The organism is Pseudomonas sp. W2Oct36, from assembly GCF_041060465.1.
In the GTDB taxonomy this organism is placed as follows: Bacteria; Pseudomonadota; Gammaproteobacteria; order Pseudomonadales; family Pseudomonadaceae; genus Aquipseudomonas; species Aquipseudomonas graminis_B.
Genome location: NZ_JAUERW010000002.1, coordinates 228451 through 283604 on the forward strand (window position 1 = coordinate 228451; position 55154 = coordinate 283604).

58 protein-coding genes (2 of these 58 only partly in view) are annotated in these 55154 nt (G+C 61.2%); 33 read left to right on the forward strand and 25 right to left on the reverse strand.

Features of this window, described 5'->3' with window-relative positions:
- Positions 1–167, reverse strand: the beginning of a protein-coding gene (locus QWI18_RS03755; protein ID WP_296313558.1) for a PLP-dependent aminotransferase family protein. Its footprint begins 1261 nt before the window's first position; 167 of the gene's 1428 nt are visible here — the first part of the coding sequence; its start codon is at positions 165–167; the stop codon falls past the left edge of the window.
- 177 nt (positions 168–344) lie between these two features.
- Between QWI18_RS03755 and QWI18_RS03760 the strand changes: the two genes are divergently transcribed.
- Positions 345–578 carry a DUF1127 domain-containing protein gene (locus tag QWI18_RS03760; protein WP_369318241.1) on the forward strand — a complete coding sequence of 78 codons (234 nt, stop codon included), beginning with the start codon at positions 345–347 and terminating at the stop codon, positions 576–578.
- A gap of 35 nt (positions 579–613) precedes the next feature.
- On the opposite strand, the gene QWI18_RS03765 is transcribed toward QWI18_RS03760, so the two are convergent.
- Positions 614–1924: an NAD(P)/FAD-dependent oxidoreductase gene (locus QWI18_RS03765; RefSeq protein WP_369318242.1), complete on the reverse strand. Its 1311-nt coding sequence runs from the start codon at positions 1922–1924 to the stop codon at positions 614–616.
- A 153-nt stretch (positions 1925–2077) separates the two neighbouring features.
- Between QWI18_RS03765 and QWI18_RS03770 the strand changes: the two genes are divergently transcribed.
- Positions 2078–2431 carry a YkgJ family cysteine cluster protein gene (locus QWI18_RS03770; RefSeq protein ID WP_065988244.1) on the forward strand — a complete coding sequence of 118 codons (354 nt, stop codon included), beginning with the start codon at positions 2078–2080 and terminating at the stop codon, positions 2429–2431.
- 34 nt (positions 2432–2465) lie between these two features.
- On the opposite strand, the gene QWI18_RS03775 is transcribed toward QWI18_RS03770, so the two are convergent.
- Positions 2466–2954, reverse strand: a complete 489-nt coding sequence (locus QWI18_RS03775; protein ID WP_369318243.1) for an Lrp/AsnC ligand binding domain-containing protein — start codon at positions 2952–2954, stop codon at positions 2466–2468.
- 153 nt (positions 2955–3107) lie between these two features.
- Between QWI18_RS03775 and dadA the strand changes: the two genes are divergently transcribed.
- The 6 genes from dadA (at position 3108) to QWI18_RS03805 (ending at position 8901) form a co-directional block, all read left to right on the forward strand.
- Positions 3108–4409 carry a D-amino acid dehydrogenase gene (dadA, locus tag QWI18_RS03780; RefSeq protein ID WP_369318244.1) on the forward strand — a complete coding sequence of 434 codons (1302 nt, stop codon included), beginning with the start codon at positions 3108–3110 and terminating at the stop codon, positions 4407–4409.
- Positions 4381–4734: a RidA family protein gene (locus QWI18_RS03785; protein WP_065988247.1), complete on the forward strand. Its 354-nt coding sequence runs from the start codon at positions 4381–4383 to the stop codon at positions 4732–4734. The genes dadA and QWI18_RS03785 overlap by 29 nt, the downstream gene beginning before the upstream one ends.
- Positions 4735–4778: 44 nt before the next feature.
- Positions 4779–5852: an alanine racemase gene (gene alr, locus QWI18_RS03790; RefSeq protein ID WP_369318245.1), complete on the forward strand. Its 1074-nt coding sequence runs from the start codon at positions 4779–4781 to the stop codon at positions 5850–5852.
- 160 nt (positions 5853–6012) lie between these two features.
- A complete protein-coding gene (locus QWI18_RS03795; RefSeq protein WP_065988249.1) occupies positions 6013–6561 on the forward strand; it encodes a cupin domain-containing protein in 549 nt (182 codons plus the stop codon).
- An 8-nt stretch (positions 6562–6569) separates the two neighbouring features.
- Entirely contained in the window at positions 6570–6872 is a 303-nt protein-coding gene (locus QWI18_RS03800) for a DUF2845 domain-containing protein (protein ID WP_369318246.1), read from the forward strand.
- Between the two features lie 106 nt (positions 6873–6978).
- Positions 6979–8901, forward strand: coding sequence for an acetyl-CoA hydrolase/transferase C-terminal domain-containing protein (locus QWI18_RS03805; protein ID WP_369318247.1), 1923 nt, complete (start codon positions 6979–6981; stop codon positions 8899–8901).
- Positions 8902–8935: 34 nt separating this feature from the next.
- On the opposite strand, the gene QWI18_RS03810 is transcribed toward QWI18_RS03805, so the two are convergent.
- The 4 genes from QWI18_RS03810 to rep form a co-directional block, all read right to left on the reverse strand.
- Positions 8936–9751 carry a sulfite exporter TauE/SafE family protein gene (locus QWI18_RS03810; RefSeq protein ID WP_065988252.1) on the reverse strand — a complete coding sequence of 272 codons (816 nt, stop codon included), beginning with the start codon at positions 9749–9751 and terminating at the stop codon, positions 8936–8938.
- An 82-nt stretch (positions 9752–9833) separates the two neighbouring features.
- Complete coding sequence (locus QWI18_RS03815) at positions 9834–10718, reverse strand: MBL fold metallo-hydrolase (RefSeq protein ID WP_296307769.1); 885 nt, start codon at positions 10716–10718, stop codon at positions 9834–9836.
- A 43-nt stretch (positions 10719–10761) separates the two neighbouring features.
- Positions 10762–11331 carry a xanthine phosphoribosyltransferase gene (locus tag QWI18_RS03820; RefSeq protein ID WP_065988254.1) on the reverse strand — a complete coding sequence of 190 codons (570 nt, stop codon included), beginning with the start codon at positions 11329–11331 and terminating at the stop codon, positions 10762–10764.
- Between the two features lie 39 nt (positions 11332–11370).
- Positions 11371–13380, reverse strand: a complete 2010-nt coding sequence (rep, locus tag QWI18_RS03825; protein WP_074892658.1) for a DNA helicase Rep — start codon at positions 13378–13380, stop codon at positions 11371–11373.
- A gap of 201 nt (positions 13381–13581) precedes the next feature.
- Here rep and QWI18_RS03830 point away from each other — a divergent pair, with 201 nt between their 5' ends.
- Positions 13582–15252: a putative bifunctional diguanylate cyclase/phosphodiesterase gene (locus QWI18_RS03830; protein WP_369318248.1), complete on the forward strand. Its 1671-nt coding sequence runs from the start codon at positions 13582–13584 to the stop codon at positions 15250–15252.
- A 34-nt stretch (positions 15253–15286) separates the two neighbouring features.
- Here QWI18_RS03830 and QWI18_RS03835 read toward each other — a convergent pair whose 3' ends face one another.
- Positions 15287–16669 (reverse strand): NorM family multidrug efflux MATE transporter, encoded by a 1383-nt coding sequence (locus QWI18_RS03835; RefSeq protein ID WP_192130671.1) that lies wholly within the window; start codon positions 16667–16669, stop codon positions 15287–15289.
- Positions 16670–16833: 164 nt separating this feature from the next.
- On the opposite strand from QWI18_RS03835, the gene QWI18_RS03840 reads away from it, so the two are divergent.
- Together QWI18_RS03840 and QWI18_RS03845 are read left to right on the forward strand one after the other, a co-directional pair.
- Positions 16834–17754 carry a LysR substrate-binding domain-containing protein gene (locus QWI18_RS03840; RefSeq protein ID WP_192130672.1) on the forward strand — a complete coding sequence of 307 codons (921 nt, stop codon included), beginning with the start codon at positions 16834–16836 and terminating at the stop codon, positions 17752–17754.
- A gap of 219 nt (positions 17755–17973) precedes the next feature.
- Positions 17974–19950 carry a methyl-accepting chemotaxis protein gene (locus tag QWI18_RS03845; protein ID WP_192130673.1) on the forward strand — a complete coding sequence of 659 codons (1977 nt, stop codon included), beginning with the start codon at positions 17974–17976 and terminating at the stop codon, positions 19948–19950.
- Positions 19951–20005: 55 nt separating this feature from the next.
- On the opposite strand, the gene QWI18_RS03850 is transcribed toward QWI18_RS03845, so the two are convergent.
- Both QWI18_RS03850 and QWI18_RS03855 read right to left on the reverse strand, forming a co-directional pair.
- Complete coding sequence (locus QWI18_RS03850; RefSeq protein ID WP_192130674.1) at positions 20006–20287, reverse strand: type II toxin-antitoxin system RelB/DinJ family antitoxin; 282 nt, start codon at positions 20285–20287, stop codon at positions 20006–20008.
- Between the two features lie 14 nt (positions 20288–20301).
- Entirely contained in the window at positions 20302–21795 is a 1494-nt protein-coding gene (locus tag QWI18_RS03855) for a YifB family Mg chelatase-like AAA ATPase (RefSeq protein WP_192130675.1), read from the reverse strand.
- A 185-nt stretch (positions 21796–21980) separates the two neighbouring features.
- On the opposite strand from QWI18_RS03855, the gene QWI18_RS03860 reads away from it, so the two are divergent.
- Together QWI18_RS03860 and QWI18_RS03865 are read left to right on the forward strand one after the other, a co-directional pair.
- Entirely contained in the window at positions 21981–22259 is a 279-nt protein-coding gene (locus QWI18_RS03860; RefSeq protein ID WP_192130676.1) for a type II toxin-antitoxin system RelE/ParE family toxin, read from the forward strand.
- Between the two features lie 7 nt (positions 22260–22266).
- Positions 22267–22572 (forward strand): HigA family addiction module antitoxin, encoded by a 306-nt coding sequence (locus tag QWI18_RS03865; protein WP_192130677.1) that lies wholly within the window; start codon positions 22267–22269, stop codon positions 22570–22572.
- 20 nt (positions 22573–22592) lie between these two features.
- Here the strand turns inward: QWI18_RS03865 and QWI18_RS03870 are convergent, their stop codons facing one another.
- Positions 22593–22877 (reverse strand): accessory factor UbiK family protein, encoded by a 285-nt coding sequence (locus QWI18_RS03870; RefSeq protein ID WP_192130678.1) that lies wholly within the window; start codon positions 22875–22877, stop codon positions 22593–22595.
- A 415-nt stretch (positions 22878–23292) separates the two neighbouring features.
- Here QWI18_RS03870 and glnK point away from each other — a divergent pair, with 415 nt between their 5' ends.
- The 4 genes from glnK to QWI18_RS03890 all read left to right on the forward strand — a co-directional run bounded on the left by glnK (position 23293) and on the right by QWI18_RS03890 (position 26107).
- The gene (gene glnK, locus QWI18_RS03875; protein WP_002555808.1) at positions 23293–23631 is read left to right on the forward strand and encodes a P-II family nitrogen regulator; all 339 of its coding nucleotides are present in this window, start codon (positions 23293–23295) and stop codon (positions 23629–23631) included.
- A 34-nt stretch (positions 23632–23665) separates the two neighbouring features.
- The gene (locus QWI18_RS03880; protein WP_065987505.1) at positions 23666–25003 is read left to right on the forward strand and encodes an ammonium transporter; all 1338 of its coding nucleotides are present in this window, start codon (positions 23666–23668) and stop codon (positions 25001–25003) included.
- A gap of 249 nt (positions 25004–25252) precedes the next feature.
- The gene (locus QWI18_RS03885) at positions 25253–25684 is read left to right on the forward strand and encodes a secondary thiamine-phosphate synthase enzyme YjbQ (RefSeq protein ID WP_369318249.1); all 432 of its coding nucleotides are present in this window, start codon (positions 25253–25255) and stop codon (positions 25682–25684) included.
- 93 nt (positions 25685–25777) lie between these two features.
- Entirely contained in the window at positions 25778–26107 is a 330-nt protein-coding gene (locus QWI18_RS03890; protein ID WP_065987503.1) for a hypothetical protein, read from the forward strand.
- A 110-nt stretch (positions 26108–26217) separates the two neighbouring features.
- Here the strand turns inward: QWI18_RS03890 and QWI18_RS03895 are convergent, their stop codons facing one another.
- From QWI18_RS03895 to QWI18_RS03920, 6 genes are read right to left on the reverse strand one after another with little or no spacing between them, the layout of a single operon-like run.
- The gene (locus QWI18_RS03895) at positions 26218–26913 is read right to left on the reverse strand and encodes an HAD family hydrolase (protein WP_192130680.1); all 696 of its coding nucleotides are present in this window, start codon (positions 26911–26913) and stop codon (positions 26218–26220) included.
- A complete protein-coding gene (gene xerC / locus QWI18_RS03900; protein ID WP_369318250.1) occupies positions 26903–27808 on the reverse strand; it encodes a tyrosine recombinase XerC in 906 nt (301 codons plus the stop codon). Before xerC ends, QWI18_RS03895 begins: the two co-directional genes overlap by 11 nt.
- Positions 27809–27810: 2 nt before the next feature.
- Positions 27811–28548: a DUF484 family protein gene (locus QWI18_RS03905; protein ID WP_192130681.1), complete on the reverse strand. Its 738-nt coding sequence runs from the start codon at positions 28546–28548 to the stop codon at positions 27811–27813.
- A gap of 13 nt (positions 28549–28561) precedes the next feature.
- Entirely contained in the window at positions 28562–29392 is an 831-nt protein-coding gene (dapF, locus tag QWI18_RS03910; protein ID WP_192130682.1) for a diaminopimelate epimerase, read from the reverse strand.
- A 4-nt stretch (positions 29393–29396) separates the two neighbouring features.
- Positions 29397–30644 (reverse strand): diaminopimelate decarboxylase, encoded by a 1248-nt coding sequence (gene lysA, locus QWI18_RS03915; protein ID WP_369318251.1) that lies wholly within the window; start codon positions 30642–30644, stop codon positions 29397–29399.
- Positions 30645–30653: 9 nt separating this feature from the next.
- On the reverse strand, positions 30654–30815 hold the full coding sequence (locus QWI18_RS03920) for a lipoprotein (RefSeq protein ID WP_083233039.1): 162 nt from the start codon (positions 30813–30815) through the stop codon (positions 30654–30656).
- A gap of 288 nt (positions 30816–31103) precedes the next feature.
- Here QWI18_RS03920 and cyaY point away from each other — a divergent pair, with 288 nt between their 5' ends.
- Positions 31104–31460, forward strand: coding sequence for an iron donor protein CyaY (gene cyaY / locus QWI18_RS03925; protein ID WP_065987497.1), 357 nt, complete (start codon positions 31104–31106; stop codon positions 31458–31460).
- Between the two features lie 2 nt (positions 31461–31462).
- On the forward strand, positions 31463–31690 hold the full coding sequence (locus tag QWI18_RS03930; RefSeq protein ID WP_296309251.1) for a DUF1289 domain-containing protein: 228 nt from the start codon (positions 31463–31465) through the stop codon (positions 31688–31690).
- Positions 31691–31715: 25 nt separating this feature from the next.
- On the opposite strand, the gene QWI18_RS03935 is transcribed toward QWI18_RS03930, so the two are convergent.
- The 4 genes from QWI18_RS03935 to argH all read right to left on the reverse strand — a co-directional run bounded on the left by QWI18_RS03935 (position 31716) and on the right by argH (position 36934).
- Positions 31716–34565 (reverse strand): class I adenylate cyclase, encoded by a 2850-nt coding sequence (locus QWI18_RS03935; protein WP_369318252.1) that lies wholly within the window; start codon positions 34563–34565, stop codon positions 31716–31718.
- A 196-nt stretch (positions 34566–34761) separates the two neighbouring features.
- The gene (locus QWI18_RS03940; RefSeq protein ID WP_065987495.1) at positions 34762–35013 is read right to left on the reverse strand and encodes a TIGR02647 family protein; all 252 of its coding nucleotides are present in this window, start codon (positions 35011–35013) and stop codon (positions 34762–34764) included.
- A gap of 169 nt (positions 35014–35182) precedes the next feature.
- Positions 35183–35476: a hypothetical protein gene (locus QWI18_RS03945; protein ID WP_065987520.1), complete on the reverse strand. Its 294-nt coding sequence runs from the start codon at positions 35474–35476 to the stop codon at positions 35183–35185.
- 63 nt (positions 35477–35539) lie between these two features.
- Complete coding sequence (gene argH, locus QWI18_RS03950) at positions 35540–36934, reverse strand: argininosuccinate lyase (RefSeq protein ID WP_369318253.1); 1395 nt, start codon at positions 36932–36934, stop codon at positions 35540–35542.
- A 146-nt stretch (positions 36935–37080) separates the two neighbouring features.
- Between argH and QWI18_RS03955 the strand changes: the two genes are divergently transcribed.
- The 8 genes from QWI18_RS03955 (at position 37081) to rsd (ending at position 44634) form a co-directional block, all read left to right on the forward strand.
- The gene (locus QWI18_RS03955; protein ID WP_065987493.1) at positions 37081–38163 is read left to right on the forward strand and encodes a sensor histidine kinase; all 1083 of its coding nucleotides are present in this window, start codon (positions 37081–37083) and stop codon (positions 38161–38163) included.
- The gene (locus QWI18_RS03960) at positions 38160–38906 is read left to right on the forward strand and encodes a LytTR family DNA-binding domain-containing protein (RefSeq protein ID WP_065987492.1); all 747 of its coding nucleotides are present in this window, start codon (positions 38160–38162) and stop codon (positions 38904–38906) included. Before QWI18_RS03955 ends, QWI18_RS03960 begins: the two co-directional genes overlap by 4 nt.
- Before the next feature lie 160 nt (positions 38907–39066).
- Complete coding sequence (hemC, locus tag QWI18_RS03965; protein ID WP_369318254.1) at positions 39067–40008, forward strand: hydroxymethylbilane synthase; 942 nt, start codon at positions 39067–39069, stop codon at positions 40006–40008.
- Entirely contained in the window at positions 40005–40778 is a 774-nt protein-coding gene (locus QWI18_RS03970) for a uroporphyrinogen-III synthase (protein WP_065987490.1), read from the forward strand. Before hemC ends, QWI18_RS03970 begins: the two co-directional genes overlap by 4 nt.
- A gap of 49 nt (positions 40779–40827) precedes the next feature.
- Complete coding sequence (locus QWI18_RS03975; RefSeq protein WP_369318255.1) at positions 40828–41970, forward strand: uroporphyrinogen-III C-methyltransferase; 1143 nt, start codon at positions 40828–40830, stop codon at positions 41968–41970.
- Positions 41967–43214, forward strand: a complete 1248-nt coding sequence (locus tag QWI18_RS03980) for a heme biosynthesis protein HemY (RefSeq protein ID WP_065987488.1) — start codon at positions 41967–41969, stop codon at positions 43212–43214. Before QWI18_RS03975 ends, QWI18_RS03980 begins: the two co-directional genes overlap by 4 nt.
- 251 nt (positions 43215–43465) lie before the next feature.
- Positions 43466–43993, forward strand: a complete 528-nt coding sequence (locus QWI18_RS03985; protein ID WP_192130687.1) for a disulfide bond formation protein B — start codon at positions 43466–43468, stop codon at positions 43991–43993.
- Positions 43994–44175: 182 nt separating this feature from the next.
- Entirely contained in the window at positions 44176–44634 is a 459-nt protein-coding gene (gene rsd, locus QWI18_RS03990; RefSeq protein WP_369318256.1) for a sigma D regulator, read from the forward strand.
- 81 nt (positions 44635–44715) lie between these two features.
- Here the strand turns inward: rsd and QWI18_RS03995 are convergent, their stop codons facing one another.
- On the reverse strand, positions 44716–45393 hold the full coding sequence (locus tag QWI18_RS03995) for an FKBP-type peptidyl-prolyl cis-trans isomerase (RefSeq protein WP_369318257.1): 678 nt from the start codon (positions 45391–45393) through the stop codon (positions 44716–44718).
- A 179-nt stretch (positions 45394–45572) separates the two neighbouring features.
- Between QWI18_RS03995 and QWI18_RS04000 the strand changes: the two genes are divergently transcribed.
- Positions 45573–46553, forward strand: coding sequence for an AlgP family protein (locus QWI18_RS04000; protein WP_369318258.1), 981 nt, complete (start codon positions 45573–45575; stop codon positions 46551–46553).
- On the opposite strand, the gene QWI18_RS04005 is transcribed toward QWI18_RS04000, so the two are convergent.
- Positions 46550–47017, reverse strand: a complete 468-nt coding sequence (locus QWI18_RS04005; protein WP_065987483.1) for a TIGR02444 family protein — start codon at positions 47015–47017, stop codon at positions 46550–46552. The two genes, QWI18_RS04000 and QWI18_RS04005, sit on opposite strands and share 4 nt — an antisense overlap.
- A gap of 46 nt (positions 47018–47063) precedes the next feature.
- Here QWI18_RS04005 and QWI18_RS04010 point away from each other — a divergent pair, with 46 nt between their 5' ends.
- From QWI18_RS04010 to QWI18_RS04025, 4 genes are all read left to right on the forward strand, one after another.
- Entirely contained in the window at positions 47064–48974 is a 1911-nt protein-coding gene (locus tag QWI18_RS04010; protein WP_296305941.1) for an ATP-binding cassette domain-containing protein, read from the forward strand.
- A gap of 139 nt (positions 48975–49113) precedes the next feature.
- Complete coding sequence (locus QWI18_RS04015; RefSeq protein WP_065987482.1) at positions 49114–49740, forward strand: LysE family transporter; 627 nt, start codon at positions 49114–49116, stop codon at positions 49738–49740.
- A gap of 271 nt (positions 49741–50011) precedes the next feature.
- Positions 50012–51904 (forward strand): FTR1 family protein, encoded by a 1893-nt coding sequence (locus QWI18_RS04020; RefSeq protein WP_369318259.1) that lies wholly within the window; start codon positions 50012–50014, stop codon positions 51902–51904.
- Between the two features lie 27 nt (positions 51905–51931).
- Positions 51932–52414: a YaiI/YqxD family protein gene (locus QWI18_RS04025; RefSeq protein WP_296305946.1), complete on the forward strand. Its 483-nt coding sequence runs from the start codon at positions 51932–51934 to the stop codon at positions 52412–52414.
- Between the two features lie 42 nt (positions 52415–52456).
- Here QWI18_RS04025 and elbB read toward each other — a convergent pair whose 3' ends face one another.
- Together elbB and QWI18_RS04035 are read right to left on the reverse strand one after the other, a co-directional pair.
- A complete protein-coding gene (elbB, locus tag QWI18_RS04030; protein WP_065987479.1) occupies positions 52457–53137 on the reverse strand; it encodes an isoprenoid biosynthesis glyoxalase ElbB in 681 nt (226 codons plus the stop codon).
- A 135-nt stretch (positions 53138–53272) separates the two neighbouring features.
- A complete protein-coding gene (locus QWI18_RS04035) occupies positions 53273–53902 on the reverse strand; it encodes a DedA family protein (RefSeq protein WP_244160318.1) in 630 nt (209 codons plus the stop codon).
- A gap of 517 nt (positions 53903–54419) precedes the next feature.
- Between QWI18_RS04035 and ppk1 the strand changes: the two genes are divergently transcribed.
- Positions 54420–55154, forward strand: partial view of a polyphosphate kinase 1 gene (gene ppk1 / locus QWI18_RS04040; protein ID WP_065987478.1) — the beginning only. 1488 nt of this gene lie beyond the right edge of the window; 735 of the gene's 2223 nt are visible here — the first part of the coding sequence; the start codon lies at positions 54420–54422; its stop codon lies off the right edge, out of view.

Below are 55154 nucleotides of genomic sequence, written 5' to 3' on the forward strand. Positions count from 1 at the left end.
GCGAGGCCGTTGTCTTCCAGCAATCGATACGCCTGCTGCACCGTACTCAGGCTGACGCCATGCTCAAGACTCAACGCACGCACCGAGGGGAGCCGGTCGCCTGGGCGATAAAAGCCGTTTTCGATGCGCGTGCCGAGCAGTTCGGCGAGGTTGACGTACAGGGTCATGGCGTACTCCCACATGCGATGCGATCGGCAGACCGATACAGATGTGGGGAAAATACAGCATTCAGCGCGGTATTAAACCGATCTGTATGCAAAGAATAATAATTCTTTGGATCTGTAATGGTTTTCCATACAGACACATCATGAATCCACTCGAAACCCACGATGAGGTGTCTGGAAATGAGCGGAATAAGTGATGTTCGGCTAACGCTGTATGCAGGGGAGCTGGTCCGTGAGCATGAAGCGGGCTCGCGCATCAACGCGCTGGAAGGGCTGGGGATGTGGGGGCTGTTTCAGCATCGTAGGGCCAGTCGGCGCGCGTTGTTGAAACTGACTGACGAGCAGCTGAAGGATATTGGCTTGAGCGGTAAGCAGGCGCGCCATGAAGGCCTTAAGCCTTTCTGGCGCGAATGAGGGCTGTGACAGTGGCCCCACAGAGGCGAGTCCGGTTACACCAACTCTTTGAAACGGTGCCACAACATCCCCAGCGCCAGTAGCGGCGAGCGCAAATGTTTGCCGCCGGGGAAGGTGATGTGAGGGACTTTGGCAAAGAGCTCGAACCCGCCACTGTGTTGGCCGCTAATGGCCTCCGCCAGTAACTTGCCCGCCAGATGCGTTGCGTTCAGCCCGTGCCCCGCATACGCCTGGGCGTAGAACACGTTTGGATGCGTGTGCAGCCTCCCGATCTGCGGCAAGCGGTTGGCACCGATGCCGATCATTCCGCCCCACTGAAAATCGATCTTCACGTCTTTGAGCTGAGGGAACACCTTGAGCATCTTCGGCTGCATGTACTCGGCGATGTCGCTCGGGTCCCGGCCTGAGTAGTGGCAAGCGCCGCCGAACAGCAGGCGCCGATCAGCCGACAGCCGAAAATAATCGACCGCCACACGCTGATCGCACATCGCGGTATTGCGCGGAATCAGCTGGCTGGCGAGTGCTTCGCTCAGTGGCTCTGTGGCAATGACATAACTGCCAGCGGGCAAAACCTTGCCACTCAACTCCCCGTCGAGCCCATTGAGATAGGCGTTACAGCCCAGCACCAGCGTACTGGCGCGCACCCGTCCGTGGGCTGTATGAATGTTGACCTCTGCCCCGTATTCCAGCCGCGTCGCTGCCGAGTGTTCGAACACCTGTACGCCCAATGACTGGGCGATCGCGGCTTCTCCAAGGGCGAGATTCAGCGGGTGCAGATGGCCCGAGCCCATGTCCAGCAGGGCGCCGGCATAGTTGGGAGACCCGATGATGCTGCTGAGGTTGCGCGCTTCAATCAATTCAAGCGGATGTCGGTAACCTAGGCTGCGCAGCTCTTCGGCGTCTCTGGCAAAGCCCTCGAATTCCTTGGGCTTGTTCGCCAGGTCGCAATAGCCCCAGGTCAGATCGCAGTCGATCTGGTATTTGTTGACACGCTCGCGGACGATTTCCACCGCTTCCAGGCCCATCAGCTTAAGCTGACGAACGCCGTCCTCGCCGATGACATTGCTGAACTGATCCACATCATGGCCGACGCCGCGGATCAGTTGCCCGCCGTTGCGCCCGCTCGCGCCCCAACCGATCTTGTGCGCCTCCAGCAGCACCACCTTCAAGCCGCGTTCAGCCAGCTCGATCGCCGTGTTCAGCCCGGAAAATCCGCCGCCGATGATGCAGACGTCGGTTTTGACCTCGCCGTGCAGGGCAGGGGCGTCAGGCTGGGTATGGCGAGTAGCGGCGTAGTAAGACGCCGCGTGATCAGACAATCCGGGCTGGGGAGGCCGAGCATTCATGTTGAATATCCCGAGAGCACTGTTTGGAAAATTTTACGGAGGGTAGCGGGGTCAGGGTGCCCGGGCAAGAAAATGCCGGTGGATGATCATCCGGGTGTCAGTCTCAGAGGCGCTGGGGCACAATCAGTACCTTTCACAGGAGAAACTGCCGCGATGGCCTGCAACAGCGAGAAAATCCGCGATCTGCGGCGGCTGATTCCGTCGTTCGAATGCGTCCCGGGATGCCACGATTGCTGCGGGCCGGTGACCACGTCGTCCGAAGAAATGTCGCGTTTACCGCGCAAGACGCCGGCCGAGCAGGAAGCGGCCCTCAACGAGCTGAATTGCGTACACCTGGGACCCAATGGCTGCACCGTCTACGACGAGCGTCCGCTGATCTGCCGCCTGTTTGGCACCACGAAAACCCTGCCATGCCCCAATGGCCGCCGCCCTGATGTGTTGATTCACCCCCGCGCCGAGAAGCAGGTGCATGAGTTCATCGCCTCGACGCGGCAGGTGCTGGTTTAGCCGAAGCCAGCTGGGGTGAGCCCGTTACGGATGCTTATTCCGGAATGGGCAGGCACAAACTCTCCTTCACCTCTTCCATCACGATGTAGCTCTTGGACTCCCGCACATGGGGCAGCTTGAGCAGGATGTCGCCCAGCAGCTTGCGGTACGACGCCATCTCGGAAATCCGCGCTTTCACCAGATAGTCGAAATCCCCTGACACCAGATGGCATTCCAGCACATGGGGCAGTTTGAGCACCGCGCGGCGAAATTCCTCAAAGGTGTCGCCAGACTTATTGTCCAGGCTGATCTCGACAAACACCAACAAGCTGGCCTTGAGGTTCTGCGGATTAAGGCGGGCGTTGTAGCCCATGATGATGCCTTCACGCTCCAGGCGCCGAACCCGTTCTGTGCATGGCGTGGTAGACAGCCCGACCCGTTCGCCCAGTTCAGTGAAGGAGATCCGGCCATCGTTTTGCAGGATGCGCAGGATGTTGCGGTCGATCTTGTCCAGCTCGCGTTTGGACTGGTGCTGGGTGCGCATCGATAAGCCCTCTGCCAAAGCGTCGGTTGCCGAGAAGAAACGCCGAATATAGGCGTTTATATAGTCAAAAGCACTGCTCGGGCCTTTTTATACTGCGCACATCCTTGCTTAAACTTGAAAACGTCAGCGGATATCCGCGATGAGGGAATCAACATGCGCGTTCTGGTCCTTGGAAGTGGCGTAATCGGTACCACCAGTGCGTATTACCTGGCGCGTGCGGGCTTGGAGGTGACTGTCGTTGACCGTCAACCGGCCGCTGCCATGGAAACCAGTTTCGCCAACGCCGGGCAGGTCTCGCCGGGCTACGCTTCGCCATGGGCCGCGCCGGGTGTGCCGCTCAAGGCCCTCAAGTGGTTGCTGCAGCGCCACGCGCCGCTGGCCATCAAGGCAACAGCCGATATCGATCAGTACCTGTGGATGGCGCAGATGCTGCGCAACTGCACCCAGAACCGCTACGCCGTGAACAAAGAGCGCATGGTTCGCCTCTCCGAATACAGCCGCGACTGCCTCGATGAGTTGCGTGCCGAGACCGGCATTGCCTACGAAGGCCGCAGCCTGGGCACGACTCAGCTGTTCCGCACTCAGGAGCAACTGGATAACGCCGCCAAGGACATCGCCGTGCTCAAGCAGGCCGGCGTGCCTTATGAAGTGCTCGACCGTGAAGGCATCGCCCGGGTCGAGCCGGCGTTGGCCAGCGTCAGCAACATCCTCAGCGGCGCACTGCGCCTTCCGAACGACCAGACCGGCGACTGCCAGCTGTTCACCACGCGTCTGGCCGAGATGTGTGTGAAGCTGGGCGTTGAGTTCCGCTTCAGCCAGTCCATCGAATCCATTGATTTCGCGGGCGACACCATCAACGGCGTGCGCATCAACGGAAAACTCGAAACGGCTGACCGCTACGTACTGGCGCTCGGCAGCTACTCGCCGCAACTGCTCAAGCCCCTTGGCATCAAGGCGCCGGTTTATCCGCTCAAGGGCTACTCGCTGACGGTGCCGATCACCAACCCGGCGATGGCGCCGACGTCGACCATCCTTGACGAGACCTACAAGGTGGCGATTACCCGCTTCGACAACCGTATTCGTGTGGGCGGCATGGCCGAGATCGCTGGCTTCGACCTGTCGCTCAACCCCCGTCGCCGCGAGACGCTGGAGATGATCGTCAACGACCTCTATCCTCACGGCGGCGACCTGCAGCAGGCCAGCTTCTGGACTGGTCTGCGCCCGACCACGCCGGACGGCACGCCGATCGTCGGCGCAACGCCGTACCGCAATCTGTTCCTGAACACCGGTCACGGCACATTGGGTTGGACGATGGCCTGCGGTTCAGGCAGATTGCTGGCTGACCTTATCGCTCGCAAGACGCCACAAATCAGTGCTGAAGGCCTCGATATTTCTCGTTATGGCAGTTCCAGGGAGATCGCAAAACATGTCCATTCAGCGCCAGCTCACCAATGAGCGCATGAGCCAGTTGGTCGTCCATAACGGCACCGTTTACCTTGCCGGGCAAGTGGCCGACGATATGGCGGCGGGGATCGAGCAACAGACCCGCGAAACGCTTCACAACATTGAGCGACTGCTGGACCTGGCCGGTACCGACAAGACCCGCATTCTGTCAGTGACGATCTACCTGAAAGACATCGACGCGCACTTTGCCGGCATGAACAGCGTCTGGGACACCTGGCTGCCGAAAGGCTTGGCCCCTGCGCGTGCAACGGTTGAAGCCAAGCTGTGCGAGCCGGAGATTCTGGTTGAACTGTCGGTGATTGCGGCGCTGCCGTAGCTCATCCACCTATATCCATCTATTGACCCACAAGAAGCCTCACCATGCGTCCAGCCCGCGCCCTTATCGACCTTCAGGCCTTGCGCCACAACTACCAGCTGGCGCGCGACACCGCTGGCGCCAAGGCGCTCGCTGTCATCAAGGCGGATGCCTATGGGCACGGCGCGGTGCGGGTTGCGCAGGCACTGGAATCCGAGGCCGACGGCTTTGCCGTGGCGTGCATTGAAGAAGCGCTGGAGCTGCGTCAGGCCGGGATCAAGGCTCCGATTCTGCTGCTGGAAGGCTTTTTCGAGGCCGAAGAACTGGCGCTGATCGTCGAGCATGATTTCTGGTGCGTGGTGCATTCCCTCTGGCAACTCGATGCCATCGAACAAACCGCTCTCGGCAAGCCGCTGAATGTGTGGCTGAAGATGGATTCGGGCATGCACCGCGTTGGCATCCATCCCGCGGATTTTCAGGCGGCGCACCAATGGCTGCTGAACAGCGGCAAGGCCGCCAAGATTGTCCTGATGACCCACTTCGCTCGCGCCGACGAACTCGACAGCGGCCGTACCGACGAGCAAGTGGCGATTTTTCAATCGGCGCGTGCCGGGTTGGCCGCTGAAGTCAGCCTGCGCAATTCCCCCGCCGTCATGGGCTGGCCCAGCGTGCCAAGTGACTGGGTGCGTCCGGGGATCATGCTCTACGGCGCGACGCCGTTTGATCAGTCGCAATCGGTCGCCGATCGTTTGCAGCCGGTCATGACCCTGGAGTCCCGGGTGATCTGCGTGCGTGAGCTGCCCGTCGGTGAGCCAGTGGGCTACGGCGGTACATTCGTCGCCGAGCGCAATATGCGCATCGGTGTGGTCGCGATGGGCTATGCCGATGGCTATCCGCGGCAGGCGCCCACCGGTACCCCCGTGATGGTCGACGGTCATCGCAGTCAGTTGCTCGGGCGTGTGTCGATGGACATGCTCTGCGTCGACCTCACCGACGTGCCGGGCGCAGGGGTGGGCAGCCGCGTCGAGCTGTGGGGCAAGCACATCCTGATCAGTGATGTTGCGTCGAGCGCGGACATGATTCCCTATCAGATTCTCTGCAATCTCAAGCGCGTGCCAAGGCTCTATTCCGAGGCCTGATCGCCGCTCGCCGATCCCCTGCAAATCACCCCTTCGCGGCACGTTATGGCCGCCAGTCCCTTTGCTGATTCGGCCTTGGGCTCAAGTGTTGTAAATACTGAACGCTGTTGCCATGATGGCGACCACTTGACCTAACTTGATCATCAGGAGGACTCCCGCATTGGACGTCGGTGAACGACTGCAATCCATTCGTAAACTCAAAGGCCTGTCCCAGCGTGAACTCGCCAAACGAGCGGGCGTGACCAACAGCACCATCTCCATGATCGAGAAGAACAGCGTCAGCCCCTCGATCAGCTCGCTGCGGAAGGTGCTGGGCGGCATACCGATGTCCATGGTGGAGTTCTTTTCCGAAGAGCTCGAACCCGAAAACCCGACCCAAGTGGTCTATAAAGCCAGCGAACTGATCGATATCTCGGACGGTGCCGTGACCATGAAACTGGTCGGCAAATCCCATCCGAGTCGTGCCATTGCGTTCCTTTCCGAGGTCTACCCGCCGGGTGCCGACACGGGCATCGAGATGCTCGTGCACGAGGGCGAGGAGACCGGGATTCTGGTTGAGGGCCGTCTTGAACTGGTGGTCGGTCTTGATACCTACGTGCTGGAAGAGGGCGACAGTTACTACTTCGAGAGCTCCCGACCCCATCGCTTTCGCAACCCCTACGACGTTCCTGCGCGGCTCATCAGCGCTGCCACGCCGGCGAATTTCTGATCAGCGCCATGATTAACCGAACACTGATCTTCCTAGGGCTGGCCGGCTTGCTGTTCGCCAATGCGGCTGACGCGACCATGCGCTGCGGCACGGCGCTTATCAGTCTGGGTGACACCGCCGATGTGGTCCGCCAGAAGTGCGGCGCGCCAGACAGCAGTGTTGATCAAATGCCTGCCCTGCGAAGCAACGGCGTACCCAGGCTCGGTTTTGCGGAGGTTAGTCTGTGGGTGTACGGTCCTCGTAATGGTGCAAAACAACACCTGCGGTTTATCGAGGACAAGCTGGTAGAGATCGAGACGAAGCGGGATTGAGTCGCCGACTGGCAGTCGTTTTATGAGGGCGCAAGCGGCGCAATGCAGCAAATTCCCTGAAGGCCCGGTCCAACCGCTATCCAATAACAAAATCAGGAGAGGCCGGATGCCGCATTCCTGCTCGATCGAGCAAGCTGTCGATCACGTGCTGGCCGAGTTGCCGGCCCATGTTCATATGGGTATGCCGCTGGGGTTGGGTAAGCCCAATCGTTTTGCCAACGCGTTGTATGCCCGGATCAAATCGCTGCCCGATCGGCACCTGACCATCTACACCGCCCTGTGCCTCGGGCGACCGGATGGTGGCGACGGTTTGCAGGGACGGTTTCTGGAGCCCTTTCTGGAGCGCGTCTTCGACGATTACCCTGAACTGGATTTTCTCACCGACCTGCGCCGGGACGACCTTGCGCCCAATGTTCACGTCCAGCAGTTTTTCATGCAGCCCGGCAGCCTGCTCGGCAGCGTCGAAGCGCAGCAGGATTACGTCAGCAGCAATTACAGCCACGCTGCGCGGGACATCAATGCCAACGGCCTGAACCTGATCGCGCAACTGATCGCCCGTGACCCGCAACGGCCCGATCAGCTCAGCCTGAGCTGCAACCCCGACATCACCCTCGACCTGCTGCCCTTGGTGGAAAAACGCCGTGGGTTGGGCGAGCGGATTTTGATGCTGGGCCACGTCCACTCGGATCTGCCCTACATGCAGGGCGATGCCGAGGTCAGCGCCGACACCTTCGACCTGCTGATCGAGCATGAAGAGCGCAGCACGCTGTTCTCGACGCCGAACATGCCGGTCGGTATCCAGGATCATTTCATTGGCTTGTACGCGAGCACGCTGGTGCGCGACGGCGGCACATTGCAGATCGGCATCGGTTCGATGGGTGACGCCCTGACCGCCGCCTTGCTTGCGCGCCAGGCCGATAACGAAACCTACCGCGCGTGCCTGGCCGAGCTGGACGGCATCTCCACCTGGAAGCCGTTGATCGAGGCCCAAGGCGGGGTGATGCCCTTCGCCACCGGGCTTTATGGCTGCAGCGAAATGCTGGTCAACGGCCTGCTGGTGCTGCTGGACGCGGGGATCATCCGGCGCAAGGTGTACGCCGACATCGAGCTGCAGCAAATGGCCAACGACGGGGTTCTGGACGAGTCGGTTTATGGCGACGGCGTGTTGATTCACGGCGGCTTCTTTCTCGGCCCGCGCAGCTTCTATGAGCGGCTGCGGGAATTCACCCCGGCGCAGATCGCGCAGATCAACATGACCGCGATCAGCTACATCAACGAGCTCTACGGCAACGAGACGCTCAAGCGTCTGCAGCGGCGCGATGCGCGGTTCATCAACAGTTGTTTCACTGTCACGTTGCTGGGCGCAGCGGTTTCAGATCAGTTGGCCGATGGCCGCGTGGTCAGCGGTGTGGGCGGGCAGTACAACTTCGTCGCTCAGGGCCATGCGCTGGAAGGCGCGCGTTCCGTGCTGATTCTGCGCAGCTGGCGTGAGTCGGGCGGGGAGGTGAATTCCAATATCGTCTGGGACTATGCGCACACGACAATCCCGAGGCATCTGCGTGACATCGTCGTCACTGAATATGGCATCGCCGATCTGCGCGGCAAGACCGATTCGGCGGTGATCGAGGCACTGCTTAATATCAGCGACTCACGCTTCCAGCCGGGCCTGATCGATCAGGCGCAGAAGGCCGGCAAGCTGCCGAAGGATTTCCGCCTTGATCCGTTGTTCAGCCAGAACACGCCCGAGCGGCTGAAGGACATCCGCCATCAGTTCCCGTCGCTCTTCGTTGAATACCCGCTGGGTAGCGACTTCACGGCTGAAGAGCGCGATCTGCTGCGCGCGCTGAACTGGCTGAAGAGCAAGTTCAAGCTCACGGAAATCATCGAGCTGGGCAAGGCCACGCTGGAAGCGCCTGACGCGAGCGCGTATCCGGAGCACTTGCAGCGCATGGGCCTCGATCATCCACAGGGGTTGCGGGACGAGCTGTATCAGCGGTTGGTGTTGGCGGGGTTGCAGGCGAAGGCTTAGGCCTGATGTTTCCCACGTTCACTGTGGCATCCGTTCAGCCGAGGGTTTTGATCACCAGCAGCACGGCGGCGAAGAAGCCGCTAACAGCGAACAGCTGCTGCAACCGCGGGCCGGCGAGGTAACGGCTGACCTGCCTGCCGGCCATCAGTCCCGCGACAGCCCCGGCGGCGAACGGCAGGCCCACTGACCAGTGCATCGCGCCGCTGACGCTGGCCGTGATCACGCTGCCGGTCGACACCAGTGCGATCACCGCCAGCGACGTGGCGACGATGCTTTTCATCTCAAGGTCGGTGTAGCGCGTTAAGGCCGGCACGATGACAAAGCCGCCGCCCACGCCGAGCAATCCTGACAATAGGCCGGCCAGCGCGCCGGTTGCCGCCAGTGACCGGGCGCACGGCAGCGTCCAGCGCAAGCGACCCACCAGCGGATTGACCACGCAGGGCCTGAACGCGCCCCGATCCGGCGGCTTGCCGTGGCGCAGTTCGTGAGCGGCTTTGCGGTAGATCCGCCCGCACACATAAAACAGAATCAGTGCAAACCCCAGCGCCAGCGGCGCATTGGGCAATTGATGCGCCAGCCACAGGCCTACCGGCGACAGCGCGATGCCAATGATTGCGATGAAAATGGCGGCGCGGTAACGGACGATGCCTTGGCGCAGCCCGAGCGCTGCACCGACCGCCGAAGCCAGGCCGACTGCCAGGAGGCCCACCGGCGCAGCTTCGATCATTGTCAGGCCCAGCCCGAAAACCAGCAGCGGCACCGCAAGGATCCCGCCACCCGCGCCTGTCAGGCCCAACACCGCGCCAATGATCGTACCGAGGCCGGCTCCGATCAGTTCGTGTTCATTCATGTTAAGTGAGCAAGTCCCGTGGGTCTGTCCGGAGGTGGGTGTTCAGTCGGTGAGCGCGCGGGATCAGCGCGCCTGGCAGCACTTACACCGCATTGATCGGGACTTTCAGGTAGCGCACGCCGTTGTCCTCCGCTTCCGGCAGATTGCCGCCGCGCATGTTGATCTGCACCGAAGGCAGGATCAGCACGGGCATGTCGAGGGTGGCATCGCGCTTCTCGCGCATCTCGACAAAGGCGTCCTCGTCGATGCCTTCACGCACGTGGATATTGCTGGCGCGTTGCTCGGCAACGGTGGTCATGAACATCAACTCTCGGCCGTTGGGCAGGTAGTCGTGACACATGAACAGACGCGTCTGCGGCGGCAGGCCGAGGATCCGGCCGACCGAGCGATACAGCGTGCGCGCATCGGCACCGGGGAAGTCGCAACGAGCGGTGCCGTAGTCGGGCATGAACAGGGTATCGCCGACAAACGCCACCGCTTCATTTCCAGCTTCAATCACGTAGGTCATGCACGCCGGTGTGTGGCCAGGGGTGTGCATGGCTCTGGCCTGAAGCGTGCCAATCTGAAAATGCGCGTCATCTTCCAGCAGCCGGTCGAACTGGCTGCCATCACGGGCGAAGTCGCCTTTGGCGTTGAACAAAGTGCCGAAGACTTTCTGCACGCGGGTGATGTGGCTGCCAATGGCGACCGTGCCGCCGAGCTGTTCTTTCAGGTAGGCCGCCGCCGAGACGTGATCGGCGTGGACGTGGGTTTCCAGAATCCACTGCACCGACACGCCCAGCTCGCGGACCCTGCCGATCAGCTTGTCCGCAGATTGCGTGCTGGTGCGCCCGGATTTAGGGTCGTAATCCAGCACGCTGTCGATCAGCGCGGCCTGAAGCGTAGAGCGGTCAATGACCAGGTAACTGATGGTCGAGGTCTGCGGATCGAAGAACGCCTCTACGCTCAGTTTTTCGCCAATGATCATGATGCTCTCCTTTATTGCCGGTACAGGAATGCTGAAGCAGGTATCAAACGAACGTTACAACGCCATCTTTCAACGACTGCACGCGCGCCAGTGACTCTACACGATAGCCCTGACCATCCAGTTCGGCGCGGCCGCCCTGGAATGACTTCTCGATCACGATACCCAGGCCGGCGACCGTCGCGCCCGCTTGCTTGATGATCGAGATCAGCGCCTGTGACGCCTTACCGTTGGCCAGGAAGTCGTCGATGATCAGCACACGATCGCTGCTGTTCAGGTGACGGGTAGAAATGGCGATGGTGCTTTCGGTCTGCTTGGTGAACGAGTACACCGACGCGGAAAACATGTTTTCAGTGAGGGTCAGCGACTGATGCTTGCGCGCGAAAATCACCGGAACGCCCATCTTCAAACCGGTCATGACCGCAGGGGCGATGCCCGACGCCTCGATGGTGACGATTTTGGTGATGCCCGAGTCGGCGAACAGCGCGGCGAATTCGTCGCCGATCTGCTGCATCAGCACCGGGTCGATCTGATGGTTGAGAAACGCGTCGACCTTCAATACCTGGTCGGAAAGCACGATGCCTTCGTCGCGAATTTTCTTGTGCAGTGCTTCCACGTGGGTGGTCCTCAGAGCGCAATGTGCGCGAAATAAACGTTATCTTTTCAGCATGGCGCGTATGTCCGCCAAGGCTGTGTTGCCGCGTACGGCTTTGACTTCGACGGGCGTGTCATCGTTGCCTTCCCAGGCGAGATCGTCCGGCGGCAGTTCGTCGAGGAACCGGCTCGGGAGGCAATCGATGATTTCGCCGTACTGCTTGCGCTTGGCCGCAAAGGTGAACGCCAGCGTCTGCCGCGCGCGGGTGATGCCCACGTAGGCCAGACGGCGCTCTTCTTCGATGGTGTCGGCTTCGATGCTGGAGCGGTGCGGGAGGATTTCCTCTTCCATGCCCATGATGAACACGTACGGAAATTCCAGACCCTTGGAGGCGTGCAGGGTCATCATCTGCACGCCTTCGGCGCCGTCTTCCTCTTCCTGCTGACGTTCGAGCATGTCGCGCAGGACCAGCTTGCCGATGGCCTCCTCGATGGTCATGCCGCCTTCTTCGTCCTTCTCCAGCGTGTTTTTCAGCGCCTCGATCAGGAACCACACGTTGCCCATGCGGTAGTCGGCGGCCTTGTCGCTGGAGCTGTTCTGACGAATCCAGTTTTCGTAATCAATGTCCATGACCATGCTGCGCAAAGCGGCAATCGGGTCCTGCGTCGCGCATTGCTGGCGCACGCCGTCCATCCAGTGTTTGAAGCGTCTGAGGCGGTCGGTGAAGCGGGCGTCCAGATGCTCGCCCAGGCCGATCTCGTCGGTCGCGGCATACATCGACACCTTGCGCTCGGTGGAGTAGTTGCCCAGCTTCTCAAGGGTGGTCGAGCCGATTTCCCGGCGCGGGACGTTGATCACGCGCAGGAAGGCGTTGTCGTCATCCGGGTTCACCAGCAGGCGGAAATAGGCCATCAGGTCTTTCACTTCCTGACGTCCGAAGAAGCTGTTGCCCCCGGACAGCCGATACGGAATCTGATGGTGCTGCAGCTTCAGCTCGATCAGCTTGGCCTGATAGTTACCGCGATAGAGGATCGCGAAGTCGCTGTACGGCCGGTCGGTGCGCAGGTGCAGGCTGAGAATTTCGATGGCCACGCGCTCGGCTTCGGCGTCTTCGTTCTTGCAACGAATCACACGGATTTCATCGCCGTGGCCCATCTCGCTCCAGAGCTGTTTCTCGAACGCGTGGGGGTTGTTGGCGATCAGCACGTTGGCGCAGCGCAGAATACGGCTGGTAGAGCGGTAGTTTTGCTCCAGCATTACCACTTTCAACGACGGGTAATCGTCCTTGAGCAGCATCAGGTTTTCCGGCCGCGCGCCGCGCCAGGCGTAGATCGACTGGTCGTCGTCACCCACAACGGTGAACTGGCAGCGCGTGCCGATGAGCATCTTCACCAGCAGGTACTGGCTGGCGTTGGTGTCTTGGTATTCGTCGACGAGGAGGTAGCGCACCTTGTGCTGCCACTTTTCCAGAATGTCGGCGTGCTCTTCGAACAGCTTCACCGGCAGCAGAATCAGGTCGTCGAAATCCACCGCGTTGTACGCCTTGAGCGTGCGCTGGTAGTGGCTGTAGACGATGGCGGCGGTCTGTTCCTTGGGGTTGCGCGAATTGGCGAGGGCTTCGGGCGGCAGAATCAGTTCGTTTTTCCAGGCGCCGATCATGTTCTTGATCTCGTCGACGCCGTCGTCGCCCGAGTATTCCTTCTGCATGATGTCCGTCATCAGCGCCTTGACGTCGGTCTCGTCGAAGATCGAGAACCCGGGCTTGTACCCCAGACGGGCGTGTTCCTTGCGGATGATGTTCAGGCCCAGGTTGTGAAACGTCGAAACGGTCAGGCCGCGCCCTTCGCCGCTGCGCAGAAGGGTCCCGACGCGCTCCTTCATCTCCCGCGCCGCCTTGTTGGTAAAGGTCATGGCGACGATGTACTGGGCACGGATGCCGCAGTTCTGGATGAGGTGGGCAATCTTGCGTGTGATCACGCTGGTCTTGCCGGAGCCAGCGCCGGCGAGCACCAAAAGAGGGCCGCCGACGTAGTTCACGGCTTCCTGTTGCCGGGGATTGAGTCGGGACATGGGGAAAAGTGGGGTCGCTTTGAAAAGGGCGGGCATTTTAACAGGGTCAGCGGATTTCGCAGCCACCGTCCGACACTGTGATGCGCCGCGCTATCTATATTTCGCCGTTTTGTTACATTTGCCTACTGCGGATGATTATCGCGTTTGACGACCCTCATTCGGGGGTGCGCCAAGGTCTTTACGTTTGTGTGGGGAGTTAGCTTGTCTACGCCTGTCGAACCCTTGCGCTTGCTGCTTCTGGCGGACACGCCCGAATGGCCGGCATCGTTGCGCGAGTGCCTGGCGCCGCTCGTAGACGCCGCCGTCCTGGATTGCGCGTCGAGCTGGGAGGCCGTTGGCGATCAAACAGACCTCGCAGCCCCTGGAATCCTTTTCACCACTGAAGCCCTTCAGCCCCCCGCCGGCCAATGCAACTGGCCCACCGTATTGCTTTTTGACACGGAGCCGGACGAAGAGCCCGTCGGCGTCAGTGACTGGCTGGTGCGCGATGCGCTCACTCCGCAGGCTTTGCGCCGTTGTCTGCGTCATGTGCGCGAACGGGGCGTGCTGGAAACCACGCTCAATCGCCTCGCCGAGCAAGACCCTCTCACCGGAATCGCCAACCGCCAGGGCTTTCAGACCCTGTTGGCCGCCCGGCTGGCCGAGTTCGACGGTCGAGGCCTGGCCCTTGGGCATTTGGATCTGGACAACTTCCGCCGCGCCAATGACGCGCTGGGTCACCAGGCAGGCGATCGACTGATCCTGCAAGTGGTGGCGCGGCTGAAAGGCCAACTGGAAGCGTGCGATCAACTGGCACGACTGGGCAGCGATGAATTCGCCCTTCTGATCGACACTCGACGTGCCCCTGAGCGGGCGGAGTCCATTGCCGAGCGCATCACCGAAGCCTTGTCCGAGCCGTATTGGGTCGATGGCGAAAGCCTGTTGATCGGGTGCAGCCTGGGCATCGCCTATGCGCGCATCAATGGCGGCGCCGATCCCTTGATGTGGCATGCGCATATCGCCATGCAGCAGGCCAAAGGCACGCAGGGCTGCACGTTTCACGTCTTCAACGAACGCATCAACCGCAATGCCCGAAGCCTCGCCGACCTGGAAAGCGAGCTGCGCCGCGCCTTGCGTCGCGACGAGCTGGAGCTGCATTACCAACCGCGCCTGTGCCTGAACACCGGGCACATTCTGGGGCTTGAGGCACTGGTGCGCTGGCGCCACGCTGAACGTGGGCTGTTGCCGCCGAGTGAATTCGTGCCATTGGCCGAGCAGAGCGGGCTGATCGTGCCGCTGGGATACTGGGTCATCGCCCGTGCGCTCCGAGACATGCAGGCGTTGCGCGAGAAAGGCGTACCGCCGCTGCACATGGCGATCAACCTTTCATTCCGTCAATTCCAGGACAACCAGTTGCTCGCAACGCTCAGCCGATTGATTGCCGATCGCGGCATTGACGCGCAATGGCTGGAATTTGAACTGACCGAAACGGCGGTCATGCGCCGCAGTGACCTGGTCAGGCAGACCATGGACGCGCTGGGTCGCCTGGGGGTGCGCTTCTCGCTGGACGATTTCGGCACCGGGTTTTCATCCTTCGTGCACCTCAATAGCCTGCCGATCACGCTGCTGAAGATCGACAAGAGCTTTGTCGGTGAAATGGAGCAGCGCGAGGAAAACCGCAAGCTGGTCCACGCCATGATCAACCTGGCCCACAACCTCAGCCTCGAAGTGGTGGCCGAAGGTGTTGAAACCCCTGAGCAACTGGCCTTGCTGCGCAGCTTCAACTGCGATCAGGTCCAAGGGTTTCTCATCAGCCACCCGCTTGCGTTGCCAGAGCTGACGGAGTATCTGGCGATGCATCAGGTGCAGAGAAAGGGACTGCAGGGGACTTGAGGAGCCACGCACGGCCCTACAGGTCTGAGTTCGCCTACCCCATCACCACAACGCCCGTCGCCTCTTTGCGCAGCAGCCGCGCCGTCTTGCGCTCGAATGCCCAGGTCAGTGCGACCGCTGAGCAGAGCAGGCCGATCGCCAGTCCCCACCACACGCCCACCGCGCCCTGGTTCGCCAAAAACCCAAGGCCCCACGCCAACGGCGCGCCGACCACCCAGTAGCTCGCCAGCCCGATCAGGAACGTGGTTTTTGCGTCCTTGAAACCTCGAATGGCACCCATGGCAATGGTCTGCGTGCCGTCGAGAATCTCGAACCAGGCGGCGATGGCCAGCAGCTTCACCGCCAGCTCGACCACTCCCTGGTATTTCGGATCGTTGACGTCCACGAACAACCCGATGACGGCGTGGGGCGCGACCCAGAACAGAATGCCAAACGACAGCATCAGCAGCCCGCCGAAACCAATCCCCATGCGTCCGGCAGTGCGCGCCAGCAGCAGGTTTCCCGCCCCGTAGTGCAAGCCGATGCGCATGGTCACCGCGTAGGAAATCCCGACCGGAACCATGAACGCCATCGACACCGATTGAAGGGCGATCTGGTGCGCGGCCATCTGGGTGCTGCCCATGGCCCCCATGCAGAACGCCGCAAAGGTGAACAGCCCGACTTCCACCGCGTACGTGCCGCCAATGGGCAGGCCCAGGCGCCACAGCTCTTTCAGGCAGCTGCGCGAGAGTTTCATCAGTTCTTTGTGAAGGGGGTACGCCGCGTAGGCGCTGTGATAACGAATGTGAAGTGCGAGGGCCAGGGCCATGGCGTTGGTGACAATGGCCGTGACCAGGCCAATGCCCATCAGGCCCCAGTGCGGCAGGCCGAACAGTCCGTGGATAAAGGCGTAATTGAGCCCGAAGTTGAGCGCCACGCCCACCAGGCTGATCACCATCACGGGTGTGGCGCGCCCCAGCGCACTGGTGAATCCGCGCAGGGCCATGAAGCTCAGAAGGCCGGGCAGCGCCAATGGCAGCGTGATCAGGAATTCACTGGCCATGTGCACGTTGGCTTCATCTTGACCAAACTGCAGCAGAATCGGCTCGAGGTTCCACAGGATCAGCGCGGCAATCAGCGCCATGCCCCATGCCAGCCACAAGCCGGCCTGGGTCAAGCGTGTGACGCCTGCGTGATCGTTCGCGCCCTTGCGGATGGCAGCCAACGTGCCGACCGCGGCCATGACACCCACGCAGAAGAACGACACGAAGTTATAGCTCGCCGCACCCAGCCCGCCACCGGCCAGGGATTCCGGGCCCAGTTTGCCCATCATTACGGTGTCGGTGAACACCATCAGCATGTGCGCCATCTGCGAAGCAATCAGCGGCCCGGCCAGACGCAGGATGATCCACAGTTCTTTGAAGGCGTGCTGGTGCATGGTCTTTGCGCTCGGGTTACGGGTGTTGGCAGGCCGGTCATTGTGGGGATTCAGGCGGGGATGCACAAAGGGATAAATGCGATCTCTCGCATGAGTAAAACTCATCCTGATATTTCTTTAGTAGAGTGATCTCACCTGCCCGACTGCCTGAGGGATACCCGTCGATGTCACGCACCCTTCCGCCACTGTATGCCCTGCGCGCGTTTGAAGCCGCTGCGCGACACAGTTCGTTCACGCGTGCCGCTGAAGAGCTGTCGATCACCCAAAGCGCGGTCAGTCGGCATATCCGCACGCTCGAAGAGCATTTCGCCTGCCGTCTGTTTCGCCGCAACGGTCGCAATCTGCAGCTTACCGAGGCCGCGCGTGAGTTGCTGCCGGGCGTACGGGAAGGTTTTTTGGCCTTGGAGCGAGCCTGCAGCGCGTTGATGGCGGAGGAGGGCATCTTGCGCATGAAGGCTCCATCGACCCTGACCATGCGCTGGTTGCTGGCGCGGCTGAGTCGTTTCCGCCATCTGCAGGTGGGCAACGAAGTCCAGCTGACCAGCGCCTGGATGGACATCGACAGCGTCGACTTCACCCAGGAGCCATTCGATTGCGCGGTGTTGCTCAGCCATGGGCACTTCCCGCCGGAGTGGGAGGCGACCTACCTGTTCCCTGAGCTGCTGATTCCCGTGGGCGCGCCGACGCTGCTGGATGATGAGCCTTGGGATGCCGAGCGACTGGCTGGCGCCGAACTGTTGCATCCCACGCCCGACCGTCGCGACTGGCGCCGATGGCTGGAGCACATGGATTTGTCTGACCGGGTCTCGCTCAAGGGAGGGCAGGTCTTCGACACGCTGGAGCTGGGCATGATTGCGGCGGCCCGGGGTTACGGCGTTTCCATGGGCGATCTGCTGATGGTGGCGGAGGATGTCGCCCAGGGCCGACTGAGCCTGCCTTGGCGCACAGCGGTGGTCAGCGGGGAAAACTACTACCTTGTCTGGCCAAAGACTCGGCCGGGCGGCGAGCGTATGCGGCGGTTGAGTGACTTTTTGCAGGGCGAGGTGCAGGCGATGGAATTGCCGGACGTGACGATTCTGGAGTGAGCCGTAAAGCGCTCGGCCATCGAAAGCGGACGCAGGACAGCCAAAGAGGGGATTAATTCCGTCCTGAAACGATGTAGGACTCAAGTATTTCGTTTGTCCGCCGAAGGTGTATTGCAGAGCCGGTTCACCTCAATCGGCTCATCGATTCCCTCTATTAGAATTCGTCCGAATGGTGTTCCTGAGATCCAGGACGGCCCAGTCGTTCGGCAAGGAGCACCCATGCCTCAGCCTCGCGCCCGAATTGCCTCGCAACTCGGCATTGCCCTGGCCGTTATTCTGGCCGTCGTCATCAGCGGCAGCACGCTGTTTGCCCTGCGCTCACTGGACTCGGCAAATCTGGTCATCCGTGAGGAGCACATGAGCAGCGAAGCCCGGTTGCTCGCCGACCAGTTGAACACCTTCCACAGCACGTTGCGCGACAGCACCCTGCGTCTGAGCGGTCTGTTCGAGAAGCGTTTTTCGGCCGGCCTGAGCCTGCAGGGTGATCAGCAGATTGCGGTCGCGGGCGTGCAGACCCCTGCATTACTGCTCAACGGCAACGCGCTGAACAACGACTTCACTGAAGTCGACGACTTCAAAAACATGACGGCCGGCGTGGCGACGGTCTTCGTTCGCAGCGGCGACGACTTCGTGCGCGTCAGCACGTCCCTGAGCAAGCAGGACGGCTCGCGCGCCCTCGGCACCTCGCTGGATCACAAGCATCCGGCCTACGAAAAGCTGCTGGCCGGGCAGGGATACGTCGGTCGCGCGCTGTTGTTCGACCGTTTGTACATGACGCAGTACAGCCCGGTGCGTGACGCCAGCGGAAAGGTCATCGCCGTGTTGTTCGTCGGCTTCGATTACACCGACGCGCAGAAGGCGCAGTTCGACAACCTGAAAAACTTCCGCATCGGTTCCACCGGTTCGCTGGCGTTGCTTGATGAGCAGAACAAATGGCTGGTGCCGCCTGCGGGCGTGAAGGACCTGGATCAGGCAAGCACCACGCTGGCCGAGTTCGCCAAGACGCCGAGCGTTGGGCGTTTCTGGCAGGACGCCGGTGAAGATTTCTACACCGTCGGCGAGAAGTTTGCCGGCGGCCCGTGGACGGTTCTGGCGACGATGCCCAAGGATGAAATCAGCGCAGTGACCTGGAGCGTCGGCACGCAATTGGCAATTGGCAGCCTTCTGGCGATGTTGATCGCTGTCGGCGCCGCGATCTGGCTGTTGCGCAGCAAGCTACGGCCGCTGTCGGCGCTGGTCAGTCAGGCAGAAGCCCTCGGCGCAGGTGATCTGAGTGCACGTCTGAACATTTCCAGCCATGACGAAATTGGTCAGTTGGCAGGCAGCTTCAACACGATGGGCCAGGCGCTGGAAACCATGGTGTCCCACATTCGCACGGCCGCGCAGGAAGTCAGCACCCGCGCCAACGCACTGTCCGGCTTGTCGGGCGGCGCTTATGACGGAATGGAACAGCAATCCGGCGAAATCACCAGCATGGCCGGTGCAGTGGAGGAGTTCAGCGCCACGGCCCTGACCATCGCCGACAACATGGGCACCACCGAACGCATGGCCCAGGGCAATGCCCAGCAGACGCGCATCGGTCGTACGTCCATGGAGGAAGCATCGGCCTCGCTGGAGCAAATTGCAGGCTCGCTGAGCAGCACCGCGACGGTGATCGATACCTTGGGCCAGCGCTCGCAAGAGATCGGCGGGATTGTCAGCGTCATCACCTCGATCGCCGAGCAGACCAACCTTCTGGCCCTCAACGCCGCGATCGAAGCCGCACGCGCCGGCGAGCAAGGCCGGGGTTTTGCGGTAGTGGCGGATGAAGTTCGCAGCCTGGCATCACGTACGCGCCAGGCCACCGATGAAATCTCCGGAATGATCAGCAGCATCCAGCAAGAGACCAGCAATGCCATCAGCACTATGCAGCAAGGCAACGCGCTGATGCAGGAAGGTCTCGCGCGCAACGCCAAAGTCGCAGCAGCGCTGGCCCAGATCGACGAACAAAGCCGCTCGGCCGGTGAGCAATTCACGTCCATCACCACGGCGACCCAGGAGCAGAGCAACACCGCAACGCTGCTCAGCGCCAACCTGCAAAGCATCGCCCTGGCGAACAGCGAGCAACGCGAAGTCGTGTCGAACCTCGCGATCACCGCTCAAGAGCTGAACGCGGTCGCGTCTGACTTGCAGAAAGAAGTGGATCGGTTTCGGTGAGGCGGGAGAGCTGCCTAGGCGCTTGAGCAAACCCGCCTTGGCATACTTGCTCCATTCAATTGTCAGCACCGCGCTTCCTTTGGAGTAATTCGGTAGCGGCAGCCATCACGTCCTCATGCGAGTGCGTCGGCCCCGAGTCGTCCATGGCTTCACGCACCTTGGCCCTGAACCACTGATCGTAAGCGTCCGGGTGTGCGCCGAGGCCAGCGGGTAGACCGCCTTCGCGGACTACTCGAGTGAGCAAAATACGCACTGCATCGGAAATGGTGAGGCCAAAGTTGGCCAAGGTCTCCGATGCCTGGTTTTTAAGTGCCGGATCAATCCTCACATGCAGCATTGAAGTGAAGATCTTTAGTTCGACGAAGGCCGATACTGCAAAGCCTCAGCAATGTGGCATCGGGCGATTGCGTCCACCTTCTCCAGATCGGCCAGCGTGCGCGCCACTTTCAGCAATCGGTGTGCAGCGCGCAGAGAGAGGTTCAGACGTTCACAAGCATTCTCGAGCCAGGCTTCGTCTTCCGGCAACAGCGCGCAGTGCTGACGCAGTGCGGGCAGATCAAGGAATGCATTGGCGCAGCCCTGGCGTCGTTGTTGGCGCTGTCGGGCTTCGGATACCACCTCCGCTGCGCTGGCGCTTTCACCCTTGCAATCGGGCGTTGCCGCTAAAGACGTGGTTTCACGGGCGACCGTCAGATGCAGGTCAATCCGGTCGAGCAGCGGCCCGGACAGCTTGTTGCGGTAACGCTGAATCTGATCAGTTGAGCAGCGACAGCGCCCGGTCGGCTCGCCGTGATAACCGCACGGGCAGGGGTTCATCGCCGCCACCAGCTGAAAGCGCGCCGGAAAGCGCACCCGATCCCGCGCGCGGGAAATCACGATGTGGCCCGATTCGAGCGGTTCGCGAAGCACCTCCAGCACACGCCGATCAAATTCCGGAAGCTCGTCCAGAAACAGCACGCCGTGGTGCGCGAGGGTGATTTCGCCAGGTTGCGGGCGACTGCCACCGCCGACCAGCGCAGGACCCGACGCCGAGTGATGAGGCTGGCGGAAGGGGCGCTGGGGCCAACTGGTCAGCGGCGCGTGACTGGCGACCGATTGAATCGCCGCCACTTCCAACGCTTCGAGCTCATCCAGCGGCGGCAATAGCCCGGGCAAACGGCTCGCGAGCAGCGTTTTACCGGTGCCGGGAGGGCCGCTGAAAAGCAGGTTATGCGCGCCAGCCGCGGCCACCAGCAACGCGCGTTTGGCAGCGATCTGGCCTTGCACCTCACTCAAGTCGGGATAAGGCTGCGTCTGCAGGATCAGGCCATTGGATTTATAGGGCGAGATAACCGTGTGTCCATTCAGGTGCGACACCAGCTCCAGCAGATGACTGACCGCGATCACCTTCAGGCCTGACGCCAGGCACGCCTCCTCGGCATTCACCGCAGGCACAATCAGCGTGTGTCCGGCTTCCCGCGCAGCAAGCGCCGCCGGGAGCACGCCTTGCACGGGCCGAATCGCCCCCGACAACGCCAGCTCCCCCAGGCACTCAATGCCCTCCAGTGCAAGGGTCGGCACCTGCGCGCTGGCGGCCAGCAAGCCAAGCGCGATGGCAAGATCGAAGCGTCCGCCGTCCTTGGGCAAATCGGCAGGCGCCAGATTCAAGGTGATGCGCCGCGCAGGGAATTCCAGCCGACAGTTGAGGATCGCACTGCGCACCCGATCCTTGCTCTCCTTGACCGCGCCCTCTGGCAGACCCACCAGCGTCAGGCTGGGCAGCCCGTTGGCGAGATGGGTTTCAACGGTCACGGCGGGCGCTTCAACGCCAACTTGGGCCCGGCTCAGAACAATCGCTAGGGACATGTCTTTCCTTGAAGGCAGCACCGCTTCCTGCGGCGAGCTGAAGGATAGTCATTAGCCCGGCGGGTGGGCGAGGGCATGTTTTACGGGCTGTGTCTTAATCGTCTCAGTGCTGTCGAAGTGCGTGTTGCTTTATTGGCAATGTGAATCTAGACTCGCGCCTTAACGAATAACGTTAAGCGTTCGCGATGATTGCAAGCTTCAAATGTAAGGACACTGAATCCCTTTTTCGACAAGGCAAAAGTCGAGTGTGGTCGTCAATTCTTTCGGTCGTAGAGCGCAAGCTGACGATGCTGGATGCCGCTTCTTCCTTGGTGGACCTAAAATCTCCACCGGGCAATCGCCTAGAAGCGCTCATCGGGAATCGCTGCGGGCAGCACAGCATTCGTATCAACGGCCAGTGGCGGATTTGCTTCGTCTGGGGCGCTAATGGTCCAGAGAATGTTGAAATTGTCGATTACCACTGAGGCAACTATGACCAAAAACGGAATGCGACCTGTACATCCCGGTGAAGTTCTCAAAGAAGAGTTCCTCGAACCCTTGGGCCTTGCCTCAGCAGCGCTGGCTCGGGCGCTGAGCGTCTCGACACCCACCGTCAACGATATCGTCCTGCAGCGCAGGGGCGTCAGCGCCGACATGGCGCTACGGCTGGCGGCGTGTTTTGAGACCACCCCGGAGTTCTGGCTGAACTTGCAGCTCACCTACGACCTGCGCAAAGCAGAGATCGAGCGAGGGCAGGCTATCAAGGCCCAGGTTCAGCGCATTGCGCACTGCGCCTGAGCACATTTAGGTTCTGAAGCTCAACCCTGCGGCTCAGCCTCTGATGCTTTCGGCTGTGTCGCCAGCTGCGCTTCCATCTCCGCCATCTTCGCTTCCAGTGCCTCAAGTCGGGCGCGGGTGCGGGCGAGGACGATCATCTGGCTGTCGAATTCTTCCCGGCTGACCAGGTCCAGCTTGCTGAAGCCGCTCTGGAGCAGCGCCTTGAACTGGGTTTCGAATTCGCTGCGTGGAACCGGGGTTTCGCCGTTGAACAGGCGGGAAGCGTGGCCGCTCAGGGCGTCGAGAAAAGCTTTGGGGGCGAGCATGATGAAATTCCAGAATCAGATGGCGCGAGTGTAGCACGCAGCTTTTGGCCCCTTGAGGCAAAGGATGCGCTGCACGCTTTTCGCGCATCGCCTCGGGCACGTGCGCACCGTTGTTGTGCGGTGATGGCAATCGACGACTACCCTAAAGCCTGAATTAACGGTGGAAGGGCCGAAATTCAAGACGATCGATGAGATGGCAAGCTTTCTGCTTAGTGGCTTGTAACCCATGCACTGATGCAGTCGCTGTGACGAATGCAGTGCGGCAGGCGGAGCGGGGAATGTTTCGTCAGAAGCGGTTTTCTGGAGCTGGTCAGGTCTCTTGCGGACACGACGCGTTACAAAGCCAGACACTGCGCTTAGACTTGAGTCGGGTTTGTTTTCCTGGGGCAAGTCCACCAATTCGGGAGAAAGTTTCATGAAGCTAGTCACTGCCATCATCAAGCCGTTCAAGCTGGACGACGTACGCGAGTCGCTGTCCGAAATCGGCGTGCAGGGCATCACAGTCACTGAAGTCAAAGGCTTCGGACGTCAGAAAGGCCACACCGAGCTGTATCGCGGTGCGGAGTATGTAGTCGACTTCCTCCCCAAGGTGAAGATCGATGTTGCGATCGACGACAAGGATCTGGACCGCGTTATCGAAGCGATAACCAAAGCGGCCAACACCGGCAAGATCGGTGACGGAAAGATCTTCGTGGTCAATCTGGAACAGGCCATCCGCATCCGTACCGGCGAAACCGATACCGACGCAATCTAAGCCGCCAAACCCCAACGCCCCAGGAGAAAACAATATGACTCTGCGTCAATTCGCAGGGCTAGGAGCCCTGTTGTCCCTCGTAACCCCTGGCTTGGCCATGGCGGCAGACGAAGTGGCAGCCCCCGTACTCAATTCCGGCGACACCGCCTGGATGCTGACCTCCACCGCGCTGGTGCTGTTCATGACCATCCCGGGCCTGGCTCTGTTCTACGGCGGCATGGTCCGCTCCAAAAACATTCTTTCCGTGATGATGCAGTGCTTCGCCATTACCGGCCTGATCAGCATCCTGTGGGTCGTCTACGGCTACAGCATGGCGTTCGACACCACCGGGATGGAAGCCAACGTCGTCAACTTCAACTCCTTCGTCGGCGGTCTGTCGAAGGCGTTCCTGGCAGGCATCACACCTGCGAGCATTACAGGCCCTGCGGCACTGTTCCCGGAAGCCGTCTTCGTGACCTTCCAGATGACCTTCGCCATCATCACCCCGGCCCTGATCGTCGGCGCTTTCGCAGAACGCATGAAGTTCTCCGCGATGCTGATCTTCATGGCCATCTGGTTCACCCTGGTTTATGCGCCGATTGCACACATGGTCTGGAGCGGCGTAGGTGGTCTGTTGTGGGACTGGGGCGTGCTCGACTTCGCGGGCGGCACCGTCGTTCACATCAACGCCGGTGTGGCTGGCCTGGTAGCGTGCCTGGTGCTCGGCAAGCGTAAAGGTTTCCCGACCACCCCGATGGCTCCGCACAATCTGGGTTACACCCTGATAGGCGCGGCCATGCTCTGGGTCGGCTGGTTCGGCTTCAACGCAGGTTCCGCGGCTGCGGCAAACGGCACCGCCGGTATGGCCATGCTGGTCACCCAGATCGCTACCGCTGCTGCAGCGCTGGGCTGGATGTTCGCCGAATGGCTGACCCACGGTAAGCCAAGCGCTCTGGGCATCGCCTCGGGTGTGGTTGCCGGTCTGGTTGCTGTGACCCCAGCTGCCGGCACTGTCGGCCCGATGGGCGGCCTGATCATCGGTCTGGCGGCAGGCGTGGTCTGCTTCTTCTGCGCCACCAGCCTGAAACGCAAACTGGGCTACGACGACTCCCTGGATGCCTTCGGCGTTCACGGTATCGGCGGTATCCTCGGCGCGATCCTGACCGGCGTGTTTGCAGCCCCTTCGCTGGGCGGCTTCGGCACCGTGACCGACATCGCGGCACAAGTCTGGATTCAGTGTAAAGGCGTCGGCTTCACGGTCATCTATACCGCGATCGTGACCTTCATCATCCTCAAGGTGCTCGACATGGTCATGGGCCTGCGTGTCACCGAAGAAGAAGAAGCGGTCGGCCTGGATCTGGCGCAACATAACGAACGTGGTTACAACTTGTAATCCACCCATGAAAAAATGCCCGGGTCTCCGGGCATTTTTTTGTCTGGCGTTTGTCGATAGGGATGTCCGCACAGGGAGCAGGCTTTCCAGCCAGGAACATCCGCTGCAATGTGCGGCCAATCCTGACGTTTCTGGACGCTTCCGAGGGCATAAATGCCCTTGTTCAGCGCTCGTGAAAATCGTCGCTCATTACGCACTTTGTTTTTTTTTCCAGCGCGTTAGAATGCGCGCCGAAGGGCGGAGAACGGTATGTGGCAACAGACCTTGATCACGCTGCGGGCAAGGCCTCGTGGTTTCCATCTGGTGACGGACGAGATCGTCGCGGGGCTTCGCGAGTTACGCGAATGCCGCATCGGCCTGCTGCATGTCTGGTTGCAACACACCTTGGCCTCGTTGACCGTCAACGAGAACGCAGATCCGGCGGTACGTCGCGATTTCGAGCGTTTTTTCAGCCGTCTGGTGCCTCAGGGGCGCGACGGCTACGAGCATGACGACGAAGGGCCCGACGATCTGCCTGCGCACTTCAAAGCCAGTCTGCTTGGCTGCCAGCTGACCTTACCGGTTACAAATGGACGGCTGGCGCTGGGCACATGGCAAGGTATTTATCTGGGCGAGCACCGTGATGCAGGCGGTGCGCGTAAAGTCCTCGTCACGCTTCAGGGTGAGGGGCACGACCGCTGAAAATACGCGGTAGTTGAATTTTTTCCGGCTGTCCAAGAAATCAAGCCCGGCTGGGCTATAACTAATCTGCTTTCGCAAGTCATGAGGTAGAACATGAGCGACGACGACATCGAAGAAGGTCTGGAAGACGAGCTGGAAGAAGGGGAGGACGGTGAGGGGCTTGCAGCGGCTTCCGATGAAGATGTAGTGGAGGTCGACGACAGCGCTGAAGTCTCTGCGACTCCGGCCAAAGGCAAGGCCAAGGCCGCCGTCTCCGTTGACGAACTGCCCAGCGTGGAAGCCAAGAACAAAGAGCGTGATGCTCTGGCTCGCGCGATGGAGGAGTTCCTGGCTCGTGGTGGCAAGGTCGTGGAAGTGGAGGCCAACGTGGTCGCCGATCCGCCCAAGAAGCCCGACAACAAGTACGGCAGCCGCCCTATTTAAGGGACTGGTTGTGCGCTTGATGAAAAACCCGCTGTCGCTGCGGGTTTTTTATTGCCTGCGATTCAGGCCGCTGAGGCCAAAGGGCCGGTTTGACGCGCTGGAAGCGCGAATCAACCCCAGCGCGCCAGCACCTCTGGCAACTGCGTCAGGCTACTGATCTCGCCATCCGGCGCTTTTTCAGCTTCCCATACTTTGCCGCCGGGGTTGTACCAGATCGCCCGCATGCCGGCCTGCTGAGCACCGGCGATGTCGTCGCCCGGATGATCGCCGACGTGCACGGCCTGGCGGGCTTCGGCATTGCCGCGTTTCAGCGCTTCAACGAAAGGCGCAGGGTCGGGTTTGCCGATGCCCAGATCTTCGGCGCACAGCGCGAAGGCGAAATAATCAGCCAGGCCGAGGCGGCGGACGTCGGCATTGCCGTTGGTCACGACACCCAGCGTGTAAGACTTGGTCAGGATCTCCAGCGTCGGCACCACTTCAGGGAAGATGTCCAACTGATGCCGCCCGTGAAGGAACACTTCAAAGCTCTGGTCCGCCAGCTCGTGGGCTTCGGCATGGCCATACCCGGCATCTTCAAGGGCGTGAAACAGCACCGTACGGCGTAACGCACTGATCCGGTGTTTGAACGTCGGATCCTCTTCGATGAGTCGCGAGCGGATTTCCCACAGATGCTCGACCGGAACCGGCCCGAGTTTTGGCGCGTTGGCAGCCAGCCAGTCACGCAGCTTGGCTTCGGCACTGACAATCGCCGGTGCGGTTTCCCACAGCGTGTCGTCCAGATCGAAGGTGATCAGCTTAATGCTCATTGTCGGCGTTACCTTTGCGCTTGGCCCGTGGATGGGCGCTGTCGTACACCGTGGCCAGATGCTGGAAATCCAGATGGGTGTAGATCTGAGTGGTGGCGATGTCGGCGTGGCCCAGCAGTTCCTGCACGGCGCGCAGGTCCTGGGACGACTCCAGCAAGTGACTGGCGAATGAATGGCGAAGCATGTGCGGGTGCAGGTTCTGGCCCAGCTCGCGCTCGCCAGCCGCCTTGACCCGCAGTTGGATCGAACGCGGCCCCAGACGGCGGCCTTGTTGGCTGACGAACACCGCATCGTCCTGCGGATTGGCGAGCGCACGCTGCTTGAGCCACTCCTCCAGCGCTTCCCGGGCTTTTCTGCCGACTGGCAAAACCCGGGTTTTGCTGCCTTTGCCGAGGACCTGCACAAGACCGTCCGCCAGATCCAGGTCTGCACAGTTCAGCCCGGTCAACTCGGACAGGCGCAGGCCTGACGAATAGAACAGCTCAAGGATGGCCTGATCACGCCGGGCCAGAAAATCGTCTTCGACCCCGCCTTCAAGCAGTTGCAGGGCGCGGTCGGCGTCGAGGGTTTTCGGCAAGCGCCGCTCGCCCTTGGGCGGTGACAGGCCATTGGCCGGATCGTGATCGCAAAGGCCTTCGCGGTTGAGAAAGTGATAAAAGCCGCGAACGGCTGACAGCAATCTGGCCAGGCTGCGCGAGGACTGACCCTGCTGGTGAAGGCGAGCGACAAGGCCGCGCATGGCCTGAATATCCAGGGCTTTCCAGCTGTCGATGTGCTGCTTTTCGCAGAACGCCAGGACCTTGTTCAGGTCGCGGCGATAGGCTTCAAGCGTATCGCTCGACACTTGGCGCTCACTGCGCAGGTGCGTGCAGTAAGCGTCCAGTTGCCGCTCCATGACTAGCGAACCGACCGCAGCGAATTGGTGAAGCGTGGCAGCAGGCGGCTGAGCACGTCGGCGATGTAACCGAGAAACAGCGTGCCGACCGAGCTTTTGTAATGCTGCGGATCACGGCTGCCGATGGCCAGAACGCCGTGCAGGCCCTGGTGGTTGAGGGCGGCCAGGGCGGTTGAGCCCACTTCCTTGCTTTGCTCGCTGCCGAACAGAAACTCGAGTTCATGCTCACGCAGCGCGCCACACAGGGTCTTGCCGCCGGACATCAGCCCACCGATGGCTTTCTGCGCGTCGGCGGCGCTGACCCAGCGGCCGACGGTCATCGGGTTGTCGCTGAACAGGATAAGGCTGACGAAGGGCACCTGAAACTCTTGGCGCAGGCTGTCTTCCACGCAAATGACGATCTCTTCCAGACTGGTGGCATCCATCAGATCGAGAATCAGCCGGCGGGTTTTTTCAAACAGCCGGTCGTTGTCCCGGGCCACGTCCATCAGTTGCGAAAGCCGGTGACGCATCTCGATGTTGCGCTCGCGCAGCAGTTTGAGCTGGCGTTCGACCAGCGAGACGGTATCGCCCCGTTGATGCGGAACGCGCATCATCGCCAGCAGCTCGTCGTGCTCGGCGAAGAAATCAGGGTGCTGTTGCAGCCAGGCCGCGACCGCCTCGGCTTCAAGGGCGGGCACCGCGTTCTCGGCAGGGGGCTGGCCGGGCGTGTCGTTTGAAGTCTGAGGCTGGTCGGTCATTGGATACTCTCACTCATAGACGTACTTGGCCTTCGTAAACCCGGACAGCCGGGCCAGTCATCATCACCGGATGGCCGGGGCCTGCCCACTCGATGGACAGGCGTCCGCCCGGCAGGTCGATCAGCATCGGCGAATCCATCCAGCCCTGAGTAATGGCTGCGACCGCTGCCGCGCAGGCCCCGGTGCCGCAGGCCTGGGTTTCCCCGGCGCCTCGCTCCCACACCCGCAGTTGCGCGCGCTGACGGTCGACGACGTGGAGAAAGCCCACGTTCACCCGGGCCGGAAAGCGCGGATGGTTCTCGATCTTCGGACCCAGCACATGCACGGGCGCGTTGTTGATGTCATAGACGCGTAGCACAGCGTGGGGGTTGCCCATGGACACGGCGGCCAGCTCGACGGTCTCGCTATCGACATCAAGCGAATAAGAGGCGGCCTGCTCCGGCGCATCGAACGGGATATCCGCCGGCACCAGACGCGGCGCGCCCATATCCACGCTGATCTGGCCGTCGTTGCGGATGTCCAGCTCGATGATGCCGCTCTTGGTTTCGACGCGGATCTGCTTTTTGGCCGTCAGCCGCTTGTCCAGCACGAACCGGGCGAAGCAGCGCGCACCGTTGCCGCATTGCTCCACTTCGGAGCCGTCGGAATTGAAAATCCGGTAGCGGAAGTCCACGTCCGGATTGTTCGGTGCCTCGACCAGCAGCAGCTGATCGAAACCGATACCGGTGTGGCGATCGCCCCATTGCTTGGCGTGCTTGGGCAAAATGTGCGCGTGTTGGCTTACAAGGTCCAGCACCATGAAATCATTGCCCAGGCCATGCATCTTGGTAAAACGCAGCAGCATGGGATTACTCCGGCAGCAGGCTTTCGCCGGCAAACAGCTCAGTCACGGTTTCACGGCGACGCACTTCGAAGGCTTGCTCGCCATCCACAAGCACCTCGGCCGTACGCCCGCGGGTGTTGTAGTTGGAGCTCATCACGAAGCCATAGGCGCCGGCAGAGTGCACCGCCAGCAGATCGCCTTCAGCCAGTGCGAGTTCGCGCTCCTTGGCAAGGAAATCCCCGGTTTCACAGATAGGGCCGACGATGTCGTAGGTGCGTTTGGCGCCGTCACGGGGCTTGACCGCCGTTACGTCCATCCACGCCTGGTACAGCGCCGGACGGATCAGGTCGTTCATGGCGGCGTCGACGATGGCGAAGTCTTTGTGCTCGGTGTGCTTGAGGTACTCGACGCGGGTCACCAGCACGCCGGCATTGGCGACGATGAAGCGCCCGGGCTCGAACATCAGCGCCAGATCGCGGCCATTGAGGCGTTCACGCACGGCCTTGATGTAATCGCTCGCAAGGGGCGGCTCTTCGTCGCGATAACGCACACCCAGGCCGCCGCCCAGGTCGATATGCTTCAGCAGAATGCCGCAATCGCCCAGCCGGTCGACCAGGTCGAGCAAGCGATCCAGGGCATCAACGAAAGGCGAGAGCGTGGTCAGCTGTGAGCCAATGTGGCAGTCAACGCCGATAACGTCGAGATTCGGCAGCTGCGCGGCGCGGATGTAAACGTCTTCAGCGTCCGCGATGGCGATGCCGAACTTGTTTTCCTTGAGGCCGGTGGAGATGTAGGGGTGGGTGCCGGCGTCGACGTCCGGGTTGACGCGCAACGAAACCGGAGCGCGCACGCCCATTTCGGCGGCGACGACTTGCAGGCGTTCGAGCTCGTCGGTGGATTCGACGTTGAAGCAGTGCACGCCGACTTCCAGCGCTCGGCGCATGTCATCACGGGTCTTGCCGACGCCAGAGAAGACAATCTTGTCGGCCTGACCGCCTGCCGCCAGTACACGTTCCAGTTCTCCACGGGAAACGATGTCGAAACCGGCGCCCAAGCGTGCCAGGACGTTGAGAACGCCCAGGTTGGAGTTCGCTTTGACCGCAAAGCAGACCAGATGCGGCATGCCGCTCAGGGCATCAGCGTAGGCGCGGTACTGCGCCTCGATGTGCGCGCGGGAATAGACGTATGTCGGCGTGCCGAAGCGTTCGGCGATGGCAGACAACGCCACTCCCTCCGCGAACAGCTCACCGTCGCGGTAGTTGAAGGCGTCCATGACTGATTCCTAGTAGGTCGAAGTCTGATGCTTGTGCGAGTGCGACTTGGTCTGGCTGGTGCCGTCGGACGAGTCGTCGTCGGGCAGATACAGTGGACCTTTCTGGCCGCAGGCAGAGACCAGACACGCAACTGCAAGCAGTGCGGCCAGGGAGGAAATCAGGCGCTTCATGGCGAAATCCTTTGTATAAGCATTAATTGCGCCCGAGTATACCGACCACCCGACAGATTGCCTATGCGCTGGAGTTCCCGTCCGGCGGGGGTTTGACGCCGCTGCGCAATTAATCTGCGCAGCGCGCACGGATTTCTGACGCAGCCTGCGGTAAAGCGACCCGTTCGGTGCCTTGCCGGCCAAAGCGGCTCCCGCAATGGCACTTGGGCGGGTAGGCTTTGCATTTGCCGGGGAGCGACCGTATCGTGCGTCGCTGCGCCATCCGCTGACACTTTTGAGGTTCATGCAATGAGTTTGACCGAAGCCCGTTTTCACGACCTGGTCGATGCCACCCAAGAAAAGCTCCAGGACATTTTCGACGAGAGCGGTCTGGATCTTGACCTTGAGAGTTCCGCCGGTGTGCTGACCGTTAAGTTCGAAAACGGCTCGCAGTTCATTTTCAGCCGTCAGGAGCCGTTGCGTCAGCTGTGGCTGGCGGCGGCGTCGGGTGGTTTTCACTTTGACTACGACGAAGAAGCGAAGCACTGGATCTGCGACAAGAGCGAAGAGCTGTTGAGCGAGATGCTCTATCGACTGGCGAAGCAGCAGGCCGGCGAAGAGATCGACTTCGACGCCCTCGACGGCAACGATGGCAACCGCCAGTGACCATTAACGCAACGCCGGTCAAACCGCCAAAACCGCTGTTCAGCAACGTCAGCCCGGCTGTGCCGTCGCCGTGCATCAGCATCTGCCGGCTCGACGAAGACAAAGTCTGCACGGGGTGTCAGCGCCACGTCGAAGACATTCGCGAGTGGCGGGCGGCGACCGACGAGCGCCGGCGCGAGATCGTGCGGCAGGCAGATCAGCGGCGGAGTACCCATTGCGTCGCACGCTGAGCCCTCTGTAGCGCGCCAGCAGCCATCACAGCTCATCCAGCGCGGCATTCAGTGACCGTTCCAGTTCGGCCTTGTAGCGCAGGAACAGGATGGTCTGCCCGCGCGTGTCTCTCAGTATCCCGGACAGGTCCAGGTCGGTGATGTAGCAGCGGTAACGTTGCGGCTCGCGGCGCTGCTCGAGAATCCGCCGCGCCACGACGCTGAACAACTGGTCCCCATGCTCCAGCTCGGAGAACTCCGTCCCGTCGCAATACAGCGTGACGCTGACCTGACCGGGGGATGCCTCCTCGATGATCGCCTGCACATCAAAAAACGATGGGTCGCTGAGCATCGTTGGCGTCGGGCGATGCTCAACGCGGCGGGCTCGGCCTGATCCATCGGGGGTTAGGCGGTAATACAAAGCCTCCAGCGGCGTTGACTCCAGGGGGTTGTCCAGTGGCAGCAACGCCACGCGCCGGTACACCAGCGATTGAAAAAAGCGCTGCAGCGGCACCAGCAGGCTGGACTCAGTGTGATAAGGCACCTGCTGATGCCAGAATGCATTGCGCTCATCGAGCACGTACAGGTCGGCATTCGGCTCGTTGATCCGGTAGAACACCTGAATGCACTCAGGCTGGCCGTACGGGATGAACAGCGACAGGTCCGAGTCGTCCAGTGCCTGGGGATCCAGATGAATCGGGCTGTAGGCGGAAAGCTCTTCCCCCAGATAACTGAACAGCGCCGGCAGGTGTTCCAGCGTGACATGACTGACTCGGCCGGGGATCATTTCCAGGACGTGATACCGCTGCTCGACCTGGATGAGATAGCGGTGATTCAGGCGCCGGTCCAGCAGCAGTTGCGCGGTGCCGATGAGCTCCTCCACGCGCTGGGCGATGGCCTGCGCGCGGTTGTGGCAAAAGCAGCGCACGCGAATGACAGGCCTGGCGGACTTTTCCGGCAGGCCGTTGAACAATTCTGTCAGGCAGTCCAGCAGCGCATAGGGGCCGTCGAAGCGGTTGACCAGCACCTCGTTCCAGCTGTTGAGCGTGATCTGGTCAAACGTCAGCACCAGATTTTCGCGCACACCGGCATAGCTCAGCGAGTCCGTTCGCTCGGTGGTCATCAGGATGTTCAGGTCCTTGTGGTGCCTGAGCGGATCGACGCCCACGTTGATCAACAGCAAAATCTCACGGGGCACGCTTGGGCTCAGCAGCACCTCTTCCTCGACCATGCCCGGCGGCGGCGCGATGCTCTGCTGTAGCGCGCCTTGCAGATTGAACAGCTCGAACTCGGTCAGATCGCTGATCCCGGGGTGCAGCGCCAGGCGCGTGCTGCTGTCGATGACGTTGTTGCGGTGGCACCACGTGAGCAATTCCAGCAACTCGCGACTGCGCTTGATCGGCGCAAACGTCTCCAGCTCGTGGGCACTCAGACTGCCGTTATAGAGACACCACTGGTGCCTGCCGGGCTCGCGCTTGTTCGGCAGCTGCGCCAGCGTCAAGGTGTCTTCCGCCAGATCCGGCGCAATGCCCGGATTGAGAAATTCCACTTTGCCGGCTTTGCGTTCAAAGGCTGCGTACAGGCGTCGCCCGAGCACATTCAAGTCGCGCTTGTTGATCGAATTGACGGCCTTTTGCGCGCGCGCGAACTGGGTCAGGAAGCGGTAACTGAAGTTGAGCTCGCCGACCAGTGCGCGGCGCTCGCTGGCGACCTGACGCACTTTCCACTGACTGCGGCTGTCGAGCAGCGCCAACTGGCGCTCGTCCCAATGCCACTCACTGACCAGCCGCTCCAGCAGCAGGCGCTGCCAACTGTTGCTGCGGTGGCGAGTGGACCCGATGAGTTTCTTGTTCACCTTCAGGTACAAACTGCGGCGTACCAGCTCCAGCCGCTCGGGTTCGCCCCTCGCGAGCAGGTATTCCTCAATGCGCCGGTACACCATCACGTAGGGGTCCAGCTCGTCGAGGTCGGCGCAGTTGGCAAACACGGCTTTTTTGAAGCGCATGCTCAGGCACTGCACCTGCGGGTGTTCGCTGGCGTAAACCTCGGTGAGCAGCAGCTTGAGCACGGATTTGTAGGGTGATTCGATGCCTTTGAACAACTGCCACAGCCCTGCGCCGATGAATTCGCCCGGCGGGATGCGCGACATATTACCGAGGTCCAACACCTCGTCAGCGCGAATAAAGCGTTTCGACAGCAGGGTATGGGTGTATTCGGCGTAGCGTGTTTCCTCATAGACCGGCACCAGCCACCACATCGGGGTGCGCCCGGCCATCCAGATGGCGGTGCGATAAAACTCGTCGAGCAGCAAGTAATGCTGCGTCGTGCCGCAGTCTTCTCCACTCAGCTGTGCGTCGCGCTCGCCGACGACAAAACGCTCCGGATCGACGAGAAAGAAATGCGCCTCGGCACCCATGCTCGCCGCCCAGCTTTCCAAGGACTGGCACTTCTTGCGAAGTTCCTGCATGTCGTCTGCCGACAGCAGCGGGTCGTGGCAGATCCACACGTCCATGTCGCTCTGGTCGGCCTGGGCGAGGGTGCCAAGGCTACCCATCAGGAAGATGCCGTGAATCGGCTGCGGTGGATTCACCCGGCGTGGTTTGTAGGAGAACGACCGCGTCAGCCGTTGCGCTTCAGCGAGGGCCTGTGCGTCGGGCTCGTAATGGGAAACGCCGGCGGGGGTCGAGCCCGACACATAGCCTGGCAACAGAGGATGATTGACGTGGAAAAACAGCGGCAGCAGCGAAAGCACGCTTTGCTGGCGCGTCGACAGGCCTTCGTAGGCGCGCGCCAGTCGACTCTCGCTCAGGGCCAGGAAGCGGCTGCGTAACTGAGCGAGGACCTTGCGATCAATGCCCTCATCCAGATCCGGGCGAATTTCGGAACTACGCGTCATCGCGACTCGAAGCCGGCGGGCGGCACTGCATGAAGTGAAGGTGTAGCGATAATCAAGACAGCGGCGTCGGGCCTGCGCGGCTCGACTGAGCGTCTTTTTTATGGCGCCATTATTTTATCGGCGCAGCATCGTTGAAATGGAGGATTCGCGAAACCTTTATTTGGTGCGTCCAGGCAAAGGTCTCGCGAGGACGACGTCAGGCAGCTTCCTGGCTGGTGGCAAGAATGAGCAGCAGCGATTGAGCGTGGTCGGCGGCATCAAGACCCAGGCTTGTCAAATAGCCTCCGTCGTGTTGCGTGGTGAGGCCTTTGTCGAAGAGTCGTTGGGCGGCAGCGATGGCTGTGGGAGCCGCGGAATGGTGGTGGACCTTCAGTCCCTCTTTAGTGTTGCTCAGATTGAACAGCGACAGGATTTCCAGCTCGGCAACCAATTCAGGGGTAAACGACATAGGTGCTCCAGACTTTTCCAGTGGATACACCGCGATCGGAATCGCAGGCGTGACGGCCCCATCGCCATGCGGCAGCGAGGCTTTTGGAGTGTAGTCAGGTCTGGGGATTTTGCAGAAAGTATCTGGCCGGTCGTCAGGTCGGTTGAGCGACCGGCATGTTGGGCGGGTTTTACTCGTCTTCCGCCAGTCGCACGCCCGGCGGCATGTCGGGCAGTGCGCGCAGGGCCGCTTCGTACCAGACGGTATTGAACGGACGATCTTCGGCCAGGATCCCGTCGATCTCCAGCGCCAGAATGTGGGCCATCATCTGCAGAATTTCTTCGCGCTCGATGCCCACCAGAGTCAGCTTGTTGTAGGTGGCTTTGGCCGCTGGGGGGTTGTCGCTCTCGATCTGATTTTCGATGGCTTCAATCAGCGTCGCTTCAGCGAACTCTTCGTCGTCGATTTCAATGTTGTCGCTCATGTCGTTCTCGATGTCCTGCCAATTGAATGGCATCGCCGGCACCGGGCGACGCCGTTTATGGGTTTAGCGGGTGGCGAGCAAATGCCGGCCGCGCGCAACCGCGGCCTTGACCTGCTCCGGCGCCGTGCCGCCGATGTGGTTGCGGGCATTGACCGAACCTTCGAGCGTCAGCACTGCGAAGACATCCTGTTCGATCTGGTCGCTGAACTGACGCAGCTCGTCCAGGGTCATCTCGGCCAGATCCTTGCCGGTCTGAACGCCATGCTTTACCGCGTGACCCACGATCTCGTGGCAATCACGGAACGGCAGGCCACGGCGGACCAGATAGTCGGCCAGGTCGGTTGCCGTGGAGAAGCCACGCAGCGCGGCCTCGCGCATCATGGCGTGCTTCGGCTTGATCGCCGGGATCATGTCAGCGAAGGCACGCAGCGAGTCGCGCAAGGTGTCGGCAGCGTCGAACAGCGGCTCCTTGTCTTCCTGATTGTCCTTGTTGTAGGCCAGCGGCTGGCCCTTCATCAAGGTCAGCAGGCCCATCAGAGCGCCGAATACGCGGCCGCTTTTGCCACGGACCAGCTCGGGCACATCCGGGTTTTTCTTTTGCGGCATGATCGAGCTGCCGGTGCAGAAGCGATCAGGCAGGTCGATGAACTGGAATTGCGCGCTGGTCCACAGCACCAGCTCTTCGGAGAAGCGCGACAGGTGCATCATCGCGATACTCGCGGCGGAGCAGAATTCGATGGCGAAATCGCGATCGGAGACGCTGTCCAGCGAGTTGCCGCCGACGGCTTCGAAACCCAGCAGCTGGCAGGTCAGCTCGCGGTCGATCGGGTACGTGGTGCCGGCCAGCGCGGCGCTGCCCAGGGGCATGCGGTTGGTGCGTTTGCGGCAATCCACCAGACGCTCGAAATCACGGCTGAGCATTTCGAACCACGCCAGCATGTGGTGACCGAAGGTCACCGGTTGGGCGGTCTGCAGGTGAGTGAAGCCCGGCATGATGGTCTCGGCTTCGCGCTCGGCCAGGCCCAGCAGGCCTTCTTGCAAGCGGGTGATCTCAGCCAGAATCAGGTCGATTTCATCGCGCAACCACAGGCGGATGTCAGTGGCCACCTGATCGTTGCGGCTGCGCCCGGTGTGCAGTTTTTTACCGGTGACGCCGATGCGGTCGGTCAGGCACGCTTCGATATTCATGTGCACGTCTTCGAGGTCAACGCGCCAGTCGAATGTGCCGGCTTCGATCTCGCCCTGAATGCTCTTCAGCCCGTCGATGATGGTGTCGCGCTCGGCGTCGGTGAGCACACCGACCTTGGCCAGCATCGTGGCGTGGGCAACCGAGCCCATGATGTCGTGGCGATAAAGGCGCTGATCGAAGGTGACGGAGGCGGTGAAGCGTGCGACGAAGGCGTCGACGGGTTCACTGAAGCGGCCGCCCCAGGACTGGTTGGTCTTGTCGGTGCTCATGATTCGCTCGCTGCTGTACTGGTGGCTGAAACTGATGAAAAACCGGCGCCGGCCGATTCTAAAGACGCGGGCGATGATAACAGCATTGCCGTTTATTTATCCCCGGCGGCTTGCCCGCAACGGTATGAGCGAAGAGACTGGCGGCCATGCAGAACGAGCGCAAACAACCGGGGCAGAGCAGTGCGCCCGGCAAAGAGTTTTTCCTCCCGGAACTGTGTCTGCCCCAAGCGTTGCTGATGCTGGTCGTGCTGGCGGAGTTGCTGGTCTTCGTGCTTGTGCTCATCGAACCCATGCAGCCGGATTTCGACTGGGTACGGCTGGCGCTGATTTCTCTTTTCGTGCAGTGGATCGTGCTGTTGTCCGCCGCGCTGCTGTGTGGCTTGCGGCCCTGGCTGGCGCGCCTGCGTGCCGGCGTGGCCGGCTGCATCGGTTGTCTGCTGGTGGTGGCCGTGACGCTGATGTGCACCGCCGTGACTGACTACTACCAAGTGAATCCGCCGACCTCGTTCGATGGCGTCGTCGAACGGTACCTGCGCTACGCCTTGATCGCCTTGATCATGTCCGCGCTGATGCTGCGGTACTTTTACCTGCAGAGTCAGTGGCGCAAACAGCAGCAGGCCGAGCTTCAGGCCAGGATCGAGTCCTTGCAGGCGCGTATCCGTCCGCACTTTCTGTTTAATACGCTCAACAGCATTGCCAGCCTGGTCACCAGCGATCCGGTCAAAGCGGAGCAAGCGGTGCTTGATCTGTCCGACCTGTTTCGGGCCAGTCTGGGCAAGCCCGGCAGCCTCACGACATGGCGCGAAGAGCTTGAATTGGCGAAACGCTATTTATCGATTGAGCAATATCGACTTGGCGAGCGTCTACAGTTGGACTGGGCCGTTAGTGCAATTCCCGACGACTTGCCAATTCCCCAGCTAACCTTGCAGCCATTATTGGAAAACGCGTTGATTTACGGCATCGCGCCCCGTGTTGAAGGCGGCGTGGTCAGAGTTGAGGCGGACTACGAACGGGGAGTATTTATATTGCGCGTCAGTAATCCTTACGATGAGGTCGTCTTACGACAAAATCCAGGCGGCACTCAGCAGGCCCTGGCAAACATCGGCGCTCGACTCACGGCACTTTTCGGCCCCCTCGCCAGTCTGAGCGTGGAGCGCCGAGACGGTCGTCACTTCACCTGTCTACGCTATCCTTGTGCGAGACTCACGCAGGAAGCCAGAGCTATATGAATGTCCTGATCGTTGATGACGAACCCCTAGCCCGAGACCGCCTGAGCCGTATGGTAAGTGAGCTCGAGGGTTACAAGGTTCTGGAACCCAGCGCCACAAATGGCGAAGAAGCATTGCAGCTGATTGAAAATTTGAAACCCGACGTGGTGTTGCTGGATATCCGCATGCCTGGCCTGGATGGACTTCAGGTGGCGGCAAAATTGTGCGAGCGCGACACCCCGCCTGCCGTCGTGTTCTGCACGGCCCACGATGAATTTGCGCTGGAGGCCTTCCAGGTCAGCGCCGTGGGGTATCTGGTCAAACCGGTTCGCCCCGAGCACTTGCTGGAGGCGCTGCGCAAAGCCGAGCGGCCAAACCGTGTGCAACTGGCAGCGATGACGCGGCCTGCTGCGGAAAGCGGCACTGGTCCGCGCAGCCACATCAGTGCACGTACCCGAAAGGGCATTGAGCTGATCCCGTTGTCCGAGGTGATCTATTTCATCGCTGATCACAAGTACGTGACCCTGCGCCACGAAGGCGGCGAAGTGCTGCTGGATGAACCGCTTAAAGCCCTGGAAGACGAATTCGGCGACCGTTTCGTACGCATCCACCGCAACGCGCTGGTTGCCCGGGAACGCATTGAGCGCCTGCAGCGCACGCCGCTGGGCCATTTTCAGTTGTTCCTGAAAGGGCTCAATGGCGATGCGTTGATCGTCAGCCGCCGGCACGTTGCCGGTGTGCGCAAGATGATGCAGCAGTTGTAAGCGTGTGCCGCGAGGAGCATGCCGGGATGCGGGCGACACGCCGTCGCATGGCGTACGCAGGTTGATTGAGATCATGATGCGCGCAGATTGAATACAGTCATTCGGCCCGATCTGGCCGAGCTGTTATTATTCGCCGCATTCACTCAGTACGGACCGGTTCATGTCTTCTCGCGAAATCCGCATCGCCACCCGCAAAAGCGCCCTGGCCCTCTGGCAAGCCGAGTACGTCAAGGCGCGTCTGGAGCAGGCGCATCCCGGCCTGATCGTGACACTGGTGCCGATGGTCAGTCGCGGCGACAAGCTACTGGATTCGCCGCTGTCGAAGATCGGCGGCAAGGGTTTGTTCGTCAAGGAACTGGAAACAGCCCTGATGGAGCACAGAGCCGACATAGCCGTTCACTCGATGAAAGACGTCCCGATGGACTTCCCCCAAGGGCTCGGGCTGTTCTGTATCTGCGAACGCGAAGACCCGCGCGACGCCTTCGTTTCCAATACCTATGCCAGTCTCGATGAGTTGCCCGCCGGCGCCGTTGTCGGGACGTCGAGCCTGCGTCGGCAGGCTCAGTTGCTGGCGCGTCGGCCTGACTTGCAAATCCGGTTTCTGCGCGGCAACGTCAATACACGCCTCGCCAAGCTGGATGCAGGTGAGTACGACGCGATCATCCTTGCCGCTGCTGGCCTGATCCGCCTGGGTTTCGAAGAGCGCATTACGGCCCCCATCAGCATCGACCACAGCTTGCCAGCTGGCGGGCAGGGCGCGGTGGGCATTGAATGCCGCAGCGTCGATATCGAAGTGCATGCCTTGCTTGCCCCGTTGCACCATGATGACACCGCCGTGCGGGTCACCGCCGAGCGCGCGCTCAACAGGCACCTCAACGGTGGTTGCCAGGTGCCGATCGCCTGTTATGCCGTGCTGGAAGGCGAGCAACTGTGGTTGCGCGGTCTGGTAGGCGATCCCTCCGGCACAGTGCTGCTCCACGCCGAAGCGCGCGCGCCACAAGTCGATGCCCAGACGCTGGGCGTACAAGTCGCCGAAGCGCTGCTGGACCAAGGCGCGGCGAAGATTCTCAAAGCTGTGTATGGCGAGGCAGACGACGAGTGAAGGCCTGGCGTTTGCTGCTCACGCGTCCTGCTGAAGAGTCGCAGGCCCTCGCGCAGACGCTGGCTGAGGTCGGCGTGTACGGCGCCAGCCTGCCGTTGCTCGAGATCGAGCCTCTGCCAGTTTCAGAAGCCAACCGTTCAATCATCTACGACCTGGCTGCGTATTGCGCCGTTATCGTCGTCAGCAAGCCGGCCGCGCGCCTTGGGCTGGCGATGCTTGACGAAGTCTGGCCGCAGCCGCCGATGCAGAAGTGGTTCACCGTCGGCGCTGCAACCGCGCAAATCCTCGATGACTATGGTCTGCACGTGTTCTTCCCCGAGCACGGCGACGACAGCGAAGCGCTACTCGACCTGCCGCAGTTTCAACAAGCTGTCTCGGGCTACGACCCCAAAGTGCTGATCATGCGCGGCGAAGAAGGGCGCGAGCTGTTGGCCGAGCGGTTGCGGGAGCGTGGTGTGATGGTTGATTACCTGCCGCTGTATCGTCGCCACCTGCCGCAATACCCGGCTTTCGTGCTGCCCGACACGGTTAGAGCGGAACGCTTGAATGGGCTGGTGGTCAGCAGTGGACAGGGTTTCGAGCATCTGCGTGAGCTGGCGGGCGATGCCTGGCCTACGCTTGCGCAGATGCCTTTGTTTGTACCGAGCCCCCGGGTCGCTGAAATGGCGCGTGCTGCCGGGGCTCTTGACGTAGTGGACTGCCGTGGCGCCAGCGCCCCGGCCTTGCTGGCAGCATTGCGCGGATACACCGCGCCTGCCTCACAGGCGTAATGGTCGATCAGTCGGATTACGCGACGCCCAAAATGCAAAGGATGGACACGTGAGCGAAACAGTCTTGCCAAAAGATGACGTTGAACCGGTACTGGCCAAACCTGAGCCGCTGCCGGATCCAGCGTACAAAGAACCGTCGAATCGCCGAAGCAGCAACGGGCTCGCCATACTGGCGCTGTTGCTGGGCGCAGCGGGTGTTGCCGTTGGCGGCTGGAGCGTTTGGCAACTGCGCGCCATGCAGGCCGGTCACCAGGAGCAGTTGGGGCAGTTGCAGGACATCGGCTCTCAGACTCAAGCCCTCAAGCAGAGCGAACAGCAAATCGCCGTACGCCTGGCACAACTGCCACCGGCTGAAGAGCTGGAAGATCGCCGTCGCCTCGTCACGCAGTTGCAGGGTGATCAGCAGCGCCTGAGCCAGCGTGTAGAAACTGTACTCGGTGCCAGCCGCAAGGACTGGCGTCTTGCCGAGGCGGAGCATTTGCTGCGCCTGGCGAGCCTGAGGCTCTCTGCGCTGCAAGACGTCAACAGTGCTGCAGCGCTGGTGCAGGGCGCTGACGAGATCCTGCGCGAGCAGGATGATCCCGGCGCATTCGCCGCCCGCGAGCAATTGGCCAAAAGCCTCACTGCGCTGCGCAGTGTCGATCAGCCGGATGGCACGGGTTTGTTCCTGCAACTAGCGGCAGTGCGTGAGCAAGTCGCGCAGCTAAATGAGCTGGCGCCGGAATACAAGGACAAGGGCGACTCGCTGTTCGGTCTGACCGATGGCAGCGAGGACAGCTACTGGGCCAAGTGGTGGGACAAGATCTCCCAGTTCGTGCGCATCGATTTTCATGCGGACAAAAATATCCGGCCGTTGCTGGCAGGTCAGAGCCTGACCCAAGTCCGTCTGGCGTTGAGCCTGGCGATCGAGCAGGCGCAATGGGCGGCGCTCAACGGTCAGGGCCCGGTCTACGAAAAAGCCATGGCCGAGGCGCGCAGCGTCCTGGACGACAATTTCAATCGCGACAACCAGCAGAGCAAAGCCCTCGGCCAGCGTCTGGATGAGTTGGGCAAACAGCCGGTTTCAGTCGCCACCCCTGATCTGACACAAAGTCTGGCTGCGGTTCAGGCCTACCTCGAGCAGCGCCATACGCCTGTTGGCGGTGCGCTGGAGAAACGCACTGATGAGGCGCAGCCTGGGAAGCAGCCATGAAGCGCGCTTACGTCATCCTCTTCGTGCTGGTTGTGGCGGCGGCGCTGATAGGCGTCGCGATCTCACGCCATGCGGGCTACGTGCTTATTTCCTACGACACTTTCCGCTACGAATCGAGCATCTGGGCAGCGCTGGCGTTGCTCGTCGCCGTCCTGTTCATTCTGTGGCTGGTGCGAGTCGTCATTACGTTGCTGACGACCTCCGGCGGGGTGGTCAACCCCTGGTCCCGTCGCAATCGCAGTCGTCGCGTTCAGAACGCGATCGAGCAAGGTCAGATGGACCTCGCCGAAGGGCGCTGGGCCAGCGCGCAACGCAACTTGCATCGTGCCGCCGAGGCGGAGCGTCAGCCACTGCTGTATTACCTCGGCGCCGCTCGGGCAGCGAACGAGCAGGGTCGTTACGAGGAAAGCGACAACTTGCTTGAGCGCGCGCTTGAGCGTCAGCCGCCTGCCGAGCTCGCCATTGCCTTGAGCCACGCGCAACTGCAGGTGGACCGCGGTGATCTCGACGGAGCGTTGGTGACCTTGCAGGCTATGCAAGAACGCCATCCGCATAACCCGCAGGTATTGCGCCAGTTGCAGCGTCTGTACCGCGAACGCGGTGAGTGGGCAGAGTTGATTCGGCTGATGCCGGAGTTGCGAAAAGACAAGGTGCTTCCGGCGCAAGAACTGGCTGAATTGGAGCGACGCGCCTGGGGTGAAAATCTCTCGCTGGCGGCCCATCGTGAATCCGACGGTGATAACGTCGCCACGGGTCTCCCGTCGCTGGAAAACGCCTGGCAGCAACTGACTTCGGCTCAGCGCCAAGAGCCCGCGCTGGTATTGGCGTACGCCGAACAACTACGTCGTCTGGGCGCCGATGTGCAGGCTGAGGAAGTCTTGCGCACGGCCATGAAACGCGACTACAACACCCACCTCGCGCGGTTGTATGGACTGGTGCGTGGCGCCGATCCTGGCAAGCAACTGCAGACCGCTGAAGGCTGGCTGAAAAGCCATACTGATGATCCAGGCTTGCTGTTGACCCTGGGCCGTCTGTGCCTTCAAAGCAGTTTGTGGGGTAAAGCCCGCGACTATCTCGAGTCGAGTCTGAGGTTGCAGCGAAACCCTGAAGCCTGTGCCGAACTGGCCCGTCTGCTTGCGCAGCTGGGCGAGACCGATCGCAGCAATCAGCTGTTTCAGGAAGGCCTGGGTCTGCTGGACGAGCGTTTGCTCGCACGTCCTTTGCCAGCACTGACACGCGTTTAGACTGAAGTCAGACGTTAACGTGAAGAGGCCCGATAGCGGGCCTCTTCTGCGTCTGATTCGCAGATTTGTGTAGGACGTTTCTGTGCTTGGTGTGGCTTGTTGGGAGGATCTCCGGGCTACCGGTATAACGTCTTAAACACGGCGTCGGGATTTACCTACATCAACAAAGAAATATCCTCCGTTGGGTGCCTTGAAAGCGACTCGCGCTTTCCTCTACCGTAGCCGCCTTCGTCTTTTGTTACGGATTTTCCATGCAGCTGGCTCGTACGCGCTCCCTGTTCTCTCTGGCGTTTCTGGCCTGCGCATCGATTGTAGGAGCGACGGTTTATCTCGGCCCTGTCGTTGATGCGGCGCCGTGCCCGATGTGTCTGCTTCAGCGTGTGCTCATGGCGATATCGGCGGGTGTGTGCCTGCTCGCCGCGCTGCACGCGCCGGGCAAATCTGGCTGGCGTGTCTACGCCGGCTTTCTTTTACTGTCTTCCGCTTTGGGGGCGAGCGTCGCGGCACGTCAGGTCTGGTTGCAGGCTTCGCCACCCGAGAACATGGCCGCATGCATTGAAAACCTTAAATACCTGACGGAAACACAGCCCTACCTGAAGGTCATGGCGATGGTGCTGGCGGGAAGTGCAGGGTGCTCCGAGATCAACTGGTCGCTGTTCGGCATCAGCTTGCCTGAATGGAGCCTGCTGGCATTCTCTGGCTTGTGCCTGTTCGCGATGTACTACCTTTTTATCGAGTTCCGCCGATTCAGATCAATGGATCTGGGAACTCCTGATTAAACACTTGTATGAACTTTGTGTCCTGCGTACCTTGCTGGGCTAGTCATGCGGGCATAATCTGGGCCGCACGCATCATCGGATCAATGTTGCTGTCGACACTTTTGCGGGCCGGTTCCGACAATCCCGGAACGTACCCCAAAAGCGCCTGAAGCAGCATGCCCCTGAAGGGAAGAGAGAACATCATGCTGGAAAGTTGTCAGAACGCTCAGGAACGCTGGGGTGGGGTTCACAAGCTGATTGACCGCTGGTTGCTGGAGCGCAACGAGCTGATCACGGCTTATTACGCCTTGAGTGCAGAGCCGGGAGCGTTTTCGGAAAAACGCGCGCCCCTGCAAGAGTTTTGCGGCACCCTGGTCGATTACGTGTCGGCCGGTCATTTCGAAATCTACGAGCAGCTGACCAACGAAGCCAAGGCGTTCAATAATCAGCGAGGCCTCGACCTGGCTGACACGATTTATCCTCGGCTCGACGTCATCACCGAGAAGCTGCTGGCGTTCAACGATCTCTGTGACGAAGGCAAATGCGTCGCCGAGAAACTCAAGGAGTTGGGCAGCTTGCTGCACGAGCGCTTTGAACTGGAAGACTGCCTGATCGAAGTGCTGCACAACGCGCACAAGGAACAGGTTGAGGAAGAGGTCTGAGAGGGCCGCTGATGTAAAAAAGGGTGCCATGGGCACCCTTTTTTTATGGTCTGTCGCGGCGAGCCTCGGCCACTGCCGGTGTTACTGCGACACCCCCAGCAGCTCTATTTCGAACACCAGCGGCGTGTAAGGATCGATCAGATCGCCAGCGCCTTCTGCGCCATACGCTTGGGCCGAAGGGATGACCAGGCGCCATTTGGCACCCACTGGCATGTCGGCGAGGGCGGTGGTCCAGCCGGCGATGACGCTGTCCAGACGAAACCATTGTGGCAGCTGGCTCTGATCGAAGATCGTGCCGTCAGGCAGACGGCCCACGTACTTCACTTGCACCCGGCCATTGATGTCGGGTTTGGGACCATTGCCCGGCGTCAGCTCGGTCATCAGGATGCCGTCCGCGAGCTGGCGAACCCCCGGCTTGGCCTTCTCGGCGTCCATGAACTTGCGCTCGTCCTTCAATGCCGCTTCAGTCTGCGGTTCGGTCTGGCCGGAGTTTTCAGCCTGTGCGAGGGCGGCATCGTGGTCGCTGAGAATCTGCTCCATGCGTTCCTGCTTGATCGCCAACGGCTTGCCCTGATACGCCGACTGCAGGCCTTCAAGCAGCGCGGGCAACTGCAGATCGGGTGCTTCCTGGCGCAGGCGCTCACCCAGGCTGGCGCCGAGGCTGTAGGAAAGATCGTGGGTGTTGTCGGACGCCGGAGCATCGGTCGCGTGAGCAAGGGGTACCAAGAGGAACAACGACATAAACAGGTAGCGCGACATGAATGCTCTCCGGCCTGGGAAGTGAGCGATTATGCCAGCGCTGAGGCCCGAGCGTGACGGGTATTGCCGGGTTTTTGGGCGTCCTGCAACAGAGCGGGGATTGTAGTGTCAAGATGCCCTAGCGGCGGTGCGGGCGGAGGTCTAGTATGGCCGCACTCAAATCAGCCAGGAGGTAAGTCATGTCGGCCACCAAGAAGCCAGTAAACACTCCGTTGCATTTGCTTCAACAGCTGTCGGGCAGCCTGCTCGAACATCTCGAAACCGCCTGCTCTCAAGCATTGGCTGACGCTGAAAAACTGCTCGCCAAACTCGAGAAGCAACGTGGCAAGGCGCAGGAAAAACTGCACAAGTCGCGCACCAAACTGCAGGACGCTGCCGCCGCCGGTAAAGCCAAGGCCCAAGGCAAGGCCAAAGACAGCGTAGCCGAGCTCGAGTCGTTGCTCGACGCTTTGAAAGATCGTCAGACTGAAACCCGCAGCTACATCCTCAACCTCAAGCGTGATGCTCAGGAAAGCCTGAAGCTGGCCCAAGGCATTGGCCGCGTGAAGGAAGCCGTTGGCAAAGCGCTGAACGATCGCGCTGCAAAAGACCCGGCTCGACCTGATGCCAAGCCTGTCGCGCCAAAACCGCCTGCGAAAATGCCTCCAAAACCAGCAAAACCTGCACCCAAAGCCGCCCCGGCAAAGCCTGCTGCTAAAACCGCCGTCAAAGCCGTCGCCGAAAAAACCGTTGCCAAGGTGACTGCGAAAACTGTCGCCGCCAAGCCTGCTGCGACCAAGGCACCCGCTGCCAAACCAGCTGCCAGCGCTGCGAGCAAGCCAGCCGCTAAAACCGCTGTGGCCGCCAAGACCACCGCTGCCAAGCCGGCTGCCGTGAAAGCCGCTGCCAAACCTGCTCCGGCTAAAGCGTCTGCTGCGAAACCAGCCGCCAGTGCCGCCGCCAAGCCTGCCGCCAGCAAAGCAGCTGCCAAACCGGCCGGCACAGCATCATCCAAGCCTGCGGGCGTCAAGCCAGTCGCTGCGAAGACTGCTGCAAAACCGTCCGCCAAGCCTGCTGTCTCTGCAACGGCCAAACCAGCGGCCGCAGCGCCTGCTGCTCCAGCAGTGTCCCCTGCACCAGGCGCTCCAGCCGCTGATTCGACCTCGAACAGCGCGTCCTAAGCGATATCGGTCCCGGCGCGAAGCAGAATCTGCAACGCGTCGGGACTGGCTTGAGCAGCACCTCCCGCCAGCGCTTCCAGCCACACACCCGTAGGTTGAGCATCTCGCTCAGGCCAGTCTTTGGTCAGCCGTTGCAGCCGCACCAGTAGCTCACGCTCGGCGTCAAGCTCGAGGGTTTTAAGTCTGTCGCGTAACGCCGTCAGCTCTTCGTCTTCTTTCGCGTCGGCCTTCCAGCGGGTCCGAACATCCCTCAATGGCCCCACCACCTTCTCGTGCCACGGGTCGGCCAATTGTCCGATTTGTCCTGCCCGCTCCGGGTGGAACTGCACACCACGCCGGTCCATCCAGACGCCGCACAGCAGCGCGCAGACATTGGCGCCATCGGCTTGCAGCTTCAGGCACGCCTGCTCGACGCCTGGGCGAGCATAGAAATCGAGGGTGAAACTCCATAGGTCCGAGAGCATCGTCATCTACCTGTTTTGGGCGAAGCTGGTAGACTCCGCCGCCATTATGATCAGACTTCAAAGCCTTACCTTACAGCGTGGTCCGCAACGTCTGCTAGAAGACGCCGAGCTGACCCTGCACGCCGGCCAGAAAGCCGGTCTGATCGGCGCCAACGGCGCCGGTAAATCCAGCCTGTTCGCGCTGCTTCGGGGTGAACTGACCCCCGACAATGGCGATTGCCTGCTGCCTGCCGATTGGCGCATCGCCCACATGCGTCAGGAGGTCGATACCCTCGATCGTCTGGCGGTGGACTACGTCCTCGACGGCGATCTGCGACTGCGTCAGGTTCAGCATGACCTCGCGGCTGCCGAGGCCGCTCAGGACGGCGCCGCGCAAGCACGTCTGCATTCGGAGCTCGACAGCGCCGATGGCTACACGGCCGATGCGCGGGCGCGCAAGCTGCTGGCAGGTCTGGGCTTTACCAACGAGCAGATGGAGCGCCAGGTCAGCGATTTCTCCGGTGGCTGGCGGATGCGTCTCAACCTGGCGCAGGCGTTGATGTGTCCTTCGGACCTGCTGCTGCTCGATGAGCCGACCAACCACTTGGATCTCGATGCCATTCTCTGGCTTGAAGACTGGCTCAAAAGCTACCAAGGCACCCTGCTGCTGATCTCCCACGACCGCGATTTTCTGGACGCGGTGGTCGATCACGTTGCCCACGTCGAGCAGAAAAAGATCACGCTCTATCGCGGCGGTTACAGCGCTTTCGAACGCGCCCGTGCCGAGCGCCTGGCCCAGCAACAGCAGGCCTACGACAAGCAACAGGCCCAGCGCGCGCACATGGAGAAATTCATCACGCGCTTCAAGGCCCAGGCCACCAAGGCCAAGCAGGCCCAGAGCCGGATCAAAGCCCTTGAGCGAATGGAAGAGCTGTCGGCGGCCCACGTCGATTCTCCGTTCGACTTCACCTTCCGCGAATCGACCAAGATCTCCAGCCCGCTGATGGATCTGTCTGACGCGCGACTGGGCTATGGCGACAAAGCCATCCTGCAAAAGGTGAAGCTGCAACTGACGCCGGGCGCACGCATCGGTTTGCTGGGCCCGAACGGCGCCGGTAAATCCACGCTGATCAAAAACCTTGCGGGCGAACTCGAGCCGTTGAGCGGGCGCATGGTGCGTGGCGAAAACACGGTGGTCGGCTACTTTGCCCAGCATCAGCTCGACTCCCTGGACGCCAAGGCCAGTCCGTTGCTGCACCTGCAGCGTATCGCGCCCACCGAGCGCGAACAGTCCTTGCGGGATTTCCTCGGCGGTTTCGACTTCCGCGGTGCGCGCCTCGACGAGCCGGTGCTGAATTTCTCCGGTGGCGAGAAAGCGCGGCTGGCCTTGGCCCTGATTGCCTGGGACAAACCCAACCTGCTGCTGCTCGACGAACCGACCAACCACCTGGATCTGGAAATGCGCCTGGCTTTGACCATGGCGCTTCAGGAGTTCAGTGGCGCGGTACTGGTGGTCTCCCACGATCGGCATTTGCTCAAGAGCACGACGGATAATTTCCTCCTCGTCGCCGATGGCCTTGTTCAGGAGTTCGATGGCGATCTGGACGACTACGCGCGGTGGCTGGTGGACTATCGCCTGCGCAATGCGCCGACCAGTAACACGCCGGTGAACGTCGACAAGACCGACAAGAAAGCGCAGCGACAGCAGGCCGCCGCATTGCGCCAGCAACTCGCGCCGCACAAGCGCGAGGCCGACAAGCTTGAAAAAGAGCTCGGCACGCTGCATGAGAAACTGGCGAAGATCGAAGTGGCCCTGGGCGACAGCGGCATTTACGAGGCGGCCAACAAAGACAAGCTGCGCGACCTGTTGGCGGATCAGGCCAAGCTCAAGTCACGTGAATCCGAGCTGGAAGAAGCGTGGATGGAAGCACTGGAATTGCTGGAGTCGATGCAGGCCGAGCTGGAAGCGTTGTCCTGATGGTGTGGCCTGCGTTAGTCGTATAACGCAGGCGACCGGAACAGCTGTCGGCCAAGTCGCCGCAACAGTCAGAAATAACTGGCCTTTGCAGGTCCGGAAACACTAGGTTAGGCGAAGATTTCGTTGCCTGAGGTGCGTGATGTCGCTCGAAACATGGTTGGCGTTTTTCGCCGCTTGCTGGGTTATCAGTCTGTCTCCGGGCGCGGGCGCCATCGCGTCGATGTCCAGCGGTCTGCAATACGGGTTCTGGCGCGGCTACTGGAATGCTCTGGGCCTGCAGATCGCGCTCGTCGTGCAGATCGCCGTGGTTGCTGCCGGGCTTGGCGCGGTGCTGGCCACTTCAGCCTTGGCGTTCACGCTGATCAAATGGTTTGGCGTCGCCTACCTGGTCTATCTGGGCATCAGGCAATGGCGTGCGTTGCCAAGCAATCTGGCGGATGAGTCGGCTGTGCGCCCGGTGGGCAAGCCCCTTGTGCTCATGGGCCGAGGCTTTCTTGTGAACATCAGCAACCCCAAGGCGCTGGTGTTTATTCTGGCGATCCTGCCGCAGTTCATCGACACGCATCTGCCGCTGCTGCCGCAATACCTGATCATTGCCGCGACCATGGTGTGCGTGGACCTGATCGTCATGGCGGGCTACACCGGCCTGGCTTCGAAAGTGCTCCGCGCCCTCAAAACCCCCAAACAGCAACGCCGGATGAACCGCACCTTTGCCGGGTTGTTCGTCAGCGCCGCGGCATTTCTCGCCACATTGCATCGGGCCTGATTCATCAAGAGCGCGTTCCACAGTTGAGTCACAGCCGGTTTCACTGGCTGCGCTCGGCTGGGAGACCGGCTCAAACCCTCAATCGTAGGACCGGCTTCAGCCGGGAACCGGCCAGAGGCAGCACTCTGCCTTTTGCGGTGTGACACCTGACCCCTTCCCGGCTAAAAGCCAGTCCTGCGGTTGAGTCACTGCCATCAATGCAGCGCTTGAGTCCTCGGCGCCTAACATGAACAATGGCAACCCTTCGCATTCCTATTTGAGATCCACCCCCATGTTCCGCTCCCGCTTATTGCCCTGCCTGAGCCTCGTGCTGTTGAGCCTGTTCAGCGTCGGTGCCTGCGCAGCGCCTGCCGAGGACGCGGCTCAGGCTTTGCATTTGCTCGATTACGTCGGAGCGGACTACCCGGCGACGGTTGCGGACGGCAAGGTCGTGGATGACGCCGAATACCGCGAGCAGGTGGAGTTTCTCGCGGCGCTGCAGGGCACGATCGCCGGGTTGCCGGCAAGGCCGGAGCGCGCTGCGCTGGAGCAGGGTGTCTCAGCGCTGTTGAATGCGGTCAACCAGAAGCAGGACGGCGCTCAAGTGGCCCGTCAGGCACGTCAGCTCGGCGCGAAGCTCGCAGTGGCCTACGAAGTCAGCCAGGCGCCAGTGATTACCCCGAATCCTGCACGTGGCGCGCCCTTGTATGCACAGTATTGTTCGGTGTGCCACGGCGATACGGGCGCCGGCGACGGTCCCGCCGGGATTGGTCTTTCGCCGCCACCCGCCAATCTGCGGGACCCGGCGCGGCTCGACCGCCTGAGTCTCTACGACCTCTACAACACCCTCGGGATGGGCATTGAAGGCACTGAAATGCCAGCGTTCGCGGACCAGCTGGATGATCGGCAGCGTTGGGACGTTGCCACTTACCTTGCAGGCTTCAGCGCGGATTCCTCTGCGAAGCAGGAAAAACCCTACAACCTCGCTGATCTCGCGCGGCAAACGCCCGCTGAGGTCAGTGCCGCCGAAGGGCCGCAGGCCGCTGCCAGCTTCCGTGTCCAGCGCGCGCAGCCGCCTCAGATTCAACGCGGCCCGGCTCAGCTCCTCGATTACACCAGCGCAACCCTCGACAAGAGTCTTGCCGCGTATCAGGCCGGTGATCGCGAGCAAGCGTATGACCTGTCGGTCGCGGCGTATTTGGAGGGTTTCGAGCTGGTCGAAAGCTCGCTCGACAACGTCGATGCCACCGTGCGCAAGGACACCGAAAAAGCACTCATGGCCTATCGGCAGTCGCTTCAGGACGGCTTGCCCGCAGCGCAAGCGGCGCAGAAACTCGCGGATGCCAAGGTCAAGCTCAAGGAGTCCGCCGATCTGCTCGGCAGCGATGGCCTGAGCACCTCATTGAGCTTCATCTCCGGTCTGCTGATCCTGCTGCGCGAAGGGCTGGAAGCGATTCTCGTGCTCGCCGCCATTCTCGCGTTCCTGCGCAACACCGGGCAGCAATCGGCGGTGCGCAGCGTCAACGTCGGCTGGGGGCTGGCGTTGCTGGCGGGTCTGGGTACGTGGGCGCTGGCAGCGTACGTCATTGACGTCAGTGGCTCGCAGCGCGAGCTGCTGGAGGGCGCGACGGCGCTGTTCGCCAGCGTCATGGTGCTGTGGCTGGGTGTGTGGATGCACGACCGACGTCATGCCGCCGCCTGGCAGGACTACATCAAGAGCAGCCTGGTCGGCGGCGGTGGGCGTTTTGGTTTTGCGGTGCTGGCGTTCTTCTCGGTCTATCGCGAGCTGTTCGAAGTCATTCTGTTCTACGAAACCCTGTGGCTGCAGGCAGGCCCCGCTGGCCACAATGCCGTATTGGCCGGGGGCGCCACGGCGCTGGTGTTGCTGGTCGGCTTGGCGTGGGTGATTCTGCGGGGTTCTGCGAAGCTGCCGCTGACGCTGTTCTTCGGTATCAATGCCGCGCTGCTGTGCGCGCTGTCGGTGGTGTTCGCCGGCCATGGCGTCAAGGCGTTGCAGGAAGCCGGGATTTTCGGAACGCGTCCGGTGCCGTTCTTCGAGTTCGACTGGCTGGGCATTCACGCCGATGCCTATACCCTGGGCGCGCAAGCCATCGCGCTGTTGGCGATTGGGGTGCTGTATGGCCGCAGCCGGATAGCCGAGAAGCGCCGCGCGGCTGCTGCCTAAATTCACTTTCTGAAATCGGAGTCGCGTATGCGCGTCTGGATCGATGCTGACGCCTGCCCCAAGGCTGCCAAGGACCTCGTCGTCAAGTTTGCCCTCAAGCGCAAGTTCGAGGTCGTGCTGGTGGCGGGGCAGAGCCAGATCAAACCGAGCCTGACCCTGGTGAAGCTGATCGTTGTGCCCAGTGGCCCGGATGCCGCTGATGATTATCTGGTCGAGCACGCCGTACCGGGCGAGCTGGTGATCTGCAGCGATGTGCCATTGGCGGATCGTCTGGTGAAGAAGGGCGTTGCGGCGCTCGACCCACGGGGCAAGGAGTTCGATGCGCAGAACATGGGCCAGCGCCTGGCGATGCGCAACCTCTTCACGGATCTGCGGGAGCAAGGCCAGGCCAGTGGCGGGCAGGGCGCTTACGGCGAGCGGGAGAAACAGGCGTTTGCCAACTGCCTCGACCGGATCCTGACGCGGCTGGCTCGCGAGTATCCCTCGCCGCCCACATGCGATAGCCCGTAGGGCTGGCGCGCAGTCACTCCGCCTCCGGCCCCTTTTTAAACATCAGTCTGGAAGGCGGTCCTCGTTTTCCTGTACCAGCTCCAGCACCCGGTCCACCAGCTTGTTGATCCCGGATGCCGCGTCACCAATGGACTTGGCAACCATGTAAGCGGGTGTGCTCACCAGTTTGCGGTCCTTGTCTTCGACGATCTCCGTCACCTCACACTCCTGGTGGGTGCCGCCCATGCGGGTAATCGCTGCAGCAGTGTCGGCGTCGTTGCCAATCGTGCAGGTGACGCCCGGCCCATAGATTTTGGCGGCCAGCGCCGGCGATACGCAGATGAGCCCGATGGGTTTGCCCGCGGCGGCGAACGCTTCGGCCATCGCCAGCACTTCAGCCTGGACTTTGCAGCCAGCGCCCTGGGTAGAGAAGTCCGACAGGTTTTTCGCGGCACCGAAGCCGCCGGGGATGATCAAGGCATCGAATTCAGTGACGTCGGCTTCGCGGATGTCTTCGATGGCACCCCGGGCAATGCGGGCTGATTCAACCAGCACGTTGCGCGACTCGGGCATCTCTTCGCCGGTCAGATGATTGATGACGTGGTGCTGAGGGATATTGGGTGCAAAGCACTTCACTGCGGCGCCGCGCTGATCGAGGCGCAGCAACGTCAGCACGCTTTCGTGGATTTCCGCGCCGTCGTAAACGCCACAGCCAGAAAGAATAACGGCCACTTTTTTGGTCATTCGCGTGTTCCTCTCTCGGGCGCTCCGGCCCATAGCCGGTTACGCAGGTCAGCATTGCGCTGATTGTCGCAAGCCATGAGCCTAGGACAACGCCGTCAGCGAATGTCTCCAGCTCCGTAGGCATGCGCCGAGGATTTACTCGTCAGGGGTGTTCCGGGCGTCCACATGGACTTGGGCGTTGGCCGCGACTGCCAGCTTTTCTTCGCGAGCGATACGTGCGTTCTTGATGCGCCGGCGGATCCACAGCAGCACACCGATCACCAGCAATGCGCCCAACACCCACAGCTCGTACTTCTTGACGTTGCCCAGCAGGCCTTCGAGCACGGAGCCGAACTTGTACGCCGCTGCGCCCAACGCGGCTGCCCATACCGCTGCGCCGATGCCGTTGAGCAACAGGTAGCGCCCCGGTGGATAGCCGGACAGCCCGATAGCGACCGGCATGACCGTACGCAAGCCATACACAAAGCGGAAGCTCAGCACCCAGATGTCGGGGTGGCGCCGGATATGCTCCAGCGCACGATCGCCCATTAACTGCCAGCGAGGCTTGCGCGCCAGAAGCTTGCGGCCATGCTTGCGTCCCATGAAATACCAGAGCTGGTCGCCTGCGTAGCTGCCGAAGAAGGCAACCACCACGACCAGATTGATATCCATGTATCCGCGGAACGCAAGAAAGCCGGCAAGCACCAGAATGGTCTCGCCTTCAAAAAAGGTCCCGAGGAAAAGGGCGAAGTAGCCAAATTCTTGTAAAAAATGCTGGAGCATCATTTGGGTGCTGGCGAAATGAACGCGCAGCCTAACGCGCCCAAGGCATTCAGGAAAGTATGCAAATGTGTCACCGCGTTAAAGTTTCCTACGTTCGGGAGCGATTGTTCGCGCGGAGAGAGGGTTTGTGTCGTACACGTTACGTCGCAATTACGCCTGTCACGTGAGTGTCATAATCGCCGCTTATAAATGTCACGCTTGCCCGCCTGGATGGGCGCGGATCCCTTCCTTGCACGTTGCCCTCTACCGGGCGCCACGCGAATGTTTGCAGTTCAGGGCTTGCACCGTACGGAGAAATCCGTAGCGTGGAGAGTCAAACCGCTCACAGCATTGAGCCTGACGCCGGTCGCCACCCCCCGCGATATCGATCAGGCTGCAACTATCGTCAGAACCGCTGCCCCCTGGGCGTGACCGTTGTTCCAAGCTGTACGTCACCACTGTTGTGGCGCAAGCGGTATTCCGACATCGGCCGTATGCGCGGCCCAACTGTTACAAGGCCATTTGCCTTACAGGATTATTCATGAGCACCGAAGGATCTACCGAAGCCGCAGTCGGGCTTGACCCTCAGCCCGTCAATCAGGAAGTCACTCCGGTGGTCGAGCCGACCATTGAAGTGGTCCCCGCGCTGGAACCGCCTCATCCGGCCCCGCATGCCATCGCTGTGCCCAATCTGGATGACAGCAGTCTTTATATCCATCGCGAGCTGTCGCAGCTGCAGTTCAACATTCGCGTGTTGGAACAGGCGCTGGACGAGTCCTATCCGTTGCTTGAGCGGCTCAAGTTCCTGCTGATCTTCTCCAGCAACCTCGACGAATTCTTCGAAATCCGCGTCGCCGGGCTCAAGAAGCAAATCACCTTCGCTCGCGAACAGGCCGGCGCTGACGGCCTGCAGCCTCATCAGGCGCTGGCCCGTATCAGCGAACTGGTGCACGGCCACGTGGATCGCCAGTACGCCATTCTCAACGACATCCTGTTGCCGGAGCTGGAAAAGCATCAGGTGCGCTTCATCCGCCGTCGCAACTGGAACGCCAAGATCAAAGCCTGGGTGCGCCGTTATTTCCGTGACGAGATCGCGCCGATCATCACGCCGATCGGTCTGGACCCAACGCACCCATTCCCGCTGCTGGTGAACAAGTCGCTGAACTTCATCGTCGAGCTGGAAGGCATCGACGCCTTCGGCCGCGACTCGGGTCTGGCGATCATCCCGGCACCGCGCCTGTTGCCGCGTATCATCAAGGTGCCGGAAGACGTGGGT

Bases quoted from the DNA above. Each gene is read 5' to 3' on its own strand.
- QWI18_RS03760 (WP_369318241.1), top strand. From the start codon at position 345: ATGAGCGGAATAAGTGATGTTCGGCTAACGCTGTATGCAGGGGAGCTG.
- QWI18_RS03765 (WP_369318242.1), bottom strand. From the start codon at position 1,924: ATGAATGCTCGGCCTCCCCAGCCCGGATTGTCTGATCACGCGGCGTCT.
- QWI18_RS03770 (WP_065988244.1), top strand. From the start codon at position 2,078: ATGGCCTGCAACAGCGAGAAAATCCGCGATCTGCGGCGGCTGATTCCG.
- QWI18_RS03775 (WP_369318243.1), bottom strand. From the start codon at position 2,954: ATGCGCACCCAGCACCAGTCCAAACGCGAGCTGGACAAGATCGACCGC.
- dadA (WP_369318244.1), top strand. From the start codon at position 3,108: ATGCGCGTTCTGGTCCTTGGAAGTGGCGTAATCGGTACCACCAGTGCG.
- QWI18_RS03785 (WP_065988247.1), top strand. From the start codon at position 4,381: ATGTCCATTCAGCGCCAGCTCACCAATGAGCGCATGAGCCAGTTGGTC.
- alr (WP_369318245.1), top strand. From the start codon at position 4,779: ATGCGTCCAGCCCGCGCCCTTATCGACCTTCAGGCCTTGCGCCACAAC.
- QWI18_RS03800 (WP_369318246.1), top strand. From the start codon at position 6,570: ATGATTAACCGAACACTGATCTTCCTAGGGCTGGCCGGCTTGCTGTTC.
- QWI18_RS03805 (WP_369318247.1), top strand. From the start codon at position 6,979: ATGCCGCATTCCTGCTCGATCGAGCAAGCTGTCGATCACGTGCTGGCC.
- QWI18_RS03810 (WP_065988252.1), bottom strand. From the start codon at position 9,751: ATGAATGAACACGAACTGATCGGAGCCGGCCTCGGTACGATCATTGGC.
- QWI18_RS03815 (WP_296307769.1), bottom strand. From the start codon at position 10,718: ATGATCATTGGCGAAAAACTGAGCGTAGAGGCGTTCTTCGATCCGCAG.
- rep (WP_074892658.1), bottom strand. From the start codon at position 13,380: ATGTCCCGACTCAATCCCCGGCAACAGGAAGCCGTGAACTACGTCGGC.
- QWI18_RS03835 (WP_192130671.1), bottom strand. From the start codon at position 16,669: ATGCACCAGCACGCCTTCAAAGAACTGTGGATCATCCTGCGTCTGGCC.
- QWI18_RS03840 (WP_192130672.1), top strand. From the start codon at position 16,834: ATGTCACGCACCCTTCCGCCACTGTATGCCCTGCGCGCGTTTGAAGCC.
- QWI18_RS03845 (WP_192130673.1), top strand. From the start codon at position 17,974: ATGCCTCAGCCTCGCGCCCGAATTGCCTCGCAACTCGGCATTGCCCTG.
- QWI18_RS03850 (WP_192130674.1), bottom strand. From the start codon at position 20,287: ATGCTGCATGTGAGGATTGATCCGGCACTTAAAAACCAGGCATCGGAG.
- QWI18_RS03855 (WP_192130675.1), bottom strand. From the start codon at position 21,795: ATGTCCCTAGCGATTGTTCTGAGCCGGGCCCAAGTTGGCGTTGAAGCG.
- QWI18_RS03860 (WP_192130676.1), top strand. From the start codon at position 21,981: ATGATTGCAAGCTTCAAATGTAAGGACACTGAATCCCTTTTTCGACAA.
- QWI18_RS03865 (WP_192130677.1), top strand. From the start codon at position 22,267: ATGACCAAAAACGGAATGCGACCTGTACATCCCGGTGAAGTTCTCAAA.
- QWI18_RS03870 (WP_192130678.1), bottom strand. From the start codon at position 22,877: ATGCTCGCCCCCAAAGCTTTTCTCGACGCCCTGAGCGGCCACGCTTCC.
- glnK (WP_002555808.1), top strand. From the start codon at position 23,293: ATGAAGCTAGTCACTGCCATCATCAAGCCGTTCAAGCTGGACGACGTA.
- QWI18_RS03880 (WP_065987505.1), top strand. From the start codon at position 23,666: ATGACTCTGCGTCAATTCGCAGGGCTAGGAGCCCTGTTGTCCCTCGTA.
- QWI18_RS03885 (WP_369318249.1), top strand. From the start codon at position 25,253: ATGTGGCAACAGACCTTGATCACGCTGCGGGCAAGGCCTCGTGGTTTC.
- QWI18_RS03890 (WP_065987503.1), top strand. From the start codon at position 25,778: ATGAGCGACGACGACATCGAAGAAGGTCTGGAAGACGAGCTGGAAGAA.
- QWI18_RS03895 (WP_192130680.1), bottom strand. From the start codon at position 26,913: ATGAGCATTAAGCTGATCACCTTCGATCTGGACGACACGCTGTGGGAA.
- xerC (WP_369318250.1), bottom strand. From the start codon at position 27,808: ATGGAGCGGCAACTGGACGCTTACTGCACGCACCTGCGCAGTGAGCGC.
- QWI18_RS03905 (WP_192130681.1), bottom strand. From the start codon at position 28,548: ATGACCGACCAGCCTCAGACTTCAAACGACACGCCCGGCCAGCCCCCT.
- dapF (WP_192130682.1), bottom strand. From the start codon at position 29,392: ATGCTGCTGCGTTTTACCAAGATGCATGGCCTGGGCAATGATTTCATG.
- lysA (WP_369318251.1), bottom strand. From the start codon at position 30,644: ATGGACGCCTTCAACTACCGCGACGGTGAGCTGTTCGCGGAGGGAGTG.
- QWI18_RS03920 (WP_083233039.1), bottom strand. From the start codon at position 30,815: ATGAAGCGCCTGATTTCCTCCCTGGCCGCACTGCTTGCAGTTGCGTGT.
- cyaY (WP_065987497.1), top strand. From the start codon at position 31,104: ATGAGTTTGACCGAAGCCCGTTTTCACGACCTGGTCGATGCCACCCAA.
- QWI18_RS03935 (WP_369318252.1), bottom strand. From the start codon at position 34,565: ATGACGCGTAGTTCCGAAATTCGCCCGGATCTGGATGAGGGCATTGAT.
- QWI18_RS03940 (WP_065987495.1), bottom strand. From the start codon at position 35,013: ATGTCGTTTACCCCTGAATTGGTTGCCGAGCTGGAAATCCTGTCGCTG.
- QWI18_RS03945 (WP_065987520.1), bottom strand. From the start codon at position 35,476: ATGAGCGACAACATTGAAATCGACGACGAAGAGTTCGCTGAAGCGACG.
- argH (WP_369318253.1), bottom strand. From the start codon at position 36,934: ATGAGCACCGACAAGACCAACCAGTCCTGGGGCGGCCGCTTCAGTGAA.
- QWI18_RS03955 (WP_065987493.1), top strand. From the start codon at position 37,081: ATGCAGAACGAGCGCAAACAACCGGGGCAGAGCAGTGCGCCCGGCAAA.
- QWI18_RS03960 (WP_065987492.1), top strand. From the start codon at position 38,160: ATGAATGTCCTGATCGTTGATGACGAACCCCTAGCCCGAGACCGCCTG.
- hemC (WP_369318254.1), top strand. From the start codon at position 39,067: ATGTCTTCTCGCGAAATCCGCATCGCCACCCGCAAAAGCGCCCTGGCC.
- QWI18_RS03980 (WP_065987488.1), top strand. From the start codon at position 41,967: ATGAAGCGCGCTTACGTCATCCTCTTCGTGCTGGTTGTGGCGGCGGCG.
- QWI18_RS03985 (WP_192130687.1), top strand. From the start codon at position 43,466: ATGCAGCTGGCTCGTACGCGCTCCCTGTTCTCTCTGGCGTTTCTGGCC.
- rsd (WP_369318256.1), top strand. From the start codon at position 44,176: ATGCTGGAAAGTTGTCAGAACGCTCAGGAACGCTGGGGTGGGGTTCAC.
- QWI18_RS03995 (WP_369318257.1), bottom strand. From the start codon at position 45,393: ATGTCGCGCTACCTGTTTATGTCGTTGTTCCTCTTGGTACCCCTTGCT.
- QWI18_RS04000 (WP_369318258.1), top strand. From the start codon at position 45,573: ATGTCGGCCACCAAGAAGCCAGTAAACACTCCGTTGCATTTGCTTCAA.
- QWI18_RS04005 (WP_065987483.1), bottom strand. From the start codon at position 47,017: ATGCTCTCGGACCTATGGAGTTTCACCCTCGATTTCTATGCTCGCCCA.
- QWI18_RS04010 (WP_296305941.1), top strand. From the start codon at position 47,064: ATGATCAGACTTCAAAGCCTTACCTTACAGCGTGGTCCGCAACGTCTG.
- QWI18_RS04015 (WP_065987482.1), top strand. From the start codon at position 49,114: ATGTCGCTCGAAACATGGTTGGCGTTTTTCGCCGCTTGCTGGGTTATC.
- QWI18_RS04020 (WP_369318259.1), top strand. From the start codon at position 50,012: ATGTTCCGCTCCCGCTTATTGCCCTGCCTGAGCCTCGTGCTGTTGAGC.
- QWI18_RS04025 (WP_296305946.1), top strand. From the start codon at position 51,932: ATGCGCGTCTGGATCGATGCTGACGCCTGCCCCAAGGCTGCCAAGGAC.
- elbB (WP_065987479.1), bottom strand. From the start codon at position 53,137: ATGACCAAAAAAGTGGCCGTTATTCTTTCTGGCTGTGGCGTTTACGAC.
- QWI18_RS04035 (WP_244160318.1), bottom strand. From the start codon at position 53,902: ATGATGCTCCAGCATTTTTTACAAGAATTTGGCTACTTCGCCCTTTTC.